This window comes from Mesorhizobium sp. Root552 (assembly GCF_001427285.1).
GTDB lineage: Bacteria > Pseudomonadota > Alphaproteobacteria > Rhizobiales > Rhizobiaceae > Mesorhizobium.
Genome location: NZ_LMFV01000061.1, coordinates 278,469 through 335,786, shown reverse-complemented (window position 1 = coordinate 335,786; position 57,318 = coordinate 278,469). Strand labels below are relative to the sequence as shown.

The 57,318-nt window shown below is 60.9% G+C and carries 50 protein-coding genes and 1 tRNA gene (2 of these 51 running past the window's edge); 29 read left to right on the top strand and 22 right to left on the bottom strand.

Going from position 1 to position 57,318, the window contains the following annotated elements:
• The 4 genes in view from glgA to ASD50_RS20775 are tightly spaced (at most 20 nt apart) and all read left to right on the top strand, a layout consistent with a single transcriptional unit that may run on beyond the window.
• On the top strand, positions 1-855 hold the 3' portion of the coding sequence (glgA, locus tag ASD50_RS20790) for a glycogen synthase GlgA (RefSeq protein ID WP_056245722.1). It extends 591 nt beyond the left edge of the window; the window shows 855 of its 1,446 coding nt (coding positions 592-1,446); its start codon lies off the left edge, out of view; its stop codon occupies positions 853-855.
• 3 nt (positions 856-858) lie between these two features.
• Positions 859-2,487: an alpha-D-glucose phosphate-specific phosphoglucomutase gene (locus tag ASD50_RS20785; protein WP_056245719.1), complete on the top strand. Its 1,629-nt coding sequence runs from the start codon at positions 859-861 to the stop codon at positions 2,485-2,487.
• Between the two features lie 20 nt (positions 2,488-2,507).
• Positions 2,508-4,496, top strand: a complete 1,989-nt coding sequence (glgX, locus tag ASD50_RS20780) for a glycogen debranching protein GlgX (protein WP_056245715.1) — start codon at positions 2,508-2,510, stop codon at positions 4,494-4,496.
• Positions 4,486-6,117, top strand: a complete 1,632-nt coding sequence (locus ASD50_RS20775) for an alpha-glucosidase family protein (protein WP_056245713.1) — start codon at positions 4,486-4,488, stop codon at positions 6,115-6,117. Before glgX ends, ASD50_RS20775 begins: the two co-directional genes overlap by 11 nt.
• A gap of 14 nt (positions 6,118-6,131) precedes the next feature.
• On the opposite strand, the gene ASD50_RS20770 is transcribed toward ASD50_RS20775, so the two are convergent.
• Both ASD50_RS20770 and ASD50_RS20765 read right to left on the bottom strand, forming a co-directional pair.
• Positions 6,132-7,904 carry a TadG family pilus assembly protein gene (locus ASD50_RS20770; RefSeq protein WP_056245711.1) on the bottom strand — a complete coding sequence of 591 codons (1,773 nt, stop codon included), beginning with the start codon at positions 7,902-7,904 and terminating at the stop codon, positions 6,132-6,134.
• Positions 7,904-8,350 carry a TadE/TadG family type IV pilus assembly protein gene (locus tag ASD50_RS20765; RefSeq protein ID WP_056245708.1) on the bottom strand — a complete coding sequence of 149 codons (447 nt, stop codon included), beginning with the start codon at positions 8,348-8,350 and terminating at the stop codon, positions 7,904-7,906. Before ASD50_RS20765 ends, ASD50_RS20770 begins: the two co-directional genes overlap by 1 nt.
• Positions 8,351-8,640: 290 nt before the next feature.
• Between ASD50_RS20765 and ASD50_RS20760 the strand changes: the two genes are divergently transcribed.
• From ASD50_RS20760 to ASD50_RS20745, 4 genes are all read left to right on the top strand, one after another.
• Entirely contained in the window at positions 8,641-10,233 is a 1,593-nt protein-coding gene (locus ASD50_RS20760) for a peptide ABC transporter substrate-binding protein (protein ID WP_056245862.1), read from the top strand.
• 67 nt (positions 10,234-10,300) lie between these two features.
• Entirely contained in the window at positions 10,301-11,224 is a 924-nt protein-coding gene (locus tag ASD50_RS20755; protein WP_056245705.1) for an ABC transporter permease subunit, read from the top strand.
• Positions 11,217-12,335 (top strand): ABC transporter permease, encoded by a 1,119-nt coding sequence (locus ASD50_RS20750; protein ID WP_056245702.1) that lies wholly within the window; start codon positions 11,217-11,219, stop codon positions 12,333-12,335. The genes ASD50_RS20755 and ASD50_RS20750 overlap by 8 nt, the downstream gene beginning before the upstream one ends.
• Before the next feature lies 1 nt (position 12,336).
• Positions 12,337-13,956, top strand: coding sequence for an ABC transporter ATP-binding protein (locus ASD50_RS20745; RefSeq protein WP_056245699.1), 1,620 nt, complete (start codon positions 12,337-12,339; stop codon positions 13,954-13,956).
• A gap of 38 nt (positions 13,957-13,994) precedes the next feature.
• Here ASD50_RS20745 and ASD50_RS20740 read toward each other — a convergent pair.
• Positions 13,995-14,071 (bottom strand) — tRNA-Pro (locus ASD50_RS20740).
• A gap of 201 nt (positions 14,072-14,272) precedes the next feature.
• Here ASD50_RS20740 and ASD50_RS20735 point away from each other — a divergent pair.
• Both ASD50_RS20735 and ASD50_RS20730 read left to right on the top strand, forming a co-directional pair.
• Positions 14,273-15,793 (top strand): phosphomannomutase/phosphoglucomutase, encoded by a 1,521-nt coding sequence (locus tag ASD50_RS20735; RefSeq protein WP_056245859.1) that lies wholly within the window; start codon positions 14,273-14,275, stop codon positions 15,791-15,793.
• A 28-nt stretch (positions 15,794-15,821) separates the two neighbouring features.
• On the top strand, positions 15,822-18,059 hold the full coding sequence (locus tag ASD50_RS20730) for a mannose-1-phosphate guanylyltransferase/mannose-6-phosphate isomerase (protein WP_056245697.1): 2,238 nt from the start codon (positions 15,822-15,824) through the stop codon (positions 18,057-18,059).
• On the opposite strand, the gene betB is transcribed toward ASD50_RS20730, so the two are convergent.
• Genes betB through betI form a run of 5 tightly spaced genes read right to left on the bottom strand, consistent with a single transcriptional unit; the run spans position 18,053 to position 24,333 of the window.
• Positions 18,053-19,516: a betaine-aldehyde dehydrogenase gene (betB, locus tag ASD50_RS20725; protein WP_056245694.1), complete on the bottom strand. Its 1,464-nt coding sequence runs from the start codon at positions 19,514-19,516 to the stop codon at positions 18,053-18,055. The genes ASD50_RS20730 and betB overlap by 7 nt on opposite strands.
• Positions 19,517-19,570: 54 nt before the next feature.
• Positions 19,571-21,223, bottom strand: a complete 1,653-nt coding sequence (gene betA, locus ASD50_RS20720; RefSeq protein ID WP_056245690.1) for a choline dehydrogenase — start codon at positions 21,221-21,223, stop codon at positions 19,571-19,573.
• Positions 21,216-22,217: a threonine/serine dehydratase gene (locus tag ASD50_RS20715; protein ID WP_156465199.1), complete on the bottom strand. Its 1,002-nt coding sequence runs from the start codon at positions 22,215-22,217 to the stop codon at positions 21,216-21,218. The genes betA and ASD50_RS20715 overlap by 8 nt, the downstream gene beginning before the upstream one ends.
• On the bottom strand, positions 22,217-23,743 hold the full coding sequence (gene betC / locus ASD50_RS20710; RefSeq protein WP_056245676.1) for a choline-sulfatase: 1,527 nt from the start codon (positions 23,741-23,743) through the stop codon (positions 22,217-22,219). Before betC ends, ASD50_RS20715 begins: the two co-directional genes overlap by 1 nt.
• Entirely contained in the window at positions 23,740-24,333 is a 594-nt protein-coding gene (gene betI, locus ASD50_RS20705; protein ID WP_056245856.1) for a transcriptional regulator BetI, read from the bottom strand. The genes betC and betI overlap by 4 nt, the downstream gene beginning before the upstream one ends.
• 836 nt (positions 24,334-25,169) lie before the next feature.
• On the opposite strand from betI, the gene ASD50_RS20700 reads away from it, so the two are divergent.
• The 4 genes from ASD50_RS20700 to greA all read left to right on the top strand — a co-directional run bounded on the left by ASD50_RS20700 (position 25,170) and on the right by greA (position 28,593).
• Positions 25,170-26,336, top strand: a complete 1,167-nt coding sequence (locus tag ASD50_RS20700) for an acetyl-CoA acetyltransferase (protein WP_056245673.1) — start codon at positions 25,170-25,172, stop codon at positions 26,334-26,336.
• A 20-nt stretch (positions 26,337-26,356) separates the two neighbouring features.
• On the top strand, positions 26,357-27,364 hold the full coding sequence (locus ASD50_RS20695; protein ID WP_056245670.1) for an asparaginase: 1,008 nt from the start codon (positions 26,357-26,359) through the stop codon (positions 27,362-27,364).
• Between the two features lie 51 nt (positions 27,365-27,415).
• Positions 27,416-28,045, top strand: coding sequence for a hypothetical protein (locus ASD50_RS20690; RefSeq protein ID WP_056245666.1), 630 nt, complete (start codon positions 27,416-27,418; stop codon positions 28,043-28,045).
• Positions 28,046-28,125: 80 nt separating this feature from the next.
• Entirely contained in the window at positions 28,126-28,593 is a 468-nt protein-coding gene (gene greA / locus ASD50_RS20685; protein WP_056245663.1) for a transcription elongation factor GreA, read from the top strand.
• A gap of 36 nt (positions 28,594-28,629) precedes the next feature.
• On the opposite strand, the gene scpA is transcribed toward greA, so the two are convergent.
• Together scpA and ASD50_RS20675 are read right to left on the bottom strand one after the other, a co-directional pair.
• Complete coding sequence (gene scpA / locus ASD50_RS20680; protein ID WP_056245660.1) at positions 28,630-30,747, bottom strand: methylmalonyl-CoA mutase; 2,118 nt, start codon at positions 30,745-30,747, stop codon at positions 28,630-28,632.
• A gap of 5 nt (positions 30,748-30,752) precedes the next feature.
• On the bottom strand, positions 30,753-32,174 hold the full coding sequence (locus tag ASD50_RS20675) for a methylmalonyl-CoA mutase subunit beta (RefSeq protein WP_056245657.1): 1,422 nt from the start codon (positions 32,172-32,174) through the stop codon (positions 30,753-30,755).
• 207 nt (positions 32,175-32,381) lie between these two features.
• Between ASD50_RS20675 and ASD50_RS20670 the strand changes: the two genes are divergently transcribed.
• Positions 32,382-33,932, top strand: a complete 1,551-nt coding sequence (locus tag ASD50_RS20670) for a helicase HerA-like C-terminal domain-containing protein (RefSeq protein WP_056245653.1) — start codon at positions 32,382-32,384, stop codon at positions 33,930-33,932.
• A 47-nt stretch (positions 33,933-33,979) separates the two neighbouring features.
• Here the strand turns inward: ASD50_RS20670 and ASD50_RS20665 are convergent, their stop codons facing one another.
• Positions 33,980-34,789, bottom strand: a complete 810-nt coding sequence (locus ASD50_RS20665) for a L,D-transpeptidase (protein WP_056245853.1) — start codon at positions 34,787-34,789, stop codon at positions 33,980-33,982.
• Positions 34,790-34,994: 205 nt separating this feature from the next.
• The gene (locus tag ASD50_RS20660) at positions 34,995-35,657 is read right to left on the bottom strand and encodes a haloacid dehalogenase type II (RefSeq protein WP_056245651.1); all 663 of its coding nucleotides are present in this window, start codon (positions 35,655-35,657) and stop codon (positions 34,995-34,997) included.
• Positions 35,658-35,818: 161 nt separating this feature from the next.
• Here ASD50_RS20660 and ASD50_RS20655 point away from each other — a divergent pair, with 161 nt between their 5' ends.
• The 4 genes from ASD50_RS20655 (at position 35,819) to ASD50_RS20640 (ending at position 38,953) form a co-directional block, all read left to right on the top strand.
• Positions 35,819-36,697, top strand: coding sequence for a branched-chain amino acid aminotransferase (locus tag ASD50_RS20655; RefSeq protein ID WP_056245851.1), 879 nt, complete (start codon positions 35,819-35,821; stop codon positions 36,695-36,697).
• Positions 36,698-36,801: 104 nt separating this feature from the next.
• Positions 36,802-37,404: a superoxide dismutase gene (locus tag ASD50_RS20650; RefSeq protein ID WP_056245648.1), complete on the top strand. Its 603-nt coding sequence runs from the start codon at positions 36,802-36,804 to the stop codon at positions 37,402-37,404.
• A gap of 151 nt (positions 37,405-37,555) precedes the next feature.
• On the top strand, positions 37,556-37,993 hold the full coding sequence (locus ASD50_RS20645; RefSeq protein ID WP_056245645.1) for a c-type cytochrome: 438 nt from the start codon (positions 37,556-37,558) through the stop codon (positions 37,991-37,993).
• Positions 37,994-38,002: 9 nt separating this feature from the next.
• Complete coding sequence (locus ASD50_RS20640) at positions 38,003-38,953, top strand: cytochrome c (protein WP_056245642.1); 951 nt, start codon at positions 38,003-38,005, stop codon at positions 38,951-38,953.
• 41 nt (positions 38,954-38,994) lie between these two features.
• Here the strand turns inward: ASD50_RS20640 and ASD50_RS20635 are convergent, their stop codons facing one another.
• Positions 38,995-41,109 (bottom strand): S9 family peptidase, encoded by a 2,115-nt coding sequence (locus ASD50_RS20635; RefSeq protein ID WP_056245848.1) that lies wholly within the window; start codon positions 41,107-41,109, stop codon positions 38,995-38,997.
• A 426-nt stretch (positions 41,110-41,535) separates the two neighbouring features.
• Between ASD50_RS20635 and ASD50_RS20630 the strand changes: the two genes are divergently transcribed.
• Positions 41,536-41,961: a MucR family transcriptional regulator gene (locus ASD50_RS20630; protein WP_056245841.1), complete on the top strand. Its 426-nt coding sequence runs from the start codon at positions 41,536-41,538 to the stop codon at positions 41,959-41,961.
• A gap of 136 nt (positions 41,962-42,097) precedes the next feature.
• Here ASD50_RS20630 and ASD50_RS20625 read toward each other — a convergent pair whose 3' ends face one another.
• Positions 42,098-42,421: a cytoplasmic protein gene (locus ASD50_RS20625; protein ID WP_244484595.1), complete on the bottom strand. Its 324-nt coding sequence runs from the start codon at positions 42,419-42,421 to the stop codon at positions 42,098-42,100.
• A 231-nt stretch (positions 42,422-42,652) separates the two neighbouring features.
• Between ASD50_RS20625 and ASD50_RS20620 the strand changes: the two genes are divergently transcribed.
• Positions 42,653-43,312, top strand: coding sequence for a hypothetical protein (locus ASD50_RS20620; RefSeq protein WP_056245640.1), 660 nt, complete (start codon positions 42,653-42,655; stop codon positions 43,310-43,312).
• On the opposite strand, the gene ASD50_RS23325 is transcribed toward ASD50_RS20620, so the two are convergent.
• Together ASD50_RS23325 and ASD50_RS20615 are read right to left on the bottom strand one after the other, a co-directional pair.
• A complete protein-coding gene (locus tag ASD50_RS23325; protein ID WP_156465198.1) occupies positions 43,309-43,485 on the bottom strand; it encodes a hypothetical protein in 177 nt (58 codons plus the stop codon). The genes ASD50_RS20620 and ASD50_RS23325 overlap by 4 nt on opposite strands.
• Before the next feature lie 8 nt (positions 43,486-43,493).
• Entirely contained in the window at positions 43,494-44,441 is a 948-nt protein-coding gene (locus ASD50_RS20615) for an IS1595 family transposase (protein ID WP_056245638.1), read from the bottom strand.
• Positions 44,442-44,535: 94 nt separating this feature from the next.
• Between ASD50_RS20615 and ASD50_RS20610 the strand changes: the two genes are divergently transcribed.
• Entirely contained in the window at positions 44,536-44,955 is a 420-nt protein-coding gene (locus ASD50_RS20610; RefSeq protein WP_244484594.1) for a helix-turn-helix domain-containing protein, read from the top strand.
• Between the two features lies 1 nt (position 44,956).
• A complete protein-coding gene (locus ASD50_RS20605; RefSeq protein WP_056245636.1) occupies positions 44,957-45,763 on the top strand; it encodes a DUF6456 domain-containing protein in 807 nt (268 codons plus the stop codon).
• 27 nt (positions 45,764-45,790) lie between these two features.
• Here the strand turns inward: ASD50_RS20605 and ASD50_RS20600 are convergent, their stop codons facing one another.
• Together ASD50_RS20600 and ASD50_RS20595 are read right to left on the bottom strand one after the other, a co-directional pair.
• Positions 45,791-46,216, bottom strand: coding sequence for a SufE family protein (locus tag ASD50_RS20600; protein ID WP_056245632.1), 426 nt, complete (start codon positions 46,214-46,216; stop codon positions 45,791-45,793).
• A gap of 71 nt (positions 46,217-46,287) precedes the next feature.
• Positions 46,288-46,623: a DUF5330 domain-containing protein gene (locus ASD50_RS20595; RefSeq protein ID WP_056245629.1), complete on the bottom strand. Its 336-nt coding sequence runs from the start codon at positions 46,621-46,623 to the stop codon at positions 46,288-46,290.
• Positions 46,624-47,125: 502 nt separating this feature from the next.
• Between ASD50_RS20595 and ASD50_RS20590 the strand changes: the two genes are divergently transcribed.
• The 3 genes from ASD50_RS20590 to ASD50_RS20580 all read left to right on the top strand — a co-directional run bounded on the left by ASD50_RS20590 (position 47,126) and on the right by ASD50_RS20580 (position 50,017).
• Entirely contained in the window at positions 47,126-48,880 is a 1,755-nt protein-coding gene (locus ASD50_RS20590) for a sensor histidine kinase (protein WP_056245626.1), read from the top strand.
• A complete protein-coding gene (locus ASD50_RS20585; RefSeq protein WP_056245623.1) occupies positions 48,855-49,595 on the top strand; it encodes a peptidoglycan-binding protein in 741 nt (246 codons plus the stop codon). Before ASD50_RS20590 ends, ASD50_RS20585 begins: the two co-directional genes overlap by 26 nt.
• A gap of 77 nt (positions 49,596-49,672) precedes the next feature.
• Positions 49,673-50,017 carry a DUF1491 family protein gene (locus ASD50_RS20580; protein WP_056245619.1) on the top strand — a complete coding sequence of 115 codons (345 nt, stop codon included), beginning with the start codon at positions 49,673-49,675 and terminating at the stop codon, positions 50,015-50,017.
• Positions 50,018-50,054: 37 nt separating this feature from the next.
• Here ASD50_RS20580 and ASD50_RS20575 read toward each other — a convergent pair whose 3' ends face one another.
• From ASD50_RS20575 to ASD50_RS20560, 4 genes are all read right to left on the bottom strand, one after another.
• Entirely contained in the window at positions 50,055-50,981 is a 927-nt protein-coding gene (locus ASD50_RS20575) for a DUF2336 domain-containing protein (RefSeq protein WP_056245617.1), read from the bottom strand.
• 386 nt (positions 50,982-51,367) lie between these two features.
• Positions 51,368-51,916: a DUF1254 domain-containing protein gene (locus ASD50_RS20570; RefSeq protein WP_056245614.1), complete on the bottom strand. Its 549-nt coding sequence runs from the start codon at positions 51,914-51,916 to the stop codon at positions 51,368-51,370.
• The gene (locus ASD50_RS20565) at positions 51,909-52,493 is read right to left on the bottom strand and encodes a DUF1214 domain-containing protein (protein ID WP_056245831.1); all 585 of its coding nucleotides are present in this window, start codon (positions 52,491-52,493) and stop codon (positions 51,909-51,911) included. The genes ASD50_RS20570 and ASD50_RS20565 overlap by 8 nt, the downstream gene beginning before the upstream one ends.
• Before the next feature lie 94 nt (positions 52,494-52,587).
• On the bottom strand, positions 52,588-54,747 hold the full coding sequence (locus tag ASD50_RS20560; protein ID WP_056245611.1) for a transglycosylase domain-containing protein: 2,160 nt from the start codon (positions 54,745-54,747) through the stop codon (positions 52,588-52,590).
• Between the two features lie 295 nt (positions 54,748-55,042).
• Here ASD50_RS20560 and ASD50_RS20555 point away from each other — a divergent pair, with 295 nt between their 5' ends.
• The 3 genes in view from ASD50_RS20555 to ASD50_RS20545 are tightly spaced (at most 47 nt apart) and all read left to right on the top strand, a layout consistent with a single transcriptional unit that may run on beyond the window.
• On the top strand, positions 55,043-55,585 hold the full coding sequence (locus ASD50_RS20555) for a hypothetical protein (protein ID WP_156465197.1): 543 nt from the start codon (positions 55,043-55,045) through the stop codon (positions 55,583-55,585).
• Positions 55,539-56,819 (top strand): DNA-packaging protein, encoded by a 1,281-nt coding sequence (locus ASD50_RS20550; protein ID WP_056245603.1) that lies wholly within the window; start codon positions 55,539-55,541, stop codon positions 56,817-56,819. The genes ASD50_RS20555 and ASD50_RS20550 overlap by 47 nt, the downstream gene beginning before the upstream one ends.
• Positions 56,820-56,866: 47 nt before the next feature.
• On the top strand, positions 56,867-57,318 hold the 5' portion of the coding sequence (locus ASD50_RS20545; RefSeq protein ID WP_056245599.1) for a phage portal protein. It continues 730 nt past the right edge of the window; only the first 452 of its 1,182 coding nucleotides appear in the window; the start codon lies at positions 56,867-56,869; its stop codon lies beyond the right edge, outside the window.

Here is a 57,318-nt window from a genome sequence, read left to right as displayed (position 1 = left end):
GGCTTCCTGAAGGCCGGGTTGCAGGCCGCGTGGGCGATTACGACGGTAAGCCCGACCTATGCCCAGGAAATCCGCACGCCGGAGTTCGGCATGGGGCTGGACGGGCTGATCAATATGCGCGCGGCTGACCTATACGGCATCGCCAACGGCATCGATGTCGATATCTGGGACCCGGCGACCGACAAGCAACTGGCTGCGGCGTATTCGGCCAGGACACTGAAGGCGCGCAAGGCGAACAAGGCCGCGGTCGAGGGACGGTTTTCACTGGAGAGCGATGCCGGTCCGATCATTTGCGTGGTCAGCCGTCTCACCTGGCAAAAGGGCATCGATACGTTGGCGACCGCGGTGGACGGCATCGTCGCCGCAGGTGCGCGGCTGGCGATCCTCGGCTCCGGCGACGCCGGCCTTGAAGGCGCATTGCTGGCAGCGGCGGCGCGCCATCGCGGACGGGTAGGCGTTGTCGTCGGCTATGACGAGAAGCTGTCCCATCTGATGCAGGGCGGCTGCGACGCCATTGTCATTCCCTCCCGGTTCGAACCGTGCGGGCTGACGCAGCTTTACGGCTTGCGCTACGGCTGCGTGCCTCTGGTTGCCCGCACCGGCGGGCTGGCCGACACGATCATCGACGCCAACGATGCGGCCCTTGCGGCAGGCGTTGCGACCGGTTTCCAGTTCGAGCCGGACAATGCGGGTTCATTGTTATACGCGATCGATCGGATGATCGAAGCCTATGGCAATTCGTCGGTATGGACGACGATCCAGCGGCAAGGCATGAAGGCCGATGTGTCGTGGGATCGAAGCGCTGCCAGATACGTTGATCTCTATCGCATGCTTGTTTCCAAAAAGGCTGACTGACCGATGATACGCACCGTCGCCACCAAACCTTACGACGACCAGAAGCCGGGCACGTCCGGCCTGCGCAAGAAGGTGCCGGTTTTCCAGCAGGAGCACTATGCGGAGAATTTCATCCAGTCGATCTTCGACGCGTTGGACGGTTTCGAAGGCAAGACGCTGGTGCTCGGCGGGGATGGCCGCTTCTACAATCGCGAGGTCATCCAGAAGGTGCTCGGCATTGCCGCAGCAAACGGCTTCGGCAAGGTGATGGTCGGGCAGGGCGGCATTTTGTCGACGCCGGCCGCCTCCAACGTCATCCGCAAGTACAAGGCTTTCGGCGGCATCATCCTGTCGGCCAGCCACAACCCCGGCGGTCCGCATGAGGATTTCGGCATCAAGTACAATGCCGAGAATGGCGGACCCGCGCCTGAAAAGATCACCGATGCGATCTTCGCCAAGTCGAAGACGATCCGTGAATACAAGATCGCCGACATCGGTGAGATCGATATCGACAAGATCGGTAAAGTACAGGCTGGCGCAATGACCGTGGAGGTCATCGATCCGGTCAAGGACTACGCCGAGCTGATGGAAAGCCTGTTCGATTTCAATGCCTTGCGAAAGCTTTTTGAATCAGGCTTCCGCATGCGTTTCGACGCCATGCATGCCGTTACCGGTCCGTACGGCAAGGAGATTCTTGAGCATCGCCTGGGCGCTGCCGAAGGCACCTGCCGCAACTTCAAGCCGCTGCCCGATTTCGGCGGCCATCATCCCGATCCGAACCTCGTTCACGCCAAGCATCTCTATGACGAGATGATGGGCGCGGATGCGCCGGATTTCGGCGCGGCTTCGGACGGCGACGGTGACCGCAACCTCATCATCGGCAAGGGCATATTCGTAACTCCGTCGGATTCGGTCGCCATGCTTGCCGCCAACGCCACCGTGGCTCCCGGCTACAGGAAGGGCCTGGCGGGCATCGCCCGTTCCATGCCGACCAGCGGTGCCGCCGATCGCGTCGCGGAGAAACTGGGCGTCGGCATCTATGAGACGCCGACCGGCTGGAAGTTCTTCGGCAACCTGCTCGATGCCGGCATGGCGACGATCTGCGGTGAGGAAAGCGCCGGCACAGGCTCCAGCCATGTGCGCGAGAAGGACGGGCTTTGGGCGGTTCTGCTGTGGCTCTCCATCATCGCCGCGCGTGGCGAAAGCGTGAAGGAGATCGTAACCAAGCACTGGGCCACCTACGGCCGCAACTATTATTCGCGCCACGACTATGAGGAAGTCGAGACCGAGCGCGCCAATGCGCTGGTTGCGGAACTGCGCGGCAAACTGGCGTCGCTGCCCGGAACCAGGGTGCGTGGCCTGACCGTCGAAAAGGCCGATGACTTCGCCTATCACGATCCGGTCGATGGCTCGGTCAGCGAGCATCAGGGCATTCGCGTGCTTTTCGAAGGCGGCTCGCGTGTCGTCTTCCGCCTCTCGGGTACCGGCACCAGCGGGGCAACGCTGCGCGTTTACATCGAGCGCTACGAACCCGACCCGTCAAAGCACGGCATGGAAACGCAAGCAGCCCTTGCCGACCTGATTGCCGCCGCCGATGATATCGCCGGAATTCACAGCCATACCGGCCGCGACAAGCCGAGTGTCATCACCTGACCAATACGACCTGCCCGGATATATCCCCGCGTTTCGGCAGCCTTGTAAAAGAGGGCGGCGTTCGCTTTGCCGCATGGTCCGGTGCGGCTGAGCGGATCTGGGTGTCGCTCTTCGATCAGCAGGGCAATCGCGAGACGGACAGGCTGGAATTGACGCCGGAAGGCGAGGGGGTGTTCGCGCGGTTTGTCGGCGGCTTGGGGGAAGGTGCGCGCTACGGCCTGCGGGCTGGCGGTCCCTTTGCTCCCGAAAAGGGTCTCTGGTTCGACCCGGACAAATTGCTGGCCGATCCTTATGCGGTCCAGATCGATCGCTCCTACGCCTACGATACGCGCCTGACGGCGAGCGAGCGTGGCGTCGATACGGCGGCGCTGGTGCCGAAGGCCGTTGTGCGCGAACGCGCGTCTGAAATCGCGCCCGCGCCGCCGCTTTTTCGACCGGGCGGCCTCATCTATGAAGTGTCGGTGCGCGCCTTCACCATGCGGCATCCGGATATTCCGGTTCACGATCGCGGCACCCTCCGCGCGCTCGCCCATCCGGCGGTTATCGACCACCTTGCCCGGCTTGGCGTGTCCGCCGTCGAGTTGATGCCGGTTACGGCCTGGATTGACGAACGGCACCTGCCGCCGCTTGGGCTTGCCAATGCCTGGGGCTACAATCCGGTTACCTTCATGGCGCTTGATCCACGCCTTGCGCCGGGTGGGTTGGCCGACATTCGGCATGCCGTTGCCGCCCTTCATGATGCCGGCATCGGTGTCATCCTCGACCTGGTTTTCAACCACACCGGCGAGAGCGATGCCCTTGGAACGTCGCTGTCGCTGCGTGGGCTCGACAGCAGGGCTTATTATCGCCACGCGGCGGATGGCCAACTCGTCAACGACACCGGCACCGGCAACACGGTCAATTGCCAGCATGCAATCGTGCAGGAACTCGTTCTGGACAGCCTGCGCCATTTCGTGCGCGAGGCGGGTGTCGATGGTTTCCGCTTCGATCTCGCCCCGGTGTTGGGTCGCCTCGAAACCGGCTTCGATGCCGACGCGCCTCTGCTGCGGGCAATCCGCTCTGATCCATTGCTTGGCGACCGCATCCTGATCGCGGAACCGTGGGACATTGGTCCGGGTGGCTATCAGCTCGGTAATTTCCGGCCACCTTTCCTTGAATGGAACGACCGCTACCGGGACGACGTGCGGCGCTTCTGGCGTGGCGATGCCGGCACATTGGGCGGGCTCGCGACCCGGCTTGCCGGCTCGTCGGACGTGTTTGCCAAGGCCGGGGAGGGCGTCAGCCGCACGGTCAACTTCATCGCTGCGCATGACGGCATGACGCTGGCCGATCTCGTTGCGTACAGGCTAAAGCACAACGACGCCAACGGGGAAGGCAACCGCGACGGCCACGACGACAATCTGTCGTGGAACAATGGCTTCGAAGGGCCTGTGTCCGATCCACAAGTCGTGCTTCGCCGCAGAAACGATGCCCGCGCGCTTCTGGCGACATTGTTCGCTTCGCGTGGCACGATCATGCTGACCGCGGGCGACGAGTTCGGACGCAGCCAAAAGGGCAACAACAACGCCTATGCGCAGGACAACGAATTGACATGGCTCGATTGGTCGGGCCGCGACCAGGAACTGGAGCGTTACGTGGCCGCCCTCTCCAGATTGCGGCGATCCGTTCCAGCCTTGACCGAAACCGGCTTCCTGAGCGGCCGTCCCGTTGGTGGCGACGCAATTCCCGATGTCGAATGGCTGACCGAAGCGGGACGAACCATGCGGGAACGCGATTGGCACGATGGGCGGCGTCTCGCGATGGTTATGGCCGGAGGAACCCCGGACGGCGGGCGGCTGGCAATTGTCGTGAATGGCGACGAGCAGCCCACTACCTTCGTGCTGCCTGATCGCAATGGCTTCGGCTGGACGGCTGCGCTCGACGGCGGTCCGGCCGTGGATTCGCAACCGCTGGCGGGGCGAAGCGTGGCCTTCATGATCGAAAGAAAAGATGCGTCCAATGGCGAATAGCGAACCGGCTTCGTGGTGGCGCGGCTGTGCCATCTACCAGATTTATCCGCGCTCCTTCCAGGATACCTCCGGCGACGGCAGCGGCGACCTGAACGGTATCGCCAAGCGCCTCGGTCATGTTGCCTCGCTCGGCGTCGATGCGATCTGGCTGTCCCCGTTCTTCAAGTCGCCCATGGCCGACATGGGCTACGACGTGTCGGACTACTGCGCCGTCGATCCGATGTTCGGCAGCATCGAGGATTTCGATGGCGTTGTCGCGGAGGCCCATCGGCTCGGCCTCAAGGTAATCATCGATCAGGTGCTGGCGCACTCGTCCGACAAGCACCCGTGGTTCATGGAAAGCCGCGCGAGCTGGGGCAACCCGAAGGCGGACTGGTATGTCTGGGCGGACGCGATGCCTGACGGGACGGCGCCCAACAACTGGCTTTCGGTCTTTGGCGGGCCGGCATGGGAATGGGACTCGACGCGCCGCCAGTGCTACCTGCACAATTTCCTGGCCTCGCAGCCGGCGCTCAATTTTCACAACCCAGAAGTCCAGGATGCGCTGCTGGACAGCGTGCGCTTCTGGCTCGATCGCGGCGTTGACGGCTTCCGGCTGGATACTGTGAACTACTACTTCCAGGATCGCCAGTTGCGCAGCAATCCGCCCCTTCCGGCAGGCCCTGTCGACAAGGATGCCGAGGCCAATCCCTACCTCTACCAGCACCATCTTTTCGACAAGACCCGGCCTGAAAACATCGACTTCCTCAAGCGGTTTCGCGCGCTGCTCGACCAGTATGACAACCGGGCCAGCGTTGGCGAAATCGGCGATGAAGGCCGCTCTCTGGAAACGCTCGCCGCCTATACGTCGGGCGGCGACAAGCTCCATATGTGCTACACGTTCGACCTGCTCGGTCCCCAATTCTCGGCCGCCCATGTGCGCCAATGCGTGGAAGCCTTCGAACTCGCGGCACCGGACGGCTGGCCCTGCTGGGCCTTCTCCAACCACGATGTCGTGCGCCATGTTACGCGCTGGGCAAAGCCGGGGAGCGATCCGTCCGCTCTCGCGCGGTTTTCGATCGACCTGCTGTGTTGCCTGCGCGGCTCCATCTGTCTCTATCAGGGCGAGGAGCTTGGATTGGAGGAAGCCGAGCTGGCGTTCGAGGATTTGCGCGATCCGTACGGCATCCGCTTCTGGCCGGGATTCAAGGGCCGCGACGGCGCTAGAACCCCGATGGTCTGGCACTGCGAGGAAGACAACGCAGGCTTCACGACCGGCAGGCCGTGGCTGCCGATACCTCCCGGCCATCGAGCCAGGGCGGTGGATGTCCAGCAAGCCGAAGAAAACTCGATCCTCCAGCACTACCGCGCGGCGCTTTCCATGCGCACACGCCACCCGGCGCTGAGATCGGGGACTATTCGTTTCCTTGATGGTGGAGAAGATGTGCTCGCCTTCATTCGCGAAGCTGATGGCGAAAAGCTTCTATGCGCGTTCAATTTCAGCGAGTTGCCGGCGCGTTGGACGCCGGCGGACGCTCTTGGCGCTGTAACCGCTTTGGACCTTGGCGGTTATGAAACTGCCGTGGATGGAAATGGGCTGACGCTTCCGGGTCTGTCGGCTTTTATCGGCACGATCGGCTGAGCGCAGCACGCTTGTCACTGCACCAGCACGGACCGGCCGCAGCTTGCGCCGGTCACGCGGATATCGGCTTGGCCAAGGCTCACCCCGACGAGACTGAGCACGCTGTTGAGCAGCGTATCGACCGGCTCGGCGACGGCGTTCAGCGTCGTCGCCACCGCCGGTTTCACAGTGCCGAGCAGGCTGGATACGTCAAGCCCGAACCCGGCAGCCTCAACCGAGAGGGAGAGGTTTGAAACGAGCGATGTCGTGAGGGATTTCACGGCATCGCGCGTCGAGACGGTCTTGACCTTCCTGCCGTCGATGTCGCTCCGGTCGAAGGTCAAAGTCTGCGGCGCGATGTTTTGGATGGTGGCGAAAGCCTGCCCCTTGATCTTCAAAAGATCGAGCGAAAACAGGAAAAGCTTGATGCTGGCTTCCGCGATGGTGGCTTCATGAAACGATTGCGGTTTCGTGAAGTCGGCGAAGCCGCCGCCGTCGCTTTCGGCAAGCCTGAGGGAGGCGATGCCCGGCTGGGCGGCGACGGCAACCCTCATGCTGTCGGGTCGACCGGTCGGGCAGCTGATGTCGGCCAGCTTGGCCTCGGCATGCGCCACTTCCACGTGAAGCGGCAGCTTGACTGACAACAGCTTGATCCCGCCGCCGAGCGCGGAGGTGCCCGGGCTGACGGTGGCGGTAAGCTTGATGCGCGTCTGGGCAGTACGCACCACGGTGCCTGCTTCGCCGACCGCCAGCCAGGGTGAGAATTGCTCCGGCTCGCCAATGGCGAGGTCGAGGGTGACTGCCGACAGTCCCGGTATGGTTGCGGCCAGGTCGACCTCGACCTGGTGCGAGCCGTTGGCAAGGGCGGCGCCTGCGGTAAGCATGCTGAGTGCATTCGCCGCGACCGTCAGCCCGGCTGGCTTTTGCCCGAGCCCCAGATTGCCGACTGGACCGAGATCGACAAGATGCTTCAGAGGAACCTTGACCGTGTTGCCCGCGCCGGCTGCGATTGCCTGCAATGCCAGCTTGCTGGCGCGGTCGAGGCCCGGAACATTGGCCATGGCGGTTGCGATCTGGCCGATGGTGGCCTCGGCGGCGAGAACGTCCGAATAGGTGCCTGCGCTCACGTGCAATTGGGCAGCCAGCGCATCGACGAAGGAAAGCACATCGATGTCCGCCGTAATGAGCGCGTCATAGTCCATGACGTCGAGCTTGATGTTGCCGCCGGCGAGCCCGCCCAGTATGGCGTTGGCGATGCCGCCGTCGAGCCTCAGCAACCTTGAGCCTACCGAAAATGCGGCTTCCGCCTTGGCGCTGGCAATTGCCGTGGTGCCGATGACCGGTGGCGCCATGATCGCGCCGCCGAAATAGAGATGGCCAATCTTGCGCATGGACACCTGGACCGCGTTGTACGGCTGTTTTCCGGCCTCGAACCTGCCCGACGCTGCGATAGCGGTATCTGCGGCGTACCGCCCTCGGGTCACCTTGACCACCGCCTGTGTTGCGGAGGGTTGGGTTGCGCTTCCTGAACCAACAAGGGTGACGGCGTTCATGCCATTGTCTGCCAGGGTGGCGAGCACTGCGGCATCGGCCTTGGCGATGTTGGCTGCGGCGGTGATGGCTGCAAGATCAACCAGTGACTGTGCCGCGCGCCGTTCGGTGTAGAGCGCCCCTTCGTCCACGGCAAAGGCGGTCAAGGTGATGGCGACTGGCGCGCAAAGCGCGGTCATGACGGCAAAATTGGCTTGCTTGCTGGATACCAGCTGCCGCCAGTGGCTCCGAAGGGCCAACCTGAAGTCGCTGTGCATCACAAGCCTCCGATCCTGATGGTGGATGCCCGCTCGATTGTCGTGTCCGGCATCACAAGCCCGTTGAACAGGCCCCAGATCGGCAGGCTGCTGGCATCGTAGCTGAGCGAAACGACGAACTGGCTGCCGTCATCCGTGCTGTCGTTTGCTTCGACCACCAGCTTGTCGGGATCGACGAAGGGATACTTTCCCGCGTTGCGGTCGATGTAGTCGGTGACCAGCGTCTCTCGCTCCGATGCCGACAGGCCCGCTATGGCGGTCCGCGCGGCGTCGGCTGCGAGTTGCTGGATCGAATGGCTTGCTCCGAAATAAATTCCGTATGCAACCATGCCGAGTAGAACAAGAATGAGGATCGGGGACAGGATGGCGAATTCCACCGCCGCGGTCGCTGAGCGGTCTCGGTGGATGCGGGCCATGCGGCCATTGAAAATAAGGGTGCGCAGCATCCCACGACGCTATGCGGGCGGTTCGGTAAAAATCGCAAAGCGATGATACAACCTTAAATAGTATTTAAGTTGTAGAAGCCTGCCGCCGCTCGGATCGAAGCGGGAGAGTGTCCACGCCTCACGCAGCGTCATGCATGACTTTGTTGAAATAGGATTTGCGCGTGTCTAGTCTCCCTCCACCAGCTGCGGGAATGGGAGCCCGCCGCCTGCTTACGGAAACCGGACAAACCGGTTCCGGGGCATCAGTGTTCGAGCGGCGCCGTTTTGACCGCGCCAAAAGGGAGAGCTTCATGTTCAAGGGAATGTTAAAGGCGACGGTGTTCGCCACAACAATGGCTTTGGCCACTGGCGCGTTCTATACGCCCGCTTTCGCGGAAGTCGTCTACAACCGCGGAAATTCCGCCGACCCGGAATCGCTCGATCCGCACAAGACGTCCACGGTTTATGAAGCGCACATCCTGCGCGACCTGTTCGAAGGCCTTGTCATGCAGGACAAGGATGCCAACCTGATTCCCGGTGCTGCCGAGAGCTGGACCGTTTCTGACGATGGCACCGTCTATACATTCAAGCTGCGCAAGGGTGGGGTGTGGTCGGATGGCAGCCCCGTTACCGCCGACGACTTCGTCTACGCATTCCGCCGCCTCGAGGACCCTGCAACCGGTGCGGAATACGCCTCCATGCTCTACGTCGTGAAGAACGGCGAAGCGGTGAACACGGGCAAGGCAAAGCCTGAGGAACTTGGCGTCAAGGCCGTGGACCCGGAAACCTTCGAAGTCACGCTCAATTCGCCGACCCCTTATTTTCTTGAGATGCTGACGCACCAGTCGAGCTATCCGGTCAACAAGGCCGCCATCGAAAAGCTTGGCGCAGACTGGATCAAGCCCGGCAATCTGGTGTCGAACGGTGCTTATACGCTGGCCGAGTTTGTGCCCAACGACCATATCAAGCTGGTCAAGAATCCGAAGTTCCATGACGCTGGCAACGTCAAGATCGATACGGTCAACTATATCCCGACCGAAGACCGTTCCACGGCGATCAAGCGCTTCGAAGCGGGCGAGCTCGACTCCAACGACGACATTCCGACCGAACAGATGGCCGATCTGAAGACCAAGTTCGGCGACCAGCTCCGCATCGGGCCGTATCTTGGCACCTACTACTATTCGATCAAGACCGACAAAGCCCCCTGGGACAATGTTGAATTGCGCAACGCAATCTCGATGGCCATCGACCGCGATTTCATAGCTGAGAAGGTCTGGCAGAATTCCATGCTGCCGGGCTATTCAATGGTGCCGCCCGGTATCGAAGGCTATAGCTCTGCAATGGCCAAGTTTGCCGACATGTCGCAGATCGACCGCGAGGATGAGGCGAAAAAGGTCCTTGAGAAGCTTGGCTACACGCCTGAAAAGCCGCTCAAGATGGAAATTCGCTACAACACCTCCGAAAACCACAAGAACACGGCAGTTGCCATTCAGGAGCAGTTGAAGCCGCTTGGCGTCGAGGTGACCTTGCTCAACACCGACACCAAGACGCACTATTCCTTCCTCGAACAGAAGGGTGACTATGACGTCGCCCGCGCTGGCTGGATTGCGGACTATAAGGACCCGGAAACTTTCCTTGGCATTTCGCGCAAGGCGAGCGGCAACAACTACTCGAACTTCAACAATCCGAAGTTCGAGGAATTGATGGACAAGGCAGCTGCCGCCGGCGGCAATCCGGAAGAGCGGATGAAGGATCTGTCGGAAGCCGAACGCGTCCTGATTGACGATGTCGGCCAGATTCCGCTCCTGTATTACTCCTACAAGAACCTTGTCTCGCCGAAGCTCCACGGCTTCGATGAGAATGTCATGGACATTCATCCGACCCGTTTCATCAGCAAGGACTGAACGGATCGAGGCCGCCGCTCCAGCCAGTGGAGCGGCGGTTTCGCCTTGCAGGTGAGGAGGGCCGGCTGTGCTGCTCTACGTATTGCGGCGGCTTTTGACCGCCATACCGACGCTATTCGTTATTGTGACGTTGGCATTCTTCCTGATCCGCGTGGCCCCGGGCGGGCCTTTCAATCAGGAGCGGGGATTGAGCCCCGAGATCAAGGCCAATCTGGAAGCGCAATTCGGGCTGAACGATCCGCTTTGGCTGCAATACGCCCACTATCTGAACAACCTTCTGCACGGCAATTTCGGCCCCAGTTACAATCTGCCCGACTTCACGGTCGGTGAGTTGTTCGCCAAGGGGCTTCCGATTTCGATTCAACTTGGCGCGTCCGCCCTGATCCTTGCCCTGATATTGGGAACGCTGCTGGGAACGGTCGCCGCGCTCAACCAGAACAAATGGGGCGACTATTCGGTGATCGCGCTGGCGACCGCCGGCAGTACCATTCCGACCTTCGTGATCGCCCCGATAATCCAGCTCGTTTTCGGACTGAGCTGGAAGCTGCTGCCGATCGGCGGGTGGGGAGACGGAGCGCTGCTCAACAAGATCGGCCCGGTTCTGACGCTCGCGCTGCCGCAGATCGCCATCGTGGCACGCCTGATGCGGGGCTCGATGATCGAATCGCTGCGCTCGCATCACATCAGGACGGCGCGTGCGCTGGGCTTGTCAGACTGGTCTGTGGTGGTTCGCCATGCCCTGCGCGGGGCGGTTTTGCCGATCATTTCCTTTACCGGTCCCGCCGCCGCCGCGCTGTTGACCGGGTCGATCATCGTCGAGACGATTTTCGCCATACCCGGTATCGGCCGCTACTTCGTCGATGCGGCGCTCAATCGCGACTATACGCTGGTGATGGGCACCGTCGTGGTGATCGCGCTGTTCACGATCGTCTTCAACCTGATCGTGGACATCATGTATGCCGTGGTCGATCCGAGGGTGCGCTATGACTGATGACGTCATGGCCACGCCAATTGCAGGGCGGTCGCTGTGGGGCGACGCATGGGCGCGCCTCAAGGCCAACCGCGCCGCGATGTTCAGCCTTTACTACCTGATCGCCATGGCAGTGATCTGCGTGGTTGGGCCTTACTTCGTTCCGCACCAATATACGACCATCTACGCCGACTATGTGCGGACCGCGCCGAGCCTTTCATCCTATCCGAAACCCGACATGATCGAAACGGCGCTGGCCGAGGCGGTCAAGCGTATGCGCGTCGATGTGAAGGAGTGGCACCAGGAAGGGGAACGCGTATTCGTTACCGTCGCCTCGTCAAAGGCTGTCGATGAGCGCAATGCGCGCTACCTCGATCGGTCTGACACCTTCGACGACGCCAAGGTGGAGGGCAAATCCGCCGATGGCCGGGAAATGACCATGAGCGCGTCGGTCAAGCAGCAGTATTTCTTTTTTGGCACCGACAACACCGGCCGCGACATGCTTTCGCGGACTTTGATGGCAGGCCGCATCTCGCTCGCCATCGGCCTTCTGGCGGGTTTTGTGGCTGTCACGATCGGCGTTGTTTACGGCGCGACTGCCGGCTTCGTCGGCGGCAAGACCGACGAAGTGATGATGCGCATCGTGGACGTGCTCTATTCGCTGCCGTTCATTTTCTTCGTCATCATGCTGGTTGTGTTCTTCGGTCGAAACTTCGTGCTGATGTTCCTGGCCGTGGGGGCTGTGCTTTGGCTGGACATGGCGCGCATCGTGCGCGGCCAGGCGCTGTCGATAAGGCGGCAGGAATATGTTCAGGCGGCAGAGGCGCTGGGAGTGCGCACGCGCGGAATCCTGATGCGCCATGTGATCCCCAACCTGCTCGGCCCCGTCGTCATCTACATGACGCTTCTGGTGCCGCAGGTCATCATCCTCGAAAGCTTCCTGTCGTTCCTTGGACTGGGCGTGCAGGAGCCGATGACGAGCTGGGGCGTGCTGATCTCGGTCGGTGCCAAGAACATCGGCACGGCGAACTGGCTGCTGCTGTTTCCGGCATTCTTCCTTGTGTCGACGCTGTTTGCACTGAATTTTGTCGGCGACGGCCTGCGCGATGCCCTCGACCCGAAGGACCGTTGACATGGCGGCTGGCGAGAAAATCCTCGAGGTAAAGGACCTGCGGGTCCGGTTCCGCACGCTGGATGGCGTGGTCGAGGCGGTGAAGGGGATAAACATTCACGTCGACGCTGGCGAGACGGTGGCGGTCGTCGGCGAGTCCGGCTCCGGCAAGAGCCAGACCATGATGGCGGCGATGAACCTGCTTGCCTCGAACGGCGAGGCGTCCGGCGAGGTGGACTATCGCGGCCGCAACCTGCTGACCCTCAGCAAGTCGGAGTTGAACAAGGTTCGAGGCCGCAAGATCAGCATGATCTTCCAGGAGCCGATGACGTCGCTCGATCCGCTGTATTCGATCGGCAGCCAGTTGATCGAGCCGATCCGCCGCCATCGGGGCTTGAGCGTTTCGGACGCAGGCAAGGAGGCGCTGCGCCTACTGAAACTGGTGCAGATTCCCGAACCGGAACGGCGCATGAAGTCCTATCCGCACGAGATGTCGGGCGGCCAACGCCAGCGCGTCATGATCGCCATGGCGCTGGCCAACGACCCTGACATTCTCATTGCGGATGAACCGACGACTGCGCTCGATGTGACGATCCAGGCGCAAATCCTGATGCTGCTGGCGGAACTGCAGCGCAAGCTCGGCATGGCGATTGTCTTCATCACCCACGATCTCGGCATTGTCCGGCGCTTCGCCGACAGGGTCTATGTCATGCGCAGCGGCGAGGTGGTCGAGGAGGGCGAGGCGGAGGCTCTCTTCGCCAACCCGCAGCATAGCTATACCCAGATGCTGCTTGCTGCCGAGCCTACCGGCTCGAAATCCGCGCCCGCGCCGAATGCACCGGTGCTGCTCGAAGGGCGCAATGTCGAAGTGACGTTCAGGATCGGCGGTGGGTTTCTCGGCGGACCGCCTTTGATGCTGCGTGCCGTGGACCATATTTCGGTCCGGCTGAAGGAAAACCAGACCATCGGCATTGTCGGGGAATCGGGTTCGGGCAAATCGACATTGGGGCGGGCGCTGCTCAGGCTTTTGCCCAGCGACGGCGTCATCCGGTTTGGCGAGCACGATATTTCGGGCGCCGACCGGCAGGCCATGCGCCCGCTGCGCCGGGAGCTGCAACTGGTGTTCCAGGACCCGTTTGGCTCGCTGTCGCCGCGCATGACCATCGGGCAGGTCGTGACCGAAGGCTTGCTGGTCCACGAGCCGGGCATGAACGCAAGGGAACGTGATCAGCGGGCGGTCGCGGCGCTCAGGGAAGTCGGCCTCGACCCGGACAGCAGAAACCGCTATCCGCACGAGTTTTCCGGCGGCCAGCGGCAGCGCATCGCCATCGCGCGCGCCATGATCCTCAAGCCCAAGGTGGTCGTGCTGGATGAGCCGACCTCGGCGCTCGATCGATCCGTGCAGAAGCAGATCGTCGATCTGCTGCGCAAACTCCAGGCAAGCCACAACCTGTCCTATCTGTTCATCAGCCACGACCTCGCGGTGGTGCGGGCCATGGCCGACTACATCATCGTCATGAAGCAGGGGAAGATCGTCGAAGAAGGCCCGACCGAGGAGATTTTCAGCAGTCCGCGCGATATCTACACGCAGACGCTGATGGCGGCCGCAGTCGATTCCACACGCTTTCGGCTAAGCGCCTAGGGCAGCCGGGAAAGCGCAGATTTTCATGGGATTTGTTCTGGTCGGAGTGGCAGGATTTGAACCTGCGACCCCATCGTCCCGAACGATGTGCGCTACCAGACTGCGCTACACTCCGCGACCAGACGCCGGGCTTATAACCCCCGGAATTTGTTCCTGCAAGCGGCAGGGCCGCACAAATTGACGCGTTATTGCGAATGTCTGCAAAGCGGCAATTAAGGCATCGAAATAACCCGACCTTAAAGGCTTGCGTGCTACGCCACGGGCAGCATGCGCGGTTCATGGGCCGCATATATCCATGCGGCGTGGAGCCTTTCTGTTGACCCTGACCATAACTGGCCAAGCACTGCCCAACACCTTTGCGTTTGAAACAACCGCGCTTATCAAGGCGTCGGGATTTCGCGAATACGATGCGCGCTGGTGGTTCGGACATCCGGGGTCGGACAAGGCGCCCGAACTCAATCTGATCGGCGTGCAGGCCCTCGGCATGGGGCTGGCGACGCTGATACGCCGGCTGGGTGTTGGCCCCGAAATCGTCACCGGCCATGATTTCCGCTCCTATTCGCTCGGCATCAAGCTGGCGCTTGTGTCCGGCCTGATAGCTGCGGGCGCCAAGGTCAAGGACATCGGGCTTGCCCTGTCGCCGATGGCGTATTTCGCGCAATTTGCCCTCGATGCGCCGTCGGTCGCGATGGTGACGGCCTCGCACAACGAGAACGGCTGGACGGGGGTCAAGATGGGCGCACAGCGTCCGCTGACCTTCGGTCCCGAGGAAATGACGGCGCTGAAAGAGATCGTTCTTGCAGGCAATTTCGATCTCGTCGGCGGCGGATCGTACGAATTCGTCGGCGGCTTCCGCGATGTCTATCTGGCAGACGTCGTCAGGCACACGAAAATCAGCCGCAAGCTGAAGGTGGTGGCGGCTTGCGGAAACGGCACGGCGGGAGCCTTTGCCCCGGAAGCGCTGGCCCGCATCGGCTGCGAAGTCATCCCGCTCGATGTCGAGCTTGATCATAGCTTCCCGCGCTACAACCCGAACCCGGAAGACATGCAGATGCTGCATGCCATCCGCGACAAGGTGCTGGAGACAGGCGCCGATGTTGGCCTGGGCTTCGACGGCGACGGCGACCGCTGCGGCGTGGTCGACAACGAAGGCAACGAAATCTTCGCCGACAAGATTGGCGTCATGCTTGCCCGCGACATTTCGCGGGACCATCCCGGATCGACCTTCGTTGTGGATGTGAAATCGACCGGGCTGTTCAAGACCGATCCCGGCCTGAAGGCCAATGGAGCGGTGACCGATTACTGGAAAACCGGGCACTCCTACATCAAGCGGCGCGTGGCCGAACTCGGCGCCATTGCCGGTTTCGAGAAATCCGGCCACTTCTTCTTCAACCCGCCGATCGGACGAGGCTACGATGACGGGCTGGTGACGGCGCTTGCCATTTGCAGGATGCTCGACAGCAATCCGGCAAGCAGCATGGCTGACCTCTACCGCGATCTGCCGCTGACCTACGGCACGCCGACCATGTCGCCGCACTGCGATGACGATGTGAAATACGGTGTCGTTGAGCGCGTTACCGCTGAAATGGCTCGGATCAAGGCGGAAGGAAGGGCTTTCGCCTCTCAGCAGATCGTCGAATTGATCACTGTCAACGGCGTGCGCATCGTCGCCGAAGACGGCACCTGGGGGCTGGTCAGGGCGTCTTCGAACAAGCCGGAGCTTGTCGTGGTGGTGGAAAGCCCCGTTTCGTCCGACCGCCGCCGGGAGATGTTCGCAGCACTCGACGAAGTCTTGCGCCGCAGCCCGGAAGTCGGCCCGTACAATCAGACCTTCTGACGGTGAGGGTCGGTGAAGTGGAAATGCAATGAGTGAGCGCATCGTCGGTTTCATAATGAGTGGCGGCGTTGGCTCGCGCCTTTGGCCGTTGTCGCGCGAAGACAACCCCAAGCAGTTCCATGACCTTGCCGGCGATGGCTCGATGCTGGTCAAGACGGTGCAGCGGCTGGGATCGCGCCCGCAGGGCGAAACGCCTGTTTTCCTGATCGCCTCCGAGCGGCATGCCTCGCGAATCCATGCAGACCTGGGCGGCATGGACTGGTCGGGCGGCGGCGTGCTGTTCGAGCCGACTGGCCGCAACACGGCGGCAGCCGTTGCACTGGCGACGTTGCGGACGCTGGCGCAGTTCGATGACGGCCTCGTTCTGGTCGTGCCCTCCGACCATGAAATCTCGACCACGAAGGAGTTCTGGGCCAGCGTCGAAAAGGGCGTGGCGGCGGCTCGCGACGGTCGCCTCGTGGTGTTCGGCATCAAGCCGGACCATCCGGAAACCGGATATGGCTACATTGAGGCCGGTCAGGCGAAGGACGGCGTTCTCGATGTTTCGCGCTTTGTCGAGAAGCCGGATATCGAAACGGCGAAAAGCTATGTCGCGTCGGGGCGGTTCTACTGGAACGCCGGCATTTTCCTGTTTCGCGCCAGCACGATGCGCGACGCGTTCCTGTCTTTCCAGCCGGACATATGGGAAGCAACGGAGAGGGCCTTCGCGGCTTCGACCAGCGACCTTTCCGGGCTCTATATGCCGGACGACCTCTACGCAGCTATTCCTTCGATCTCGATCGACTATGCGGTGATGGAACGGGCAAAGCACATCGCCATGGTTCCGGCGAGTTTCCGCTGGAGCGATCTTGGTTCATGGCAATCGCTGCTCGATGTTGGACCGGCGGACGAGAACGGTAACGTCATCATTGGCGATGTCGTCGCGATCGACTGCGAAAATTCGTACATCCGAAGCCAGGGGCGGCTCTTGTCGGCCGTCGGCCTCAAGGACACGGCAATTGTCGCAACCTCCGATGCGACCTTTGTTGCGCCGGTCAGCCACAGCCAGAATGTGCGCAAGGTCGTTGAACAGCTCGAGAAAAGCGGCCGGCTGGAGACGCGCTTCACGCCCGCTCACGACAGGGTTGTCGATAGCGGCGCGTGGCGCAACCGGGTGCGGCACTGGCTGTTCGAGGAGGCTTTGCCGCTGTGGTCCACGACGGGCGTGGACGACGTGCATGGCGGCTTCCATGAGGCTCTGGGCCTCGATGGAGAGCCGCTCGCCAAGCCGAAGCGCATGCGCACCTTGGCGCGGCAGGTCTATGGCTTCGCCGTTGCCAAGGCGCGCGGCTGGGAAGGCCCTGCCGACCGCCTCATCGCCCACGGCCTTGCTTTCATGGCCAGGGGTCGAACCGAGCGAGGCGGCTGGATACGCACCTTCAGTATGGACGGCTCGGTGGCAGATGCCACGGAGGATGCCTACGATCACTCCTGCGTGCTTCTGGCGCTGGCGCACGCGCACATGTGCGGCAATCCGGACGCGCTTCGTCTGGGACGGGAGACTTTCGCGTTTCTCGACAGCCATCTGGAGGACGACAGCCTCGCAGGCTTCCTTGAAACGCCGAACGGCCACGGCCTGCGCCGTTCCAACCCGCATATGCATCTGCTCGAGGCTTTTCTTGCCTGGCATGCCGCGACCGGCGACAGGACTTACCTGCGCCGTGCGGCGCGGATTATCGATCTGTTCCGAAGCCACTTCTTCGACGCCGATAGCTGGACAATCGGCGAATATTTCGATGATGGCTGGCATCGGGCAGGCGACGGCAAGGGCGACTGGACGGAACCGGGGCACCACTTCGAGTGGGCTTCGCTGCTGGTCGATTTCTCAGCCCGCAGCGGGCAGGCGGACCTGGCGGGCTATGCCCGCAAGCTCTACGCATCGGCAGTGGCAAACGGCCTCAACCGCTCGACCGGGCTGGCCTATGGCGCTGTTTCCCGCCAGGGCATGCCGCTTGATCTGGTGTCGCGAAGCTGGCCGCAGAGCGAAGCGATCAAGGCTTCGATCGCGCTCGACGGAACCGGTGGACCCGACCTGAAGCCCGAGATCGAGGCTCGGGTCGGGCGACTGTTCCGCTGGCACATCGATCCGGCGCCGGTTGGTTTGTGGATCGACCGCATCGATGAACGTGGCCGCTCGCTGGCCACCGAAGCGCCGGCCTCGATCTTCTACCATCTGGTCTGTGCGCTGACGCAGTACCTGGATGCTACCGCCGGCAAAAGTCAGTAGGGGCTGGCGACGTCGCCGGTCTCGACGTAGACCGACTTGAGTTGCGAATAGAGTTCAAGCGCGGCAAGCGAGTTCTCGCGGCCGATACCGGATTGCTTGAAGCCGCCGAACGGCATTTCGACCGGGGTCAGGTTGTAGGCGTTGATCCAGCAGGTGCCGGCCTGCAGGTCGCCGATGACGCGATGCGCGCGCGGCAAATCCTTGGTGAAGACGCCGGCGGCAAGGCCGAATTCCGTGTCGTTGGCGCGCCCGATAACCTCGTCCTCATGGTCGAATGAAAGCACGCTCATTACCGGCCCGAAGATTTCCTCGCGCGCGATGCGCATGCTGTCCTTGACGCCGGTGAACACGGTCGGCTCGATGAAGCAGCCGCCGTCGAAGCCCTGCAGCGAGGGGAGGTTGCCGCCGCAGGCAAGCATCGCCCCTTCGTTGCGGCCTATCGAGATGTACTCGACAACCTTGTCGCGCTGCGCCTTGTTGACGAGCGGACCCATCTGGGTTTCCGGGTCGAGCGGATCGCCGATGCGGATTTTCTTGGTGCGCTCGACGAGGCGTTCGACAAAGCGGTCGTGGATGCCTTTCTGCACGAACACGCGGGTGCTGTTGGAGCAGACCTGTCCGGTGGAATAGAAGTTGCCGAGCATGGCACCGCCGATGGCGTTTTCGAGATCGGCGTCGTCAAAGACGATCAGCGGCGACTTGCCGCCGAGCTCCATGGTGGCGTGCTTCATCTTGGAACCGGCCAGCGACAGAACCTTCTTGCCCGTGGGGACCGAACCCGTCACCGAAACCTTGGCCACGGCATCGTGGCCGACCAAGGCGGCGCCGACGTCGCCATAGCCTTGCACGACGTTGAACAGGCCATCCGGCAAGCCGGCTTCGGAATAGATCTCGGCCAGTGCCAGCGCCGAAAGCGGCGTGTTTTCCGACGGCTTGAACACCATGGCGTTGCCCATGGCGAGCGCGGGTGCCGACTTCCAGCCGGCAATCTGGATCGGGTAGTTCCATGCGCCGATGCCGACGCAGACGCCGAGCGGTTCGCGGCGCGTATAGGCGAACGGGCCGCCGAGATCGATGAACTCGCCGTTGAAGGTGGCGACGGCGCCGGCGAAGAATTCGAGGCAATCCGCCGCTGAAGGGGCGTCGGCGACAAGCGTTTCCTGGATGGCCTTGCCGGTATCGAGCGTTTCGAGGCGCGCCAGTACGGTGTTGCGCTCGCGCAGGATATCGGCGGCCCGGCGCAGGATGCGGCCGCGCTCAACAGGCTTCATGCGCGCCCACGCGCCTTGCGCCTCGCGGGCCGCTTCGACGGCCAGTTCGACGATATTGGGCGTTGCCGAATGCAGCGTGGCAATCGTCTCGCCCGTCGCCGGGTAGATGACGGGCAACTCGGCTCCGCGCTCGTCATCGACATAGCGCCCGTTGATGTAGTGCGAGGCCGTGGGTTGGGCGCGCATACTATCTCCATTTGTACGTTGGGGCCGGGCGCGTAAAAGCGCGGCAATCATGACCTATCTGTCCGAGACCTGCCAGCGCGGATTGATCCACGGTTCCTGGTTCGAAGGTGCGAGCGGCTGGCGACCCAGGATATGATCGGAAGCCTTTTCGCCGGTCATGATCGAGGGCCCGTTGAGGTTGCCGTTGGTGACGCGCGGGAAGATCGAGGAATCCGCGACGCGCAATCCCTCGACGCCGATGACGCGGCATTCTGGATCGACGACCGCCATATCATCGTCAGCCCGGCCCATGCGGCAGGAGCCGCAAGGGTGATAGGCGCTTTCCACATGCTGGCGAATGAAGTCGTCCAGTTGTTCGTCGGACTTCACGTCCGCTCCGGGCGAGATTTCCCTGCCGCGGAAGGGGTCGAACGCCGATTGCGCGAATATGTCCCGCGTCAGCCGGATGCAGTGGCGGAAGTCCGCCCAGTCGTCGGCATGCGACATGTAGTTGAAGCGGATGACCGGCTTGTCCTTGGGGTCGGGCGAGCGCAGCGTGATCGATCCTCGCGACTTCGAGCGCATCGGCCCGACATGGGCCTGGAAGCCGTGCGACTTGGCCGCTGCCTTGCCGTCATAGCGCACGGCGGCGGGGATGAAATGGTACTGGATATCGGGGTAGTCGACGCCCGGTGCCGAACGCAGGAAAGCCGCCGCCTCGAAGTGGTTTGTCGCCCCAAGCCCGCTCTTGAAGAACAGCCACCGCGCGCCGATGAGCGCTTTCGAAAACGGGTTGAGCACCGAGTGCAGCGTAATCGGCTTGATCGATTCCTGCTGGATGTAGAGTTCGAGGTGGTCCTGCAAATTCTGGCCCACTCCCGGCCGATCGGCGACGACGGCGATGCCGTGCTTTTTCAAATGCTGGGCTGGGCCGATGCCGGACTGCAGCAGGATCTTGGGCGAATTGATCGAGGAGGCGGCGAGAATGACCTCCCGCCTTGCCTTGATGATCTGGACCTGTCCGCGCGCTTCGATTTCGACGCCGGTCGCGCGTTGATTCTCCATGACGATACGCCGGGCGAAACCTTTGACCAGGTTCACATTTTGCCGCTTCAGCGCCGGGCGTAAATAGGCATTCGCCGCAGACCAGCGCCGGCCCTTGTAGATGGTCTGCTCCATCGGGCCGAAGCCCTCCTGCTTGGAGCCGTTGTAGTCGTCGGTCAGCTCGAAGCCCGCTTGATTGCCGGCCTTGATGAACGCGTTGTAGAGCGGATTGGTGCGCGTGCCGCGCTGGACGTGCAGCGGCCCGCTTGTGCCGCGCCAGCCGACCTCGCCGCCATCGCTGGCTTCCATGCGCTTGAAGTAGGGCAGGACGTCCGCATAGGCCCAGCCTGACGCGCCCTGTTCCGCCCAGTGGTCGAAGTCGCAGGCGTGGCCGCGCACATAGACCATGCCGTTGATCGACGACGATCCGCCGATGACCTTGCCGCGCGGCGTCGCCAGCACGCGCCCGCCCAGATGCGGTTCCGGCTCGCTCGAAAAACCCCAGTCATAGAGCGGCAGGTTCATGGGGATCGACAGGGCAGACGGCATCTGGATGAGCGGCCCCGCATCGGTGACGCCGTACTCGATGACGATCACCGAATGCTTGCCGTCCTCCGACAGGCGGTAGGCCATTGCCGAACCGGCCGACCCGGAGCCGACGATAACGAAATCCGCTTCAAGCATGGTTCATATGCGCCATGAAGTCGGCAAGCGAGACGTTGCCGCCGGTGGCCATCACCAATACCGTCTTGCCCTTCACATCGACCTTGCCGTCGAAGAGTGCGGCAAGCGGCGCTGCACCTGACGGTTCAAGCACGAGTTTCAGCCTTTCGAAGGCGATCTTCATCGCCTGGCGGACGGATGCGTCGCCAACCGTGACGCCTTGCACGCCCGCCGCCTTCACGGCAGCAAAGGGGGCCTTGCCGGGCGCCCGCGCCATCAAGCCGTCGCAGATCGACTTCGGTCCGATCGGCATGGTTTCGATGGAGCCATGCGCCAACGAGGAACCCATGCCGTTGAAACCCTCCGGCTCGACGCCGATGGTTTGCGTCTTGGGCGACAGATAGTGGAAGGCGAGCGAAACGCCGCCGATCAGGCCGCCGCCGCCGACCGAGCAGAACAGAAGGTCGGCACTGGCATCCTTCGCGCCAAGTTGATCCAGCGCTTCGAGACCGGCGCCCGCCTGGCCGGCGACGATCTGGGGGTCGTCAAACGGGTGCAGAAGCGCCAGCCCCTCGGTTTCGGAAATCTCGCGTGCCTTGGCAGCCGCCACTTCTTCACGCGCCCGATCGCCATGATCGGTGAGCACAACGCGCGCGCCGTAGCCTGCCGTCGCATCGCGCTTTGCCGCGGGCGCGTCGATGGGCATGACGATGGTGACCGGGATGCCGAGCGACTGGCCGGCCGCGGCAAGGCCTTGGGCGAAGTTGCCGGATGAATAGGCGACGACACCCTTGCGGGCCTCTTCAGGCGAAAGCTGCTTCAAGCGCCAGTAAGCGCCGCGCGCCTTGAAGGAGCCGGCCCATTGCAGCGATTCCGGCTTGACAAAGACGCGGGCCGCACCCGTTTCGCGCGCAAGTGCCGTCGATTCCAAAAGGGGCGTCAGTTGCGTCGCCTGCGAGGTGACGGCGTAGGCTTTCCTGAGATCGTCCAGTGAAGGCACATAAGGGTCAGTCATCATTCACCTCGCGGAAAACGCTTCTGTTCTTCGAGTATGTTGAGATCCATGTGGTTGCGCATGTAGCGCTCCGATGCCTTTTGCAGCGGCTGGAAATCCCACGGATAGTAGGAGCCGTTGCGCAGCGCCGGATAAACGACCCAGCGCCGAGCCTGGCTTTCGCGCACTGCAGCGTCGAAAGCGGCCATGTTCCAGCGGGCGCGCACCTTCTGCATGAAGGCGGCGACGCGATCGGCATGGGCGGGATCGACCGCGAGGTTCTGGCGTTCGAGCGGATCGGTTTCGAGATCGAACAGTTGCGGCGGGTCGATTTCGCAATGGACGAATTTGTAGCGCCCTTCGCGTAGCGCCACCATTGGCGCATAGGAGCCTTCGGCGGCGTATTCTATCGCAACGGGTGCGGTGCGCTCGGTTCCGCTTGTCAAAGGCAACAGCGACTGCCCGTCCGTCCAAGGCATGATCGCGCCCATGTCGACGCCGGCGATGTCGCAGAGCGTCGGGCAGATATCGAGATTGGAAACGGGAGTGGCGATGAGGCCCGCAGCAACGCCGGCTCCAGCAATCATCAGCGGCACGCGCGCCGAGCCTTCGAAGAAGCTCATCTTGAACCACAGCCCGCGCTCACCCAGCATTTCGCCGTGGTCCGAGCAGAACACAACGACCGTGTCATCGGCCATGCGGGTACGGCGGAGCGTGTCGAGCAACTCTCCGACCTTGTCATCGACGTAGGAGATGTTGGCGAAGTAGCCGCGCCGGGAGCGGCGGACCTGCTTGCGCGTGATGTCGAAACTGGCGTAGTCGCTGGCGATGTAAAGCCGCTTGGAATGAGCGTCCTGCCGGTCGAACGGCGTAAACGCTGTTTCCGGGTCCAGCGCCTGGCAGTTCTCATAAACGTCCCAATATTGCCGGCGGGCGACAAAGGGATCGTGCGGATGGGAAAGCGATACGGTCAGGCACCATGGCCGCCTGTCGTCGTCATCGCTCTCGCGCGACAACTGGAACAGCTTCTGGTTGGCCAGGAAGGAGACCTCGTCGTCATACTCCATCTGGTTGGTGGTTTCGGCCACGCCCGCGCCGGTCACGGAGCCGAGGTTGTGATACCACCAGTCGATGCGTTCGCCGGGCTTGCGATAGTCGGGCGTCCAGCCGAAATCGGCGGGATAGATGTCGGTGGTGAGCCGCTCTTCGAAGCCGTGCAACTGGTCCGGCCCGACGAAATGCATCTTGCCCGACAGGCAGGTGTAGTAGCCGGCGGCGCGCAGATGGTGGGCGAAAGTCGGGATCGAGGAGATGAATTCGGCTGCGTTGTCGTAGACGCCGGTGCGCGACGGCAATTGCCCGCTCATGAACGAGGCGCGGCCCGGCGCGCAGAGCGGCGAGGCGGTGTAGTTGTTGCGGAAGCGGGCGGAGCGGCCTGCGAGCGCCTTGAGATGCGGCGCATGCAGGAAATTGGCGGGACCGTCCGGGAAAAGCGTTCCCGTAAGCTGGTCCACCATGATGATCAGGATGTTGGGACGTTTGGTCATCGGGCACTCGCGCGCTGCGCCAGCTTGGCATCGACATAGTCTTCCACCAGGCCGCTGGCGCTGGCCGGATTGGGCAATCCGTCGCGCAACGCCCTGCGGATATAGAGGCCGTCGATCATCGCGGCGATGGCTTCGGCCATCTGCCCGGCCTCCTGGCGAGGCATGATCGGCACCAGTCCGCTCATCAGGTTGGAATGCAGGCGACGGGCATAAACCCCGAGCAGCCGCCGCAGCGGCAATGAGTTCTGCGCCTCGACATAGAAGGCGAGCCACGCATGAACCGTTTCCTCGCGGAACTGCCCGGCATTGAAGTTCACGGCGATGATCGCGGAAATGCGCTCACGCGGCGTCGTCGCCTTGCGCAGCGCGGCAACGCTGTCATGGCCCAAATCCGCAAGCAATTGTCGCATCGTGGCCTGCAGAAGCTCTTCCTTTGGCCCGAAATAGTGGTGGGCGAGTGCTGAAGAGACGCCGGCGCGTCCGGCGATTTCCGACACGGTGACATTGAGCGAACCGCGCTCGCCGATCGCCGAGATCGTTGCATCGATCAACGCCCTGCGGCGCAGAGGTTCCATTCCGATTTTCGGCATTTGTTTCGCTCCCGCGATCAGCTTATTTTTAATTGACTCATCAATCAACAAAAATTCGATGCCGGATTGCAGGCGCAGAAGCAGGGTTAGCCTCATCGCCGCGCAGTGGCCGAGCGAAGCGGGGTCGGATGAGGGGGTGAGCAGCCGGTTCGCGAAGCGAATTCATCGTGCCGGTGGCACGATGAAAGGCCAGCGAACGCCGGGTCGCTGCGAAAGCAGCAAAGCAGCGGGCACCCGGCCGGTGGGATGCCGGCAGGCGGGTGAGGGGCAGCGCCAAGTTGTCGAACGTGGACCAAACGCGGGCCGTCCTCCGCCCAACCCCTTATTCCCGCTCACTTCCCACAAAAACACGCACCCCACTTATCCCCGCCCTCTGCCACCTCCCCCATAATCCGTCCCATCGCCCTTGCGGGAGACCTGGTGCGCACCGGGTATCAGGGAAGGGCGTCGGTGCCGGGTTGGTCGCATGACGGTGTGCGGCTGGGTGATGAGCCCCCAAGTCCGGGCCTCGACCGGGCCTTTCAGCGTGAGTGCTGCTCCCCTGGTGAGGCAAGACCACCGGACGGGCGGCCGCAAGGCCGCACTACTTACTTAAACGAGCGACCGAACGGCCGCCCGTCCTCCCGACCTCTCAACAGAGGTCAGTTCTTTGACAATGGCCAGGGCCGAAAGGCAGCGTGGCAACGAGAAAACACGGCCTCGACCTGCGTCTGGCACGGTGCTCGGCGAAAAAATGTACATTTCCATCGCCTTTTCCGCGTGTATGGGAGTAGATGACCACAAGCTGGTTTTGACCCGACCGACAGGTCCTGACCGCTGCGGAAAGGAGATTACCCATGACTGCATGTATCGTTGGCTGGGCGCATTCGCGTTTCGGCAAGCTGGAAGGCGAGACGCTGGAAAGCCTCATCACCAAGGTTGCCGCTGAGGCTTTGGATCACGCCGGTATCGGCCCCGATGACGTGGACGAAATCGTGCTCGGCCACTTCAACGCAGGATTTTCCGCACAGGATTTCACCGCCAGCCTGGTTTTGCAGGCCGATGACCGGCTGCGTTTCAAGCCGGCGACACGCGTCGAGAATGCCTGCGCGACCGGATCGGCGGCGGTGCGGCAAGGCATCCGCGCCATCGATGCGAATGCTGCGCGCATCGTGCTGGTGGTGGGTGCCGAGCAGATGACGACGACACCCGGCCCCGAGATCGGAAAGAACTTGCTGCGCGCTTCCTATTTGCCGGAAGACGGCGACACGCCGGCTGGCTTCGCGGGCGTGTTCGGCAAGATCGCGCATGCGTATTTCCAGCGCCACGGCGACCAGTCGGATGCCTTGGCCATGATTGCCGCCAAGAACCACAAGAACGGCGTCGACAATCCCTATGCGCAGTTGCGCAAGGATTTCGGCTACGAGTTCTGCCGCCATGAAAGCGAAAAGAACCCGTTTGTGGCTGGGCCGCTGAAGCGCACCGACTGCTCGCTTGTTTCGGACGGGGCTGCCGCTCTTGTGCTGACCGATTCGACGACAGCGCTGAAGATGCGCCGGGCGGTTGCCTTCCGCGCTAATGAGCACGTGCAGGATTTCCTGCCGATGTCGAAGCGCGACATCCTGTTGTTCGAAGGATGCGAGGAGGCTTGGGGCCGCGCGCTGAAGACGGCGGGTGTGACGCTCGACGACCTGTCGTTTGTGGAGACGCATGACTGCTTCACGATTGCGGAACTGATCGAATATGAGGCGATGGGACTGGCCAAGCGCGGCGAGGGCGCCAAGGTGGCGATGAGCGGCGAGACGGCCAAGGACGGACGCCTGCCGGTCAACCCTTCAGGCGGGTTGAAGTCGAAAGGGCATCCGATCGGCGCAACCGGCGTTTCCATGCATGTGCTGAGCGCCATGCAATTGACTGGCGAGGCCGGCGGCATACAGGTGCCGAACGCCAAGCTTGGCGGGATATTCAACATGGGCGGCGCAGCGGTTGCCAACTACGTGTCGATCCTCGACCGGATCAGGTAAGGCGGCGAGGGACTGACAACATGACGAATCCTGTTTTGGTTGACGTGCTGCGAGGCGCGGTTGTGGAAAGCGCGCACCGCGGCGCGGTTGCCGTTTTCGACGCCGATGGCAAGGCGGTCTGGGAAATCGGCGATACCCACAGGCCGGTGTTCCCGCGTTCGGCGGTGAAGGCGATCCAGGCGCTGCCGTTGGTGGAAAGCGGCGCGGCGGATGCCTACGGCTTCGGCGACAAGGAACTGGCGCTTGCCTGCGCCTCGCATTCCGGCGAACCGGCACATGCCGAACTGGCGCGGACGATGCTCGCAAAAGCCGGCTGCGACGAGAGCGCTCTTGAGTGCGGTACACATTGGCCGATGGATCATGAGGCGACGGTGGCCCTGGCGCGGACGGGAGGCATACCGAACGCCCTGCACAACAATTGTTCGGGCAAGCATGCCGGCTTCGTCTGCACTTGCTGCCATGGCGGGATCGACCACCACGGTTACGTGACGGCCGGCCATGCGATGCAGGAGATGATCCGCGAGGCGATGGAAGCCGTCACCGGTGCTGCCCACGATGCCGGCCATCGCGGCACCGACGGTTGCTCCATTCCGACCTATGCGGTGCCGTTGCGGAATTTTGCCCTCGGCTTTGCGAAAATGGTGTCGGGCAAGGGGCTCGGCCCGGTTCGCGCCAAGGCGGCGCAAAGGCTGCTTTCGGCCTGTATGGCCGAACCGTTTTTCGTGTCGGGAACCGGGCGCGCGGATCTGAAGCTGATGCAGGCGGCGCCTAGGCGTATCTTCGTCAAGGTGGGGGCCGAGGGCGTTTATTGCGCGGCCTTGCCCGAACTGGGGTTCGGCATTGCGTTGAAGTGCGACGACGGCGCGGGCAGGGCGGCTGAAGTCATGATTGCTTCGGTGTTGGCAAGGCTGCTGCGCAAGGATGCGGACCTGTCGGCTGCGCTCGAAAGACTGGCAAGACCGGATATCGAAAGCCGGATCGGCGCGAAAGTGGGGACGATGCGGCCGGCTGAAGCACTTTCTTCCTGAGGGGAGATGCGCTGATATCTGATCGACGGGGGTTCGCAGATCGGAGGGGGAATGGTTTCGGTCAATTCGCTTGCCGGTGTGTTCGGGCGCTTCGTCTGGAACCGCAAGACCTTCATCGCGCTGCTTATCGTGTCGCCGGCGATATTGACCGCAGTCGGCTCCTTCCTTATGTCGCGCTCGCTCGACAGAGAGATTGCGCAACTGACGCAGGATCGCGACGCGCAGGTCGAGACATCGCGGCAACTCGATATCTTCTCGCGCGATGTCCAGCGCTATGAACTGGATCGCGCTTCGCTGTTGCTGCTGCTGGCAGGCCAGGCCAGCGATCCCAATCTCAGATACACGATGGACCGCCTCTTTCGCCTGAACGCGCAAGGGTCGATGCGGCGCATCGTTGCCATCCTTTACCCGGACAGTTGGCAAGACCGCATGCGCCGCCATGAGGAACTTCTGCAGTCGGACTATGGCGACAAGGCCGCCGTCGACGAATTGCAGGCGATCGAGAGCAACATGATCGCTGATGCGGGCCGTGCGCTGACGAAAACGCAAGAGAGCGTGAACCTGATCTCGGCCCGTATCGACAAGCTCAACGCCTGGAAGATCAACATGGTCATGGTGGGCTCGTTCCTCGTGCAGATCCTCACCATCCTGGTGTTCTTCCTCAAGACCAATCTGAGCTGACGCAACTTCGGCAACATACGCAGGCCAGGCTTCGCCCTGCATGGCTTGTGCAGCGGTGGTGCGATGCCTAAGTTGGTTTGATGAGCAGAGCTTTCACACGCGAAGAAGACAGCGAGAATGCCATTGCGGGCATCGGTGAGCGGCCGGTAAGCCCGCATCGCAATCTGGTGACGGAAAAAGGCCTCGCTTCGATCGAGGCTGAATTGCTTCGCTTGCGTGAGGAACTGGCCAAGGCCGAAACCGAGTCCGACCGCGAGCGCATGGCGCTTCTCTCGCGAGACCTGCGCTACTGGAACGCGCGGCGTGAGAACGCCGAATTGTCGAAGCCCGAACCGGACAGCGATGTCGTTCGTTTCGGCATGACTGTCTCGCTGGAAGGCGAGGATGGCGGCTCGGTCAACTGGAACATCGTAGGCGAGGATGAGGCCGATCCCGCGAGCGGCTCCATTTCGCATGTGTCGCCGATGGCGCGCGCGCTGTTCGGCAAGAAGGTTGGCGATGTCGCCACCGTCAACGGCAAGGAATGGGAAATCGTCGGGCTGGGGTGACGACTGGCAGCCGAAACCAACCCGAATCCAATCCTGTCAAGCCAACAGCCGGTCCATGAGGCGGCCTGCGGCTTCGGGAATGACTGTCCCCGGCGGGAAGATGTCGGAGGCGCCTGCGGCACGCACGGCGTCGAAATCCTGCGGTGGAATGACGCCGCCTGCCACAATCATGATGTCTTCGCGGCCAGATTTCTTGAGCGTCGCTTTCAATTCCGGGATCAACGTGAGATGCCCGGCGGCAAGCGACGAAGCGCCGATGATGTGTACATCATTGTCGATGGCGAGCTTGGCGATTTCCTCCGGTGTCTGGAACATGGACCCGATGGTCACATCGAAGCCGAGGTCAGCGAAGGCGGTGCCGATTACCTTCTGACCGCGGTCGTGGCCGTCCTGGCCCATCTTGGCGACGAGAATTCGCGGCTTGCAGCCGAACTTCCTCTCGAAGTCGGCAATCTTGTCCTGCAGCTTTTCGACGGCGGGGGTGCTGCCCAGTTCCTTGCGATAGACGCCGGAAATCATCTGCACGGAGGCGACATGGCGACCGAAGGCTTTTTCGATCGCCAATGAGATTTCGCCAACTGTTGCCTTGGCGCGCGCGGCCTTGATGGCGAACTCGAGCAGGTTTTGGTCGCCCTGGGCAACCTTGGTAAGCGCATCCAGCGCGCTTTCGACCGCGTTGACGTCGCGCGTTCCCTTCAATTGCTGGAGCTTGGACAGTTGCCGGGCGCGAACCTCGGCGTTGTCGATCTTCAGCACATCGACTTCGATGTCCTTCTTGGGCCGGAAGGCATTGACCCCGACCAGCATCTGCTCGCCGGAATCGATGCGCGCCTGCGTGCGTGCCGCGGATTCTTCGATGCGCAGTTTTGGAATGCCTTTTTCAACCGCAGCCGCCATGCCGCCGAGTTTCTCGACTTCCTCGATATGCTTCATGGCAAGCGCCGCCAGATCGCGGGTGAGACGCTCGACATAGGCAGACCCGCCCCAGGGATCGATGACGGCGGTGGTGCCGGACTCCTTTTGCAGGATGATCTGGGTGTTGCGGGCAATGCGCGCCGAGTGGTCGGTGGGAAGCGCCAGCGCCTCGTCGAAAGAATTGGTGTGCAGCGATTGTGTGTGGCCCTGCGTCGCCGCCATCGCCTCGATCATCGTGCGGATGATATTGTTGTAAGGGTCCTGCGCCGTGAGCGACCAGCCCGATGTCTGGCAATGGGTACGCAAGGAGAGCGAGCGTGCGTCCTTTGGCGCAAAGTTCTTCTGCATCAGCTCCGACCAGATCAGCCGGGCGGCGCGCATCTTGGCCACTTCCATGAAGAAATTCATGCCGATGGCCCAGAAGAACGACAGGCGCGGCGCGAATTTGTCGATGTCGAGGCCGGCCGCGACGCCGGCGCGCGCATATTCGATGCCGTCGGCGATGGTGTAGGCAAGTTCGAGATCAGCCGAGGCGCCGGCTTCCTGCATGTGGTAGCCGGAGATCGAGATCGAGTTGAACTTCGGCATATGCCGTGACGTATAGGAGAAAATGTCCGACACGATCCGCATCGAGGGTTTCGGCGGATAGATGTAAGTGTTGCGGACCATGAACTCCTTGAGGATGTCGTTCTGGATGGTGCCGGCGAGGTCCTTTTGAGCGACGCCCTGTTCCTCGGCAGCCACGATGAACAGCGCGAGGATCGGCAGGACCGCACCGTTCATGGTCATCGAAACGGTCATCTCATCGAGCGGGATGCCGTCGAAAAGCTGGCGCATGTCGAGAATGGAATCGATTGCCACCCCTGCCATGCCGACATCGCCGGCAACGCGCGGGTGGTCGCTGTCGTAGCCGCGATGGGTGGCGAGGTCGAAGGCGATGGACAGGCCCTTTTGTCCGGCAGCGAGATTGCGCCGATAAAAGGCGTTCGATTCTTCTGCCGTCGAAAAGCCTGCGTACTGGCGGATCGTCCATGGCTTCTGGACGTACATTGTAGGGTAGGGGCCGCGCAGATAAGGCGCGAGGCCGGGAAAAGTATCGAGATTGTCGAGGCCCGCGAGGTCGTCTTCGCTGTAAAGGCGCTTGAGCGCGATGCCCTCGGGGGTGACCCACTTGCCGTCCACCTTGATTGTACGGCGATGCGCAGGCGCCCATGCAATATTGCTGAAATCGGGGATCATGCTTTTTATGCCTCGATCTCTTGATCGATACGAACAGGAACGAGCGGATCGCAAAAAACGACACCGTCGGTGGGGCCGGGCCGTTGCGCTGCGGTGAGCATTTGCACGGGCCGTTCCGTCTTGGCCGGATAAAGCGTGGTACCGACAATCTTGCGGTCGCCGGATTTGTACGATTTTGCCCGTTCGGCGGCAGCGGCCTTCACGCGAGCCTGTATGTGGCCGGCCTTGAGGCTGGCGAGAACGCCGCCCTCGGATTCAATGCGCTGGAATTCGGCCCATGCGGCCTCGCAAAGATTTTCGGTCAGTGCTTCGACGCCGCCCGACCCTCTTGCCGGATCATTGACGTGATCGATGTGGCTTTCGCGCATCATGACCAGTTGGGTGTTTCGCGCGATGCGGCGGGCAAAACCTTCCGGCAGACCGTGGGCGATGGTGTGCGGCAGGACCGAGATCGTGTCGGCGCCTCCCGCAGCCGCTGCGAAGCAGGCGATGGTGTTGCGCAGGATGTTCGTTTCGGTATCCAGCCGGCTGATCATCCGCATGGAGGTTTCTGCGTGCACGATGGTGGGGGACGCCGGAATTGCGCAGGCCTCCTGGATACGCGCCCACAGCCGTCGCAAAGCCCTGATCTTGGCCATCGAGACGAACTGGTTCTGGTCCACGCTAAGCGCGAAGCCGATATGCGGCGCGGCATAGACAAGCGCTTGCCGGGCTTCTTCAAAGAGCTTCAGATGCGAGACGGCGGACGCCAGCATGACACCCAGTTCTTGCGCTTCGGTCGCTCCGGCATTGTGCACCACCCTGCCATCAGCTTCGAGCAGGACGCCGGGCACATCCATCGCGAAGAAATGCGCCAGCGATTGCGGCATCGAGGCTTTCAGCGCCTCGAGCGACATGCGCAGCCGGCCGGTTCCGGCAAAGGTTGCGGCGGGATCGACGCCAAACGACAGGTTCAGCTTGGCAGGGTCCACCTTGGTGCGCGAGACGAGGGCAACGAGCCAATCGGCCATTGCGCGGCTGGCCGGATGAACGTCGATGCGCACCTGGACGTCATTGAGGGAAACGCCTTCGAGCAAGCGCTCAAGGGTTTCGACGCTGCTCGGCAAACCATAGCCGAAAGCGTTCGGCGCGCCTTCGAACACCAGCGCCAATCCGGTCGCGCCTTGGGCGATGTCCTCGGCAATTTGTGCCTTGGCTCTTTCGACATCGGGATCGTCCACGCGTTGGCAAATCGTCCATGGCCGGGAGGGGCGGGCGCGAACACTGGCTTGGGTATCCGGACGGCGCGCGTAGAGCGGTTCGATGCGCAGGCCGTCATCGGTGTGGGAAACCAGCGTTTCCTCGAACGAAGCTCCGGTAAGCGCCTTTTCGGCGAGCGCTAGCCAACGCTTCTCCTGCCCATCGTGATTTTGTGTTTTCTCGCTCAAGGCTCCGGCGCCCTCCGCTGTACTTGATTGCCGGCCGCATCAGCCTGGATCGGCTCACTCTAAGGTTCCTGTATCCATCCCGCAATGCAACAGATGGCTGAGGCGCCAGCAAAGTTGCGCCTTTGATTTTCGCTAATGGCTCACTATACCTGCACAAATGGTGCGGTTCGCGAAGTTGGACACATCGGGTTTGCGGAGATTTGCATAATGGCCGACAACGAAAGCATCTTCCTGGGAGCCAGCCGCAAGCCGGATGACAGCTACCAGAAGGCGGAGAGCCTGCTGCTGCAATATGGCAACCGCCACGGGCTCGTGACCGGTGCTACCGGTACCGGCAAGACGGTGAGCCTGCAAATCATGGCGGAAGGCTTTTCCAATGCCGGCGTGCCGGTGTTTTGCGCCGATGTGAAAGGCGACCTGTCCGGCATCGCGATGATGGGCGAAGCCAAGGATTTTCTGGCCAAGCGGGCAGAGCAGATCAAGTTGGAGCCTTATGAGTTCCAGGAATTCCCGGTGATCTTCTGGGACTTGTTCGGCGAGCAGGGCCATCCGATCCGCGCCACCGTTTCGGAAATGGGGCCGCTTCTACTGTCGCGCCTGATGAACCTCACCGAAGCACAGGAAGGTGTGATGAACATCGCCTTCCGCATCGCCGACGAAGAAGGCCTGCTTCTGCTCGACATGAAAGATTTGCAGGCATTGCTTGCCAACCTTGCAGAGCGAGCCGAGGAGATCGGAGCACGTTACGGCAATGTGACCAAGCCGTCGGTAGGAGCCATCCAACGCTCGCTTCTGGTGCTGGAACAGCAGGGCGGCAACCACTTCTTTGGCGAGCCGGCTTTGCGCATTGCGGACCTTATGCGCACAACTCGCGACGGTCGCGGCGCGATCAACGTGCTGGCCGCCGACAAGCTGATGATGAATCCGAGGCTCTATGCGACATTCCTGCTTTGGCTGATGTCGGAGCTGTTCGAGGTGTTGCCCGAGGTGGGCGACCCGGACAAGCCCAAGCTGGTCTTCTTCTTCGATGAGGCGCACCTGCTGTTCGACGATGCGCCGAAAGCGCTGGTCGACCGTGTTGAGCAGGTCGTGCGCCTGATCCGTTCGAAAGGCGTCGGCGTTTATTTTGTCACGCAAAATCCGCTGGACGTGCCGGAAACCGTTCTGGCGCAGCTTGGCAATCGCGTCCAGCACGCTCTGCGCGCCTACACACCGCGCGAACAAAAGGCCGTCAGGACTGCCGCAGATACTTTCCGGCCCAATCCTGATTTCGACTGCGCCACGGCAATCACCCAACTGGGTACGGGCGAAGCACTTGTGTCGACGCTCGAGGCAAAGGGCGTGCCCTCGATGGTGCAGCGGACGCTGATCCGCCCGCCGGCCTCGCGCCTCGGCCCGATCACGCCGGACGAGAGGCGCAAGCTTATCGCCGAAAGCCCGGTCGCCGGTCAGTACGATGAGACGGTTGATCGCGAATCGGCATTCGAGATTCTGCAAAAGAAGGCAAAGGACGCGCAGGCGGCCCAAGAGCAGTCTACGCAAACAGGTGGTTCACGCTGGACCCTGCCGGACTTTGGCGGCAGCGACAGCGGCACTTCGACAGAGCGCGGCACGGGACGCCGCGCGCCGGCGCCAAGAGCGTCGAATCGTCAGACCGTAGCCGAGGCTGCAATCAAGTCCGTAGTCAGGTCGGTGGGGTCGTCTGTCGGTCGCGCGATTGTCCGCGGCATCCTGGGAAGCCTGTCGCGCGGTCGGTAGATCGCAGCCGGGGTGTTTGCCGCACCCCGACATCGACCAACTTTTCTCTAGAACCACATGCCGCGGACGCGGCCGAGCAGCACCGATCCTTCGGGTACGCCTGCATCGATAGGCGTTCTCGATTGGTAGGAGTTTGTGGCGATCGGTGCGCCGAGACCTGACGTGACCAGGATGGGCGTTCTGTTGGGGACCCGGTCGTAGAGGTCGATAATGTCTTGGTTCATCAGCCGGACGCAGCCTGACGAGACGGATTTTCCGATTGAACTCCATTCCGGCGAACCGTGCAGCCGGTAAAGCGTGTCTTCGCCGTTCTGGAAGATGTAGAGTGCACGTGCGCCAAGCGGGTTGGTGAGTCCCGGCTGCATACCGCCATTGCGGACGCTGTATTTTTCCAATTCCGGCTGACGGCCGATCATTTCATCGGGCGGCGTCCAGGTTGGCCACTTGCGCTTCCACTGCGCCACGGCGCTGCCGGACCATTCGAAACCGGCGCGGCCAAGCCCGACGCCGTAGCGGATCGCCTGGCCGCCTTCGCGCACCAGATAAAGGAAGTGCGCCGAGGTATCGACGACGATGGTTCCGGGCCTCTGACCCGTCGGGTCGGCAACGATCTGGCGCAGGAATTGCGGGTCCATCTTGCGGATCGGTACGGCCGGAACCTCGTAGCCTTCGTCGATGACAGGGCCGTACATCATCTCGTAGCCGCCGAGCTCCGGCTCCACCGGTTGCTCGACGGGAGGCGGGGGCATCTGGCTGGTGGTGGTGCACGCGGAAACGGCGGTCGCCGCGGCGCCCATGGCGGCGAGATTGAGAAAGCCGCGCCTGTTCAGCGCGGTGGGAGAAGATATGATTGCCATGGCGTTGCCCTGATTTTCGCGATCCAACTGACTAAACGGCGCACCCGAAAGCACGTTCCCTCCCAAATCGGCCCTCCCGACAGGGCGCGATAGGTAGCCTTGAATCTGGCCTCAGGGTGGACAAACAAAGGCAATCATGTGGCGCTGCCGTCACTGTTGCAATTTGGCAACGTGTTTCCGGCAGGGTGATGCGAACGTCCCGACCCTAGCCGTAGGTCAGCAGGCCTTCGAGGGACGGCAAGATGAGAGTGGGAGAGAAATCCTGGTATTCGTCCGGCTGATCGGCGCGATTTATCCAGACCGTGCGAAAACCGGCTTTGGTTGCACCCGCCACGTCCCAACGGTTTGAGGATTGGAAGGACACCGCTGCGGGATAGAGGCGCCACGCGGTTGTCACGATGTCGTAGACGTTGGGATCGGTCTTGAAACGCTTGACCTCGTCGACCGAGAAAACGTCATCGAGAATTTGGTCGAGCGCGGCGGATTTGACCGCGGCGTTGAGCATTTCCGGTGAGCCGTTGGACAGGACGGCGAGCTTGGCCCCCGACGCTTTCAGGGCGCGCAGCACGCCGGGCACTTCCGGATAGCAATCGAGGTTCCAATAGGCATCCAGCAGCTTTTGCCTGAGCGAAGCATCGGCACTGGGCACCTTGCGCAAGGCGAAATCGAGCGCCTGTTCCGTCAATTGCCAGAAATCCGCATAGGCGCCCATCAAGGAACGGACCCACGAATATTCAAGCTGCTTGGCGCGCCATATCTCGGAAAGTAGTTGGCCTTTGGGGCCGATGTCGCTGGCGTGGCGGCGCACGGCGGCGTGCACGTCGAACAGGGTGCCGTAGGCGTCGAATACATAGGCGGCGTGATGCATGCTGCTGTTGTGGAGCCTGATACCACCTTGTGCAAGCACGTATTGCCGCCTGTTCTGCCTCTGGCACCAACAAATCCGCGCCATGATGATTGACGAACGGCTTTCAACCCTTGTCCAATAGAGGCGAAGTTCAGCTGATCGATGGAATACGGATCACGACAATGGCAATCTCAACCGCTGCGCAAACGACGACATGGACCTATGTGGAAGGTGATTGGCACGAGGGTAATGTGCCGCTTGTAGGACCACGCAGCCACGCCATGTGGCTTGGCTCGAGTGTGTTCGATGGCGCGCGCTGGTTCGAGAGCGTTGCCCCGGATCTCGATCTTCACGCTCGCCGGGTGAACGCCTCGGCCATAGCCTTGGGCCTGAAGCCGACAATGACGCCGGAACAGATTGTCGGATTGACCTGGGACGGTCTCAAAAAGTTCGACGGCAAGACAGCCGTCTACATCAGGCCGATGTATTGGGCCGAGCATGGCGGGTATATGGCGGTGGCGGCGGACCCCGCTTCGACTCGCTTTTGCCTGTGCCTTTACGAAGCGCCGATGTTGCCGCCGAGCGGCTTCTCGATAACTGTTTCGCCATTCCGTCGCCCGACGATCGAGACCATGCCGACCAACGCCAAGGCCGGATGCCTCTATCCCAACAACGGACGAGCGATCCTGGAAGCCAAGATGCGCGGCTTCGACAACGCACTTGTTCTGGACATGTTGGGCAATGTGGCGGAGACGGCGTCGTCCAACATATTCCTGGTCAAGCAGGGCCATGTCTTCACGCCAGCGGCCAATGGCACGTTCCTTTCCGGGATCACGCGCGCCCGCACGGCGGCATTGCTTTCCGATAGTGGTCTCCAGGTCACCGAAAAGACGCTTTCCGTGCGCGAATTCCTCGAGGCAGACGAGATATTCTCGACCGGAAACCACTCCAAGGTGGTGCCGGTCACGCGTATCGAGGACCGGCATCTCCAGCCCGGCCCTGTGGCCAAAAAGGCACGGGAGCTTTATTGGGAATGGGCGCATTCGACTTCCGCGCCGTGAGGTCATAAAAGAGCGTCGTTGCGTCGCTTCGGTGTTGCTCCGGAGTGATCCAGACCTATCTTAGTTCAGCAGAAAAAGCCGAATTTTCATTGAGGAGTAGACCGATGGCTTTCGAACTTCCCGCTTTGCCGTACGACTATGAGGCATTGCAGCCCTATATGTCCAAGGAGACGCTCGAATATCACCACGACAAGCACCACAAGGCCTATGTCGACAACGGCAACAAGCTGGCCGCCGAAGCGGGCATGGGCGATCTGTCGGTGGAGGAAGTCGTCAAGCAGTCCTTCGGCAAGAACGCCGGTCTCTTCAACAACGCTGCCCAGCACTACAACCACATCCATTTCTGGAAGTGGATGAAGAAGGGTGGCGGCGGCAACAAGCTGCCGGGCGCACTGCAGAAGGCGGTTGATTCCGACCTCGGCGGCTATGACAAGTTCAAGGCCGATTTCATCGCTGCAGGCACGACCCAGTTCGGTTCCGGCTGGGCCTGGCTTTCGGTCAAGAACGGCAAGCTCGAAATCTCCAAGACCCCGAACGGCGAGAATCCGCTGGTTCATGGCGCATCGCCGATCCTGGGCGTCGACGTGTGGGAACACTCCTACTACATCGACTACCGCAACGCCCGCCCGAAATACCTCGAGGCATTTGTCGACAGCCTGATCAACTGGGACCACGTCCTGGAGCTGTATGAAAAAGCGAAAGCCTGATCGGCCTAGCAAAAAGCCCCGGTTTGACCGGGGCTTTTTTGTTTCTGGCGTGACTATCACGTAACCGTGAGGCGAAATTCCGAAATTTTTAAGCCAGCTTGCGCGTTGTACGCCGGTCACCTTTTGTGTCTCAACAAGGAGAGCCTACGGAATGAGAAAGCTCATATTCGCCATCTCAATACTTACCTTCGCAGTGTCAGCTGCATCTGCCGACCCCGTTCTTGACCGCCAGCAGATCATGAAGGAGCGGGGCAAGATCGTCGGCGAATTGGCCAAGGTGGCCAAGGGCGAACAGGCCTTTGACGCAGCCCAGGTGGATACGGCTCTCAAAGCGCTGCAGGTGAATGCCGAGAAGTTCGATGCCGATGCGCTTTTTCCTGCCGGCAGCACTGACGGCGACACTACGGCCAGCCCCAAGATCTGGGAGGATATGGCCGGATTCAAAGCCACTGAAGACAAGTACCTGGCCGACGTGAAAGCTGCCGCAGCGGCTGCTCCCGCAGACGTCGATGCGCTCAAGGCGCAGGTCGGCGTGATTGGGTCGAATTGCAGCACCTGCCACCAGACATTCAGGATCAAGAAGGGCTGACGGCTGCAGATGCCGCGGCTCAAAAAGCTTGCCGGTGCAATCCTGACGCTAGCCGGTGTCGGGGTGGTGGCCGGCTGGATGCTGTCGGCACCGACCAAAATAGACCCGCAAGTGATAGCCGCCGCGGGATCCGGTGACGCGGCAAAGGGCGAGCGCATCTTCAATGCCGGAGGGTGTGCTTCCTGCCATGCCAAGCCGGGTTCCAAGGATGAAGGAAGACTGGAGTTGACAGGCGGGTTGGCCCTCAAGACTCCATTCGGCATCTTCATAGCGCCTAATATCTCGCAGGACAGCAACGATGGCATCGGCGCATGGTCGCTGGAGGATTTCGCCCATGCCATGCTGAAAGGCGTTTCGCCTTCCGGCGAGCATCTCTATCCGGCCTTTCCATATGCGTCTTATGCCCGCATGAAGCCGGCGGACATCGCCGATCTTTACGCATTCATGCAGACCTTGCCCGCCGTAGGCGGCAAGACCGGCGGGCATTCGCTGGCTTTCCCATTCAATATCCGCCGCGGCATCGGGCTATGGAAACGGCTCTACCTCAGCAACGAACCGGTTGTGACCTTCGTGGAAGCTACGCCGGAAGCCGTGATTGCCGGCCGCTATCTGGTCGAGGGCCCGGGCCATTGTGGAGAGTGCCACACGCCACGCAATTTTGCCGGCGGCAGTGACAAGACCCGATGGCTGGCCGGTGCGCCTGCCGCTGAAGGGGAGGGTATCGTTCCCAATATCACCTCCGGAGAGGGTGGAATTGGCGAATGGTCAGAGGGGGATATCACCAATTATCTCGAAACCGGCTTTACCCCGGATTTCGATTCGGTCGGCGGCGCCATGGTGGAAGTCCAGAAAAACATGGCGAAACTGACGCCGGAAGATCGCGCTGCCATTTCCGCATATCTCAAGGCAATACCACCGCATCCGAACGGGTACCCGCCACGCAAGCAGGCGACAAACTGACAGAGGTCGGCGCGCCGGTTCGCACCGGCGCGAGCCTTTCATCAAGCGAGCGGTGTTGTGTCGCTTTTGCCTGTTACCTTGAGCGCAAAGGCATAGCTGAAGGCAATTTCTTCAAGCCGCGAAAACCGCCCGGATGCGCCGGCGTGGCCGGATTCCATATTGATCTTGAACAGCACCGGATTGTCGCCGCTCTTGCGCTCCCGTAGCCTGGCAACCCATTTGGCCGGTTCCCAATAGGTTACGCGGGGGTCGGTGAGACCGGCGACTGCTAGGATCGGCGGATAGTTGTGAGCCCCGACATTGTCGTAGGGCGAATAGGCGGCAATGGTTCGATAGTCCTCTACCGATGTTATCGGATTGCCCCATTCGGGCCATTCCGGCGGCGTCAGGGGCAAAGTTTCGTCGAGCATGGTTGTGAGCACGTCGACGAAGGGGACTTCGGCGATGATACCGCCAAAGGCGTCTGGCGCCATGTTGGCAACCGCACCCATCAGCATGCCGCCAGCCGATCCCCCCTGGGCCACGATGCGATCGTGGGATGTGTAGCTTTCGGCAACGAGATGGCGGGCGACGGCGATGAAGTCCTTGAAGGTGTTTTCCTTTTGTGCCCGCTTGCCTTCGTCGTACCAGGCGTATCCCTTGTCCTTGCCGCCGCGGACATGGGCAATGGCGTAGACGAAGCCGCGATCGACCAACGACAGGCAATTTGTGTTGAAGGCAGCCGGAATGGTGATGCCGTAGGAGCCATAGCCATAGAGCAGGCAGGGCGCCGATCCATCCAGCACGGTGTCGCGATGGTAAAGCAAGGAAACGGGAACGCTTTCGCCATCGGGCGCCGGAGCCATCAGCCGCCGCGTTACATAGTGCGACGCGTCATGCCCGGAGGGAACTTCCTGCGTTTTCAGCAGTTCGCGTTCACGCGTTTTCATATTGTAGTCAAACACTTGCGCCGCTGTAGTCATTGACGAGTAGGAAAAGCGCATGACGTCGGTGTCGTATTCATAGGAACCTGACAGGCCGAGCGAGAACGCTTCTTCCTCGAATGAAATCATGTGCTCGTGTCCGCTTGCACGGTCGCGGATGACGATGCGCGGCAGGCCTTCCAGCCGCTCGAGGCGAACAAGATAGTTCTTGAAACCGATGACCGACAGGATCAGCCGCCCGGGCTGGTGGGGTACGAGCTCTTTCCAGTTGGCGCGGACTGGGTCGCCGGCGGGCGCGGTCATGATCTTGAAGTCTTTCGCGCCGCCTTCATTGGTCAGGATGAAGAAGACGTCGCCGCCTTCTTCCAGGTCGTATTGCAGGCCGGTCTCCCGCGGCGAAACCAGCCTGGGTTCGGCAAGCGGGTCGGTGGCCTTCAATATGCGGTATTCCGAGGTTTCGTGGTCGTTGATGCCGATAAGGATCCATTCGTTGGAGCGCGTGCCGCCGACATCCATGAAAAAGCCGGGGTCCGCCTCTTCATAGACAAGGCGGTCGTTTGCAGGGTTGTCTCCGATCTTGTGAAACAAGACCTTGGATGGGCGGTGGTTGGCGTCGAGCCGAGTGTAGAAAAAGCCATTGTTGTCAGCCGCCCAGACACCGGAACCGCCGGTATCGGCGATTTGGTCGGGCAGGTCGGCGTCACTGGTCAAATCACGCACGCAGAGCGAGAAGAACTCCGAACCACGGTCGTCGAAAGCCCATAGCAGGCGCTTGTGATCCGAGGAATGATCGATCCCGCCCAAGCGGAAATACGCCTTTCCCTCGGCCTCGGTATCGCCGTCCAGAAGGATTTGTTCGTCGCCACCCTCCCGGGGCCGGCGGAAATAACGCGGTTGCTCGCCGCCCAGCTTGAAAGACGAACCATAGGCATAAGGCCCGTCTTTCATGGGCACGGATGAGTCGTCTTCCTTGATGCGCCCCTTCATCTCCCCGAACAGCACCTTTTGCAGTCCGGCCGTGTCGGCCATCAGTTTTTCCTGATAGGCGTTCTCCGCCTCCAGGTGGACGCGGATGTCCGTGTCGAGCAACGCCGGATCCCGAAACACTTCCTGCCAGTTGTCCGCCCGCATCCATGAAAATTCGTCTGTGCGTGAAAACCCGTGCCGAGTGTCGGAAACGGGGTGTTGCTCGGCGCGGGGTGGGGTGGCGGTGCGGAAAGCGGTCTTTGTCATCGAGGCTGCCATGTTGATTGCGTCCGTCGAATGACCACGTTCAGGCGTCCGGTTCAAGGGCGACGACCACTTAGTAAAGGTGGCAAGCAAGGCTTGTGCCGAAGCCGGAAATCGTGAGGTTTTGACTGCATTTGTATCGTTCAATTCAGTTCGTAACGTAAATATTTCGTAAAGACATGTACCGGAGCGGGCAGATGGGAGTTTGCGTAAGTTGTGGTTGTGTATTATTAATTGAAGTTAAGATCGATAACTTCTGAATAACAACGAAAGTAGCCCATCGGGCGAATTGACTTGGAACAGGTGTAGGCCCATTAAGATTTGGCATGACGAATCGTGCGAGATTCGTGGTGTGTGAATTCGTATAAAATGCCTTCAATACAAGTGAAGGGCATAGCCATCCAAGTCTCTCGTTGGGATCCAAAGATCATGGACATTGCAGAAGCCCCTAACAGAAACAGCGATATGCTGATTGAGCTTACTGCCGATGTGGTGGCGGCTTATGTCAGTAACAATCCGGTTCCTGTCGGCGAGCTGCCGAACCTGATTGCCGATATTCATGCCGCGCTCGGACGCGTCGGTGGAACCTCAGAGCCGCTGCCTGTCGACAAGCAAAAGCCTGCCGTGAATCCGAAACGATCGGTCCACGACGAATACATAGTTTGTCTTGAGGATGGGAAGAAGTTCAAGTCCCTGAAGCGCCACCTGATGACCCACTACAGTCTCACCCCTGACCAGTATCGCGAAAAGTGGGGCCTTGATGCGACCTATCCGATGGTCGCGCCGAACTACGCTGCGGCAAGGTCGCAACTGGCCAAGAAGATGGGCCTCGGACGCAAGCGCAAGGGTCGCTAGGCGATTTTGGGCGATACGGATTTGGAGCGGCTGCATGGAACACAGGCTCCAGCTTTTACTGTCGCGCAGTTGTAGGCTTGGCTCGTTTTCCGGTTCCTTGAATGTCTGAGCGGCGCCATTGGCGCCGTTTTCCTTTCTAGCGGCTGGATTTGGCCAGCGTACACCCGGCAGCGGTTGGGTTCTCACCTGCTGCCTTGCAAATGCTGTCCAGGGCCTGCTTCAGCGCGATATGACGGTTCAAGTCATAGCTCCAGTGCCTCCTCAAAGCCTTGATCCGTTCGCGGTTGATCAGACGTTCAATTCGCTTGATCAGCTTGGCCTTTTCCTCCGGTCCTGTTGCCAGCGCCGCCGATAAGTCGATGCCGCCCAGCAAGCGAAGGGCCACTCTTTGCGCGGCTTCAGCCGCATCCGCCAGTTTCTGGTTTACGAAGATGTTTGCGTCCTGCTCAAGCCTGCCCATCCGTGCGGTCTCCGATGAATTGAAGCCCGAACTATTGGGATGGTGTCGCGACCAGTGGAGAAAATTTCGGATCTGTTCACGGTAAAAAATTTGAAAAGATAGATTTATCAATTGGTTAGGCTGAACGGCCTTGGCTTTGGGTTCTTTGTTTGTTCATACCCGGAGGAAGGATCGGTATAAGGAACATATTCAGCATATTATACTTTACGTACCCACCAAAGAGGTGATACCGTGCTGAATGTTCCGAATCGGAAGGTACTGCTCTACGATGAGCACAACGATCCAAGTGTGGGTGATTACGTGGAGTTTTACCTGAATTATCGGGGTCCTTTGCGCGCGACCCAGCGCGACCCTAAGGAAGGCTCAAACATCAAAGCGGCGCATTGGCAGTTGAAACACGCTATGCGGAAAGGCTTCCATCGCCAATTAAAGCAGCAATGGTCCGTTACCCCGTTCTTGCAAGACTCGGCCAACACCCAGAAACCGTATCAAGTTGACCTGCTGGCCAAGGAATTTCAGTTGCCACCCTGGCGCTTTGTGCCGCTTGTGACCGGTCGGCTCCAACTAGTCACCGGTATCGATATCTTGCTTCAGAGACTGGACAACGCGTCGTCTAGCGTCTGGTCCGGCGATATCGACAATCGGATCAAGACCATCATTGATGCCTTGGAAGTGCCGAGATCGAATGATGGCTATGCGGAGCTAACCCCAGATAGCCATGAAGATCCTTTCTTCTGCCTTCTTGAAAACGACAGATACCTAAATCACGTCGCGGTGGAGACTGCGAACCTGTTGGATGCGCCGGACGGTGCCGACATGTCCTACGCTGACGTTCGGATAAAGGTGCGAATCCGCCCGGACAATCTGATTTGGGACAATATCGGGTTCTAGGTTTTTTTGGGCAGAATGCGGCGCACCACCGCCTCAAACTCGTTACCAGATTCGTCAATCTCAAGCTTCCGAGCAGTCTCCTTGAACCGCTCGGATTGCTCTTTCTGGCTAAGTTTTTTTGCCTTTTTCCCGCTTGGCTTTCGGCCTGTATCGGGACGGTCGCCAGATGCCATAAGGGCTCTCACCTTGCACTAGTCGTTTCATAGGTCAGCCGCTTGCCGACGACATTGATCAGGATGCGGTCGGCGCGGGCCACGTCATTCACACCCAACGCTACACGGCGATTGTGCCGAAAATCAAACTCCGCGAGATAGCGGTGCAAATGCTTCTCGGCGCAGTGCTGGTAGGTGCCGCGCATCCCGCGTTTGAAGATCGAAAAATAGCTCTCGATGGTGTTGGTGTGAACGCTGCCGCGCACATATTCGCCAGCCGAGTGCTTGACAGTGTGGTGCGCGTCGAAGGTCGCGCCGACAGTCGGATAGAGGCGGCTTTCGTCGGTCATCAACACGCTTTCGCGGTCGATATTGATGGAAACCAGCGCGGCCACGTTCTCTTGGGTTGCCGATGCGACGTGGAAGCTGCGAACTGAGCCGCCACGTTCGATTAAGCTAACAACAGCGCGCTTGTTAGACGGGCCGCTGCGACCTTTTTTGATGAACTTTTCGCCAGTGGTGCGGGTAGTGCGCTTGTCGGCGCGCTGGCCGAAATAGGTTTCATCGGCTTCCACGATCTTGCCGTTGCCGCCAAGCGGGCCAAGCTTGCCATCGCGCATCGCTTCGCGAATACGGTGCGACATGAACCATGCGGTTTTGAGAGTGCAGCCGAGGGTGCGGTGAAGCTGATTGCTCGAAATGCCCTTCTTTGACGAAGCCATGAGGAAAATTGCCTGCAACCAGTGGTGCATAGGCACATGGCTGGCCTCAAAGATGGTGCCGATCTTGACGGTAAAGGGCTTGCGGCACTGGTAGCACTTGTAGGTGCCAATCCGGGTGCTTTTGCCTTCCATCTTGGAAATGCGCTCTACGCCTCCGCAATGCGGGCAAACGGGACCGTTCGGCCAGATGCGCGCTTCTACGAATTTGTAGGCAGCGGCTTCATCGTGAAAATGGTGGTCTGACAGAACGGACATAACGATAACTCCTTATGTCCGGTTTATAATCCTATGATTTGGGTACGTCAAGTATAATATGCGGAACATATTCCTATTTCTGGAGGAAAGTTCCGTGCATGCCAATACCGCCTCTCTCACTGACGACCCATTGTGCCTGACTATCGATGCCAATCCGGTCGGCAGTGGTTTCCAGCCGGTTCCGAAGCTTCGTGACGAAGTTGCCATGGATGTTTGCGAATGTCTGATCGACATGGCCTCGGCGCTTTTTTCATTGCCGAGCAAGGAATTGCGAGGGGCAGGGCGGTCGACGCTGCCGGTTTCGCGGGTCCGCCAGATCGCCATGTATGTGGCTCATGTCGTGCTGAGATTGACGATGGGCGATGTCGGCCGGGGGTTCGGGCGCGACCGGACCACTGTCGTCCATGCTTGCCAGATCGTCGAGGATCTCCGGGACGATCCGGAGTTCGATCGCGTGGTCTCAATGTTCGAACGCGTGGCGTCCGCTGCGTTCCGCACCAGATTGGGGCTTTGACATGGATGAACTGGCACAAATTGGCGCTCGGGTGTTACGCTTCCTTTCAAAAGGTCCGGCGTCGACATGCATCGCCTCAAGCGGTGGGAAAATGTTGGTCGAAGCGGTGGATCGCGGCGCGATTTCTCTGGATGAAGAAACTCTCGACAGGCTGGTGGCGCGAGGTTTGCTGCTCAGGTCATCAGATTGCATTTCCCTTTCGCGAGAGGGCACCGAGCTTGCGCGGCAGCTAGGCGCCAGGAAGCGTGCAACTGCTTCGCCCGAAGTGGAGATCGGCACAGTGGCGATAGAAACGGAGAATGGGTTTCGCAACGTGTTGGCGAACCTGTCCGAGTCGCCGCTTGCCCAGTTGATGAGGATGAAGACAAAGGCGGGTAAGGCTTTCTTGTCCACGAGGGAATTCGAGGCGGGGGAGCGGCTTCGTTCGGACTATACGCGCGGCCAGCTCATGCCAAGGATGGGCGCGAACTGGATTGCGAGCGTCGCGTCGGGACGGCGTGCGGGCGGCGGGGTTGCTGAACTCACGGATGCCGCGCTGGGCGCAAGGCTCCGGGTCGAGGGCGCGATCTATACCGTTGGCCCGGAATTGTCCGGCGTGCTGCTCGATGTCTGTTGCTTCCTGAAAGGGCTGGAGCAGGTTGAGATGGAGCGAGGGTGGCCGGTGCGATCGGCCAAGGTGGTCCTTAAGACCGCCCTGGGTGTGTTGGCACGCCACTATTTTCCCGAGCATAGGACGGACAGCCGTTCACCACGAAAAGTGCTGCATTGGGGCTCGGAGGACTATCGTCCCAGCATATCCGGCCAATGAGGCATGCCGAGGCAACGGCCTTGCAAGTCAGGCGGTTTGACGTGCCGCCTCGGCGTCGCGAAGGATGCGTTTGACCATCGCGCGCAGGCCGTTCGCGCGCTGCGACGACAGGTGTTCGTCCAACCCCAGTACCTTCAGCGTCGCCTCGGCGTCGATCTTGAGGATATCGCTCGCCTTCTGGCCGGAGAACAGCGCGAGCATGATGGCGACAAGGCCGCGCACGATATGCGCGTCGGAATCGCCACGGAATGTGATGACGGGGTCTGCGCCCGCTCCATATTCGGTTGTCAGCCACACCTGGCTGACACAGCCTTGCACCTTGTTTGCCGCAGTTCTGTCGCTGTCGGGGAATTCAGGTAGGGCCTCGCCCAACTCGATCACGTAGCGATAGCGCTCCTCCCATTCATCAAGGAAGGAAAAGTCATCGAGAATGGCTTGAATCGTGGTGCCCATGCCGCAGCATATAGTCTTGCCGCGCAGCCTCGTCACGGAAAAAGAGCAAGCTCGAGGACGTTCGACAGGTCCTAGTTGCTGGCCCCGTCCACCTTGGCGGCGCTCGATATGCTGCCGGTGGTGGCAGGTTCGGCCTGTCCGGCCGGGGTGTCTTCAATGAGGGTCGCAGCGATCCGGGCGGTCTGCTTCGCACGTTCGGAAATGGTGTGTACTGCCGACGCTCCGGTTTCGCAGACGTCGGGCTTGCGCTCGCAGATGCCGGCAATGTCACCGACGGCTTCCCGGGCGGCTATCAATGCCTGAATCGGATTGACGCTTTCCCGGCCTTGCTCGTCCGGGCCGACATCGAATGGCAGGGCCAGAAGAACAAGCGAAAACCAAAACGCAAGTCTGATCAGGAAACCCATATCGACGTTCTCTCACAGTCGGATTGCGCCGGTCGCGCTTTTGCATCCTTTTTCAAGCGTACTATGCCTACTGGTGAACCAAGGGCGGCTTGCGCTCAAGAGAACAATTTAGTTCAAATTTTAATGAAAGACGTGAAGATGGCGTCCATATGCGCATCCAATACAAATGCGCTTCCATGCGGCAATCGCCTGTTTTCAGGTCAACGCGCTGATCCTGTTCGTATTTTCAGCTTCATCTTCGAAAGAAACGACGAAGTTTCTCCATGCCGAAACGCCGCTGCGCGCCCTAACCGATCATTTACCATAGACGAAATTGCTGTGTGGGAGACGCCGCCAACATCAACTTCGGAACCGAAATTCATCCGCTGCCGGCTACTTTTATCCATTCCTTAAAGGCTGAATGCGACTTTCGGGCTCAACCATAATCGACTTGCCAGGCAGGTCAGCACAGGGCGTAGAGTTGAGTTCGATTGCGACCAGATACGTTGGACTAGCTGACGCAATGGCCGCCGGTTGCGAGCGTCTTGTGCATGGGTCTGTGGCTGAGCGCCACGCACGCCGAAGCCAGTGCCGTTTCATCGGCACGATGCTATGCATCCCGTTTTTAGCTGCGGGCGCTGCCGTGACTTTGATAACCGCGAGCGTAGGCGCGTCGGTTACGCTGGCTGTCATATTTGCCGTCTTCGGCCTGTACTGGCTTACCGCACTATTGGTCTCCGCAACTGGACGCATGAACATTGTTGGCGGCGTGGCCCTGGCAGTATCTGCATTGGGGTTGGCGGTGCTTTTGACTTCTGCCGGAGGTCTGGCGTCGCCGATGGCAATTCTTGCCATAGCGCTTCCGGTCGAGGCTTTCTGGACAATGAAGTCGCGGCAGTCCGCGATCGACGGCTCGCTTGCGGCGTTCGGTGCAATCCTGTTGCAGTTGTTGCCCGGCGGCCTTGTCTTGCCGTTGGCTGAGCCTGCCGCATGGCAGTGGCTGTTTCCTTTGGCATGGTTTGCTACCTTGGTTCCGCGCCTTGCAGGGTTCCACAGCGAAGAAGGGGTGGGACAGGACATTCCAGCCCAAAGGGAGCTCGAATCTGCGATCGCCGGCGTCGTATTTCGGATGACCCCGCAAGGCGACGTTATCGATGCGAGCGATCAATCGCGGTCCATGATGAACCTCGCGCCGGATCTCTTGCTTGGCACCGGCCTTTTCGATCGCATTCATCTGGCCGATCGGATCGCTTACCTGAATGCCTTGGCCGACATGCGCGACGGCGCCGGTTTGAGCATTGTGGATGTGCGCATTCGCTTGCCCCAGGAAAATTCGGGTTCGCTGGCTGACAACTATTGCCCATTTTCCATGGAATTGATGGCGGTGGGCGAAAACAGCCACAGCTTCATCGCACTGTTGCGCAACAACAGTAAGGTCGAGGACCTGCAGAAGGCCCTTGCTCGGGCAAACGAGTCCGCTTCAAGCGCCGACGTAACCAAGAGCCGTTTCCTGGCTGCCGTCAGCCATGAATTGCGAACCCCTCTCAACGCCATCATCGGCTTCTCGGACATGCTTCTGCACGAGATGTTCGGACCGTTCAGGGACCCGCGCCAGAAGGAATATGTTGGACTCGTTCGCGATTCAGGCCAGCACCTGCTCGATGTCGTGACCTCGATCCTCGATGTTTCCCGCATCGAGGCCGGCGCTTACTGGACCCAGATGGAGCCTTTCCGCTTTGCCGACGCCGTCGAGATGACACGCTCGATGATGCAGTTGCAGGCCGATTCGAAGGGTGTCCGGCTCGATACCCGCATTGCTGTGGACGCCGGCGAGATCAACGCAGACCGCCGTGCCGTGCAACAGATACTGATCAATCTGGCCTCCAATGCCATCAAGTTCACTCCGGAAGGCGGTGAAGTGATGATCGGCGCTCAGCGGGTGGGTTCGCGCCTTCATTTCTGGGTGCGAGATACCGGGATAGGTATCGCCGAGGACGACCTCGCCAGCCTTGGACAGCCTTTTGTGCAGGTGCAGAACGACTATACCCGCCGTTTCGAAGGAACCGGACTTGGTCTTTCGCTGGTGAAGGGACTGGTGACCTTGCATGAAGGCACAATGTCGATTGAAAGCATGCCGGGTGAGGGAACGACGGTTTCCATAAGCGTCCCGGTCGATGGACCGAAGGGCGAGGCGGAAAAACTCGTGGTGTTGCCGACGGCAACGTCGACGGCCAACAAGCAAGGGGGCTCAAGTGGCTCGCTCCGCAAAACGGCGTAAAGCTTCCGCACATCGCAGCAGCGTGTTCCAGAAGGGAGCCATCGCCTTGGGTGACGCCGTATCGCGCAACCCGGTGCTTGTGGGTGGCTCGACGGCGTTTTTGGTTACGCTGTTTTATGTCTCGGCGAACGCCTTGTGGTATCAGCCCTTCCCGCATTCGGGTGCCTTCTTCGCCACCAGAAGCATCGAGAATTTTCCGAGGGTAGAGCAGGTAGAGCCTGAAACCACGATCAATATTGTCCGGCCGGAGGCACCCAAGGGTGACCCTGTTGTCGAACAGGTCCAGAATATCCTGAAGCATCTGGGTTTCTACAACGGAAGCGCTGACGGCCTGGCCGGCCCCGCTACCCGCGATGCGGTTGCGGCATATCAGAGAAAGGTGGGCTTGGAAGCCACCGGCACCATCGACGATGCGTTGCTCAATCAGTTGGGCACGGCGCCGGTGGCAGCTTCCGTGCCTACGCCCACCCTGCGCACCGACACGACGAGTTCGATCCCCGCCCCGACGGCAGCTACTTCTCCTGATGCACACATCATCAAGATCCAGGCTGGACTGAAGGCCTTCGGTAACGAGGACATCCAGCTTGACGGGGTAGTGGGCGCCCGCACCAAGGCGGCAATCCGCGAATTTCAGGCGATCTTTAGACTGCCGGTGACCGGAGAGGCGGATGACGCAGTCTATGCAAAGATGCGCGAGATCGGCTTGACCGACTGAGCGCCTCCTCGCCAATCCAGCGCGAAGCTGCTATCAGCCCGGCGTGCAGCCTCCAAAACCGACACAGAGTCTACGAAATGCGTGTAACCACTGATTTGTGGGTCGCAGCCCTGGTGCGTCGTGTTTTTTCCTCGGGAGGCTTTGCCGCGATTGTCAAACGCGGTGCGACGGAAGCCGGGGCAACCTTCGTCTTGAGCCGCGGTCGGCTTGGAGAGGTTTCTCTGTTTGGACCGGCGCCACAAACCAGTTACGATTCGGCCAAGCCTGACGAACGCTTTTTCAGCCCTGTGGGTGAGGATGAAGATACCGAGGCATTGGAAAAACGCCTTGAGCGCGAACAACGTTTCGATCCCGACATCTGGGTGGTGGAGATCGAAATCGGCTCGGTTCCGCTTGAGGAGCTGATCTCAATTCGTGGCTGAGCCATCAAGGCAGGCGGGGTGCGGGCTTTCTGTTCGGCTATGTTTTCTTGGACAGCTTCGCTTCAGTCTTGACCGATCTGTTCGACCACATCGCGACTTTCCTTGAGGCTTCCTCACGGTTCAGTTGCCGGTAGCGGTCGAGGAACAGGCGGATCGATTGTTGTTGTGGTGTCAGCCGAGGGTAAATGCTGCTCGCGATCAGGAAGGCTTCGGCTTCGGGCATATCCAATGTGCGCAGTCCGACCAGGAGTGACGAATAGTCGGAAGAGGTTGCCATTGCCCTAGCAGCCGCGAAATCGATCCCGAGCGCATCGGCCAAGGCGGTTTGGAAAAGGGCTGAATTGCCGCTCAGCGCTGTATCTCGCAGCCGTGCATATAACTCTGCGTGGACTGCTACGGCGGGCGCGCGTTCGAGCATGATTTCCCGAAGGCGTTTGCGTGTCTCCTCCTCGGCCTTGCCCGGTGTCGAAACTTTTGCTGGCTGTTCTTCGACCACACGTAGTTCCGCCGGCGAGGCGGTGCGGACACGGGCTGCGCTGTTCGGCGCGGTTTGCCGTTCCAATGCCCGGATGAGGCTGGCTATGGCGGGATGAAGGCTCTTGCGGCGCGCGATAGCGCGCGCATGCGGCAAGCCATGACGTCCGATCAACGAGATGAGATCGACGTCGCTGAGTGCGGGTGAGCGTGTCAGCAACGGAGCGGCGATGCCGACTTCCGCTTCGCTCAGACGCTTTATGAGTGCCGGCGGCGCAGATTCACATTCCGACAACGCTGCCGCGGCGAAGCGCAGGCCTTCAGCGGAGACCTCGTTAAAAAGCGGGAGCGTCAAGTCATCGAGTTGCGCAATTTCGCGGCGTGAAGGCCGCGTGAGCGAACAGAATGCGGAAATGGCGGCGCGAAACAGCCGTTCGGCCCTGCCTGTTTCGGTCCGTGCCGCGATTTGCCGAAAATCGGAGAATGACACGAAGAATACGCCTTACACGCTACGCTACTAAAGATGCCCGACGCTTCCGGTTCTGTGCCGGTAACGCCACGAGATCGAACAATGATCAAATTAGCGGCTATCCGTTAGCGTTCCGTTAACCCTCTGGTGGCCTTATCGACCATGGAGGCGTTGCGTTGTGCTCCGGGGAAACCGAGAGGAATGCGCGAACATGGGCATAGTCCTGTCTTTCACGCCGCGATCTGTGGCAATCAAGAGAACTTCAACCGAGACGGCAGCCGCCGTGGTGATTTTTCCGGGCGTTCGCTACGAACGAGGTGATGTGGTCGGACATGGCTGCGCGCCTGTGACGATTGCGTCGCCCACGCCCCGCAGCAAGCCAGATCCGCGCCACTGATTGACCAGACCTAGAATTCCCTCAGGGTGCAGGAACTCTGGTCGAGGAAGCGCGAGACTGTAGGCTTCCAGCTTTCGTCGGGGACAAAGCTTCGAACAACGATGATGCCCTCGTCGATCGGGGTTTCGACGAAGACCGATCCTTCAAGATCTTCCGGCAGTTGCTTGCGGACCTCGAGCATCTGGGCAGGAGTAAGTGCTACGGCATCCAGCAGTCCGTTCGTGGCGCTGTGATCATTGAAACTGTAGATATTGTGGCCGCTGCGGTCATAGATTGACACCGACCAGAACGGCACCGTGCCCGGCGACTTGATCTGCACCATGCCGTCAGTGAGGTCGAAGCGGCAGGCGGCTGCGAAAAACAGCGGATCAACCGACTTGACGACCGGCGGCCCCCCAGCCTCCGCATCGAGCCGCGTCACCTTGTAGAAATCCGACGCCTGCGCCAGCCGCGACCAGGCATCACGCTCTGAAAAGTCAGGCACCATGAGAAGCACGGCGATATGGACGATGCCGGCGCCTACCAACCCCAGAAGCACGGCGTAAACAAACTTACGCATGACAACCGGTCCTGACGATCTGGGGCAAAGTAATATCCGACAGGCCCGTGCTGCTGGCGATCGGCGTATCGTAGAATGTCAGTACGAAGTAGAGCGCGCCGCTTCCTTGGATGTAGAGCCAGTTGCCGGGTAAAGGATGGTTCCCGACCGAAATCAGGGCGGTGTTATCTGGCCGGCGCAGGATTTGGTAGGATTGCAGTGCAGCCAGGCGCGGCTTTTCTGTTTTAATCACGTCGAGAGATTGGTCGGCAGCATAGAGTGTCCAGAACCGGGCGATGGGGAAATTCCCGCCGATCGTATAGGCGCACTCCCGCTTGAGCGCCTCGCCAGTCGAATCGCGTTCAGCGACAAAGGCAAGTCCCTCTGCTCGTCCAAGCGCCAGTACGCCCTCACGTGACACCCGGGCCTTGGAGTAGGGGTCCGCCTCTGACGTGCCGATATCCGGGAAGGCCGTCCACGCACCGACAGTGATGGCTCCGACGCCCTTCTGCGCCTGAAGCGCGTACCAGACGCTCGCAGCGCCGCCGCCGATGGCGATGACAAGTGCGACAAGCGTCAGGAGGGTGTTCTTCAGCATGGAACCGTCATCGGTTGTGGTGAATTGTGCAACCGCAGATATCGCGGTGGCGGTTGCGAAGGCAAGCACAACAACGAAGCCTTCATGCCTTGTTCTAAAGTGCGGATAAGGTTTCAGGCTCGGTTGCCGGTTGCAACGGCGGTGCGGAACGGAACTGCACATTCATGTCACGCAATACATGCGTGGTACGGCTGGAAAGGACGGGAGGCCGCTCGGCCGCTGCTTTGTCCGTGGCGTCCTGAGCTGTCTGCTTTTCGGCTTCCTCTGCCTTTGTTGCTGTTTCCAGATCGACAAACGGGTGATCTATCCCCGGTATCGGTTTCAGGTCTATATTTTGATGCGCGTAGACCATCAGCCGCTGCCAGATCATCGCTGGCAGCGAACCGCCGGTCATATTCTTGGTCGGGCTGTAGTCGTCGTTGCCGAGCCACACCGCGGCGGTATAGTTGCCGGTGAAGCCGACATACCACGCATCGCGGTAGGATTGGCTGGTGCCGGTCTTGCCGCCGGAGACGATGCCGGGCAGGGCGGCGCGCCGCGCAGTGCCGATGACAGGCACCTGGACAAGCATGGAATTCATGTATTTGAGCGCCTGTTCCGACAGGACGCGGTGGGGCGGCGTCGCGTCCTTGGCGAAGTCATAGATGGCCTCGCCGGTGTGGGTCACGAGTTGGGTGATGCCGTGCCGGCTTCCGACCATGCCGTTCTGTGCAAACACACTGTAGCCGGTGGCCTGATCCATCACCGTCATGCCGGAAGTGCCGAGAACCATGGTCTTGTGGGACTCCAGCGGTGACTCGACGCCCATCGCCTCGGCCATCGCCTTGATCGGCGGGATGCCGAGCTTTTCCTTGGCAAGGCGCACGGGAACGGTGTTGATCGACTTCACCAGCGCGGTTGTCAGCGTCATGGTGCCGGCGGATGCGCCGTTATAGTTGCCCGGATGCCAACTGCCCCAACTGACCGGCGCGCCGGAGACGATGGAGTCGGGCGTCAGGCCGTTTTCCATAGCAGTTGCATAGACATAGACCTTGAACGAGGAGCCGGGCTGCCGGAGCGCCTTGGTGGCGCGGTTGAACTGGCTGACACCGTAGTCGCGGCCGCCGACGATAGCCCGGACCGCGCCGTTGGTCTCTATGACGACGATGGCGCCTTGCGAGGCATGGTAGTCCTTGCCGAACTGGCGCAGGTGAAATTCCAGTGATTCTTCAGCGGCTTGCTGGATATTGGGGTCGTAGGTGGTGTGGGCGACGAGCGAGTGCTGGCCCGATTTCATGGCAAGACGTTTTACTTCCTCGAAGGCCCAGTCGAGGTAGTAGTCGGGGCTCTTGCGGTCGCCGCGATCAACGACGTCGGCGGGATGGCGGCGGGCCTGCAGCACCTGGCCTTCGGTCATGAAGCCGCTGTCGACCAGATTGGACAAGACGACGTTGGCGCGGGCACGTGCTTCCGGCAGGTTGATGTGCGGGGCGTATTTGGTCGGCGCCTTGAACAGGCCGGCGAGCATCGCGGCTTCGGCGAGGGTCAAATCCTTGACGCTCTTGCCGAAGTAGAAATCGGCCGCCGCCTCGATGCCGAAAGTCCCGCCGCCCATGTAGGACCGGTCGAGATAAAGCTGGAGGATTTCCTTCTTCGACAAGTTGGCTTCCAGCCAGAGCGAGAGGAAGGCTTCCTTGACCTTGCGCTCAAGCGTGCGCTCGTTCGACAGGAACAGGTTCTTCGCCAGCTGCTGGGTGATGCTGGAGCCGCCCTGCACGACCGAATTGGCGCGAACGTTCTCGGTCATGGCGCGCATCAGGCCGAGGAAGTCGATGCCGTAGTGATCGAAGAAGCGCCGGTCCTCGGTAGCGAGCACCGCCTTGATGACATGATCGGGCATCTGGTCGACCGGCACTGAATCGCGCTGGATGATGCCGCGCTGGCCGATCTCGTTGCCATAGCGGTCAAGGAACATGACGGCGAAGTCGTCCTGCGCGCGCCAATCACCGCCCGTTTCCTGAAAGGCGGGCAGAGCGAGCGCAAGCATGACCACGGCCCCGCCGGCGCCCATCGTGAAACCTTCGCTCAAGACTTCGATGACGCCGCGCCGCCAGCCCTTCACGCGGAAGCGGCGGAAGAAGATGGTGGCCGATTCCCAGAATTCGGCAGCCTTGAAACGGATCTCGTAAAGGGACGAATCGAGCCACGCATCGACAGCCAGCAGGAATGCGGCAATCGCGCCCCGTCTCTTTTTCGGCTTCAAGGGACTGACCATCTACGACATTGCCTGATTGTGGCTCGGCCTCGACTGCCGAGCCTGTCGTCTTTTCACCTATTCCTATCATGCCGACAAGAGACTTAACCGTTACAAAATCGAGGTAGGAAAAAATTATAGGAATTTATTCTTGACACCGTGGCGGTGCTTTGATAGGATGTTTGTATCGTCGGAAAAGTGTGATCTTCCGGCTTCTTTCATTCCCATTTTTGTCGGCTCGCCTTGGCTCGCGTCGCTTCCTCATGTCGGAAGAACGGTGGCGTCGAGCGGGTCTTTTTATTCGGAGATATGGATCATGGTTCAGCCTGTCAGCGTCGAACGCTGGGCGGCCATTCGCGCCTTGCGCGAAGGCGAGCCGCCGACATTTCCGCTCCTCGCCGCAGCCGCAGACTTGCATCCGGCCACGGTGAAGGAGCGTGCTTCGCGCGAGAACTGGGACAAGCAGGACTTCCAGAGCAGCATTGCGCGAGAGAATTGGCGCGATCATGCCAGGCCGGCAGCGGTCGAGCCTGCGCGGCTGTTGGTGGAGGCGGATGATGGCGAACTCCATCCCATACCGCTCGGCGATTTCGTCGCCCGCCAATTGGCCGAGATGGTCAGCGAAGTGGAGACCAATGGCGGCAAGCTCAACAAGACGCAGATCGACGCCTTGTGGTCGATGGTTCGGACAGCGGAACGCTCCGAACTCTTGAAGAAGGAGCAGGTGACGGAGAGCGGGGCGACGGACGATGCAGAACTCGCAGCAAGGCTTGAAAAGCTCGATGACAGGATCGTCGAACTGGCTGAGGCACATGCAGAACGGCTGGTCGGCCAGCAACATCGAGCCGCGGTGGACTGAGCGGCTTCTGGGCGAATGGGTCGGCCGGGCGCTGCCGGAACAGTACCGCTGCCATCGGATGCTTGGCACCTGGCTGGTGATGGGCGGGCGCGGTGCCGGCAAAACGCGGCTGGGCGCAGAATGGGTAAACGGCCTCGTCCGGGGGTTGCGCCCCTTTGCCGATTGGAAATACCGAACCATCGCACTTGTCGGCGAGACTTTTTCCGATGTGCGCGAGGTGATGATCGACGGGCCTTCCGGGATAAGGACGATTGCACGCGGCAGCCGCCCGCGTTTCGAAGTGAGCCGGCGGCGATTGCTGTGGGACAATGGCGCGGTGGCGCAGGTATTCTCCTCGGAAGACCCGGAAAGCTTGCGCGGGCCACAATTCGAAGCGGCTTGGCTGGATGAGTTCGTCAAATGGAAGAACCTTCAGGCCTGCTGGGACATGCTGCAGTTTGGGCTGAGGCTGGGGGAGCAGCCGCGCCAGTTGATCACGACGACGCCGAAGCCGCTGCCTCTGCTGAAAAGCCTGCTGGGCGATCCGTCTGTGGCGGTGACCCGGCTGAGGACCGAGGACAATGCGAAAAACCTCGCCGCCGGTTTTTTGAAAGCGGTGAAGAGCCGTTACGGAGGCAGCCGGCTCGGGCGGCAGGAACTTGACGGCGAACTGATCGAGGACCGTGAAGATGCCCTTTGGTCGCGCCAGATGATCGAACAGGCGCAGACCGGCGGCGTTTTGGAGTTGCGCCGGATCGTCGTTGCAGTCGATCCGCCGGCAAGCTCGCGCAAGACGTCCGATGCCTGCGGCATCGTCGCGGCGGGATTGGATGATGACGGCTGCGCGGTGGTGATTGCCGATGCGACCGTGAGTGCGGCAAAGCCGCAGGAATGGGCTCAAAGGGCGGTTGCTCTTTTTCACAGGTTGCAGGCTGATTGCCTTGTGGTCGAGGTGAACCAGGGTGGCGAGATGGCGACATCCGTGATCCGGACCGTTGACGCGGAAGTGCCGGTCAAACCGGTGCGGGCGCAGCGCGGCAAGTGGCTCAGGGCCGAACCGGTCGCGGCACTTTACCAGCAAGGCAAAGTCCGCCATGCGGAGCGCTTCGCAGAACTTGAAGACGAGATGTGCGACTTCGGGCCGAACGGGCTGTCCAATGGCCGCTCGCCGGACCGGATGGACGCACTGGTGTGGGCTGTGACCGAGTTGATGTCGGGTCGGGTAGTGAGGCCGCGAATACGCGACTTCATCTGAGAAATCGACCGCCCCATATCCGAAATCGGAATAACATAGGATTTGCAATGGCTTGGAAATGGCCCTGGCCTCGCGCTGCGGGGAGTGACGGCGTGCGCGTGGAAACCAAGAGCGGCGGCGGCGGCGGCTTCATCGCCCTCCACCAGCAGGGCGAGGCGCATTGGACGCGGCGCGATTATGCGACGCTGGCGCGTGAAGGTTTCATGCGCAACCCGATCGTACACCGCGCGGTGAGACTGGTTTCGGAAGCCGCCTCGACCGTGCCGTGGCTGCTCTACAGCGGTGCTGCCGAACTGGTGGAACATCCGCTGCTGGCGCTGCTGGAACGGCCCAACCAGCGGCAGGCTGGCGCGACCTTTCTGGAGGCGCTTTACGGCCACCTGCTTTTGGCCGGCAACGCCTATGTCGAACTCATCGATCTGGGCGAGGGCGCGCGTGAACTGCATCTTCTGCGTCCCGACAGGGTGTCGGTCGCGACCGATGCGAGCGGCTGGCCAAT

What these genes read in the sequence shown, in the direction of transcription:
- ASD50_RS20785 (WP_056245719.1), top strand. Translation starts at nt 859, where the DNA reads ATGATACGCACCGTCGCCACCAAACCTTACGACGACCAGAAGCCGGGC.
- ASD50_RS20775 (WP_056245713.1), top strand. Translation starts at nt 4,486, where the DNA reads ATGGCGAATAGCGAACCGGCTTCGTGGTGGCGCGGCTGTGCCATCTAC.
- ASD50_RS20770 (WP_056245711.1), bottom strand. Translation starts at nt 7,904, where the DNA reads ATGCACAGCGACTTCAGGTTGGCCCTTCGGAGCCACTGGCGGCAGCTG.
- ASD50_RS20765 (WP_056245708.1), bottom strand. Translation starts at nt 8,350, where the DNA reads ATGCTGCGCACCCTTATTTTCAATGGCCGCATGGCCCGCATCCACCGA.
- ASD50_RS20760 (WP_056245862.1), top strand. Translation starts at nt 8,641, where the DNA reads ATGTTCAAGGGAATGTTAAAGGCGACGGTGTTCGCCACAACAATGGCT.
- ASD50_RS20750 (WP_056245702.1), top strand. Translation starts at nt 11,217, where the DNA reads ATGACTGATGACGTCATGGCCACGCCAATTGCAGGGCGGTCGCTGTGG.
- ASD50_RS20745 (WP_056245699.1), top strand. Translation starts at nt 12,337, where the DNA reads ATGGCGGCTGGCGAGAAAATCCTCGAGGTAAAGGACCTGCGGGTCCGG.
- ASD50_RS20730 (WP_056245697.1), top strand. Translation starts at nt 15,822, where the DNA reads ATGAGTGAGCGCATCGTCGGTTTCATAATGAGTGGCGGCGTTGGCTCG.
- betB (WP_056245694.1), bottom strand. Translation starts at nt 19,516, where the DNA reads ATGCGCGCCCAACCCACGGCCTCGCACTACATCAACGGGCGCTATGTC.
- betA (WP_056245690.1), bottom strand. Translation starts at nt 21,223, where the DNA reads ATGCTTGAAGCGGATTTCGTTATCGTCGGCTCCGGGTCGGCCGGTTCG.
- ASD50_RS20715 (WP_156465199.1), bottom strand. Translation starts at nt 22,217, where the DNA reads ATGACTGACCCTTATGTGCCTTCACTGGACGATCTCAGGAAAGCCTAC.
- betC (WP_056245676.1), bottom strand. Translation starts at nt 23,743, where the DNA reads ATGACCAAACGTCCCAACATCCTGATCATCATGGTGGACCAGCTTACG.
- betI (WP_056245856.1), bottom strand. Translation starts at nt 24,333, where the DNA reads ATGCCGAAAATCGGAATGGAACCTCTGCGCCGCAGGGCGTTGATCGAT.
- ASD50_RS20700 (WP_056245673.1), top strand. Translation starts at nt 25,170, where the DNA reads ATGACTGCATGTATCGTTGGCTGGGCGCATTCGCGTTTCGGCAAGCTG.
- ASD50_RS20695 (WP_056245670.1), top strand. Translation starts at nt 26,357, where the DNA reads ATGACGAATCCTGTTTTGGTTGACGTGCTGCGAGGCGCGGTTGTGGAA.
- ASD50_RS20690 (WP_056245666.1), top strand. Translation starts at nt 27,416, where the DNA reads ATGGTTTCGGTCAATTCGCTTGCCGGTGTGTTCGGGCGCTTCGTCTGG.
- greA (WP_056245663.1), top strand. Translation starts at nt 28,126, where the DNA reads ATGAGCAGAGCTTTCACACGCGAAGAAGACAGCGAGAATGCCATTGCG.
- scpA (WP_056245660.1), bottom strand. Translation starts at nt 30,747, where the DNA reads ATGATCCCCGATTTCAGCAATATTGCATGGGCGCCTGCGCATCGCCGT.
- ASD50_RS20670 (WP_056245653.1), top strand. Translation starts at nt 32,382, where the DNA reads ATGGCCGACAACGAAAGCATCTTCCTGGGAGCCAGCCGCAAGCCGGAT.
- ASD50_RS20665 (WP_056245853.1), bottom strand. Translation starts at nt 34,789, where the DNA reads ATGGCAATCATATCTTCTCCCACCGCGCTGAACAGGCGCGGCTTTCTC.
- ASD50_RS20660 (WP_056245651.1), bottom strand. Translation starts at nt 35,657, where the DNA reads ATGCATCACGCCGCCTATGTATTCGACGCCTACGGCACCCTGTTCGAC.
- ASD50_RS20655 (WP_056245851.1), top strand. Translation starts at nt 35,819, where the DNA reads ATGGCAATCTCAACCGCTGCGCAAACGACGACATGGACCTATGTGGAA.
- ASD50_RS20650 (WP_056245648.1), top strand. Translation starts at nt 36,802, where the DNA reads ATGGCTTTCGAACTTCCCGCTTTGCCGTACGACTATGAGGCATTGCAG.
- ASD50_RS20645 (WP_056245645.1), top strand. Translation starts at nt 37,556, where the DNA reads ATGAGAAAGCTCATATTCGCCATCTCAATACTTACCTTCGCAGTGTCA.
- ASD50_RS20640 (WP_056245642.1), top strand. Translation starts at nt 38,003, where the DNA reads ATGCCGCGGCTCAAAAAGCTTGCCGGTGCAATCCTGACGCTAGCCGGT.
- ASD50_RS20635 (WP_056245848.1), bottom strand. Translation starts at nt 41,109, where the DNA reads ATGACAAAGACCGCTTTCCGCACCGCCACCCCACCCCGCGCCGAGCAA.
- ASD50_RS20630 (WP_056245841.1), top strand. Translation starts at nt 41,536, where the DNA reads ATGGACATTGCAGAAGCCCCTAACAGAAACAGCGATATGCTGATTGAG.
- ASD50_RS20625 (WP_244484595.1), bottom strand. Translation starts at nt 42,421, where the DNA reads ATGGGCAGGCTTGAGCAGGACGCAAACATCTTCGTAAACCAGAAACTG.
- ASD50_RS23325 (WP_156465198.1), bottom strand. Translation starts at nt 43,485, where the DNA reads ATGGCATCTGGCGACCGTCCCGATACAGGCCGAAAGCCAAGCGGGAAA.
- ASD50_RS20615 (WP_056245638.1), bottom strand. Translation starts at nt 44,441, where the DNA reads ATGTCCGTTCTGTCAGACCACCATTTTCACGATGAAGCCGCTGCCTAC.
- ASD50_RS20605 (WP_056245636.1), top strand. Translation starts at nt 44,957, where the DNA reads ATGGATGAACTGGCACAAATTGGCGCTCGGGTGTTACGCTTCCTTTCA.
- ASD50_RS20600 (WP_056245632.1), bottom strand. Translation starts at nt 46,216, where the DNA reads ATGGGCACCACGATTCAAGCCATTCTCGATGACTTTTCCTTCCTTGAT.
- ASD50_RS20595 (WP_056245629.1), bottom strand. Translation starts at nt 46,623, where the DNA reads ATGGGTTTCCTGATCAGACTTGCGTTTTGGTTTTCGCTTGTTCTTCTG.
- ASD50_RS20590 (WP_056245626.1), top strand. Translation starts at nt 47,126, where the DNA reads ATGGCCGCCGGTTGCGAGCGTCTTGTGCATGGGTCTGTGGCTGAGCGC.
- ASD50_RS20580 (WP_056245619.1), top strand. Translation starts at nt 49,673, where the DNA reads ATGCGTGTAACCACTGATTTGTGGGTCGCAGCCCTGGTGCGTCGTGTT.
- ASD50_RS20570 (WP_056245614.1), bottom strand. Translation starts at nt 51,916, where the DNA reads ATGCGTAAGTTTGTTTACGCCGTGCTTCTGGGGTTGGTAGGCGCCGGC.
- ASD50_RS20565 (WP_056245831.1), bottom strand. Translation starts at nt 52,493, where the DNA reads ATGCTGAAGAACACCCTCCTGACGCTTGTCGCACTTGTCATCGCCATC.
- ASD50_RS20560 (WP_056245611.1), bottom strand. Translation starts at nt 54,747, where the DNA reads ATGGTCAGTCCCTTGAAGCCGAAAAAGAGACGGGGCGCGATTGCCGCA.
- ASD50_RS20555 (WP_156465197.1), top strand. Translation starts at nt 55,043, where the DNA reads ATGGTTCAGCCTGTCAGCGTCGAACGCTGGGCGGCCATTCGCGCCTTG.
- ASD50_RS20550 (WP_056245603.1), top strand. Translation starts at nt 55,539, where the DNA reads ATGCAGAACGGCTGGTCGGCCAGCAACATCGAGCCGCGGTGGACTGAG.